Annotated in this window: 42 protein-coding genes and 1 pseudogene (1 of these 43 only partly in view); 26 read left to right on the forward strand and 17 right to left on the reverse strand. The window is 54.1% G+C overall.

The window, feature by feature from the left end; translation table 11 throughout:
* Both DC28_RS10465 and DC28_RS10470 read left to right on the forward strand, forming a co-directional pair.
* Positions 1 to 35, forward strand: partial view of a tetratricopeptide repeat protein gene (locus DC28_RS10465; RefSeq protein WP_037548170.1) — the end only. The gene continues 1,348 nt to the left of window position 1, outside the view; 35 of the gene's 1,383 nt are visible here — the last part of the coding sequence; its start codon lies beyond the left edge, outside the window; it ends in the stop codon at positions 33 to 35.
* Positions 36 to 45: 10 nt separating this feature from the next.
* Positions 46 to 1,200 (forward strand): threonine aldolase family protein, encoded by a 1,155-nt coding sequence (locus tag DC28_RS10470; RefSeq protein ID WP_052078762.1) that lies wholly within the window; start codon positions 46 to 48, stop codon positions 1,198 to 1,200.
* 54 nt (positions 1,201 to 1,254) lie between these two features.
* Here DC28_RS10470 and DC28_RS10475 read toward each other — a convergent pair whose 3' ends face one another.
* Genes DC28_RS10475 through DC28_RS10485 form a run of 3 tightly spaced genes read right to left on the reverse strand, consistent with a single transcriptional unit; the run spans position 1,255 to position 2,766 of the window.
* Entirely contained in the window at positions 1,255 to 1,596 is a 342-nt protein-coding gene (locus DC28_RS10475; protein ID WP_037548172.1) for a ferredoxin-thioredoxin reductase catalytic domain-containing protein, read from the reverse strand.
* A 17-nt stretch (positions 1,597 to 1,613) separates the two neighbouring features.
* The gene (locus DC28_RS10480) at positions 1,614 to 1,931 is read right to left on the reverse strand and encodes a glutaredoxin family protein (RefSeq protein ID WP_037548173.1); all 318 of its coding nucleotides are present in this window, start codon (positions 1,929 to 1,931) and stop codon (positions 1,614 to 1,616) included.
* On the reverse strand, positions 1,915 to 2,766 hold the full coding sequence (locus DC28_RS10485; protein WP_193382280.1) for a hypothetical protein: 852 nt from the start codon (positions 2,764 to 2,766) through the stop codon (positions 1,915 to 1,917). The genes DC28_RS10480 and DC28_RS10485 overlap by 17 nt, the downstream gene beginning before the upstream one ends.
* Before the next feature lie 116 nt (positions 2,767 to 2,882).
* Here DC28_RS10485 and DC28_RS10490 point away from each other — a divergent pair, with 116 nt between their 5' ends.
* The 3 genes from DC28_RS10490 to fbaA all read left to right on the forward strand — a co-directional run bounded on the left by DC28_RS10490 (position 2,883) and on the right by fbaA (position 5,164).
* Positions 2,883 to 3,083 carry a hypothetical protein gene (locus tag DC28_RS10490; RefSeq protein WP_156104657.1) on the forward strand — a complete coding sequence of 67 codons (201 nt, stop codon included), beginning with the start codon at positions 2,883 to 2,885 and terminating at the stop codon, positions 3,081 to 3,083.
* Positions 3,076 to 3,909 carry an SDR family NAD(P)-dependent oxidoreductase gene (locus DC28_RS10495; protein ID WP_037548176.1) on the forward strand — a complete coding sequence of 278 codons (834 nt, stop codon included), beginning with the start codon at positions 3,076 to 3,078 and terminating at the stop codon, positions 3,907 to 3,909. Before DC28_RS10490 ends, DC28_RS10495 begins: the two co-directional genes overlap by 8 nt.
* A 190-nt stretch (positions 3,910 to 4,099) precedes the next feature.
* Complete coding sequence (gene fbaA, locus DC28_RS10500; RefSeq protein WP_408020234.1) at positions 4,100 to 5,164, forward strand: class II fructose-bisphosphate aldolase; 1,065 nt, start codon at positions 4,100 to 4,102, stop codon at positions 5,162 to 5,164.
* Between the two features lie 233 nt (positions 5,165 to 5,397).
* Here fbaA and DC28_RS10505 read toward each other — a convergent pair whose 3' ends face one another.
* The gene (locus DC28_RS10505) at positions 5,398 to 8,583 is read right to left on the reverse strand and encodes a chemotaxis protein CheB (RefSeq protein WP_162180224.1); all 3,186 of its coding nucleotides are present in this window, start codon (positions 8,581 to 8,583) and stop codon (positions 5,398 to 5,400) included.
* Between the two features lie 323 nt (positions 8,584 to 8,906).
* Here DC28_RS10505 and DC28_RS10510 point away from each other — a divergent pair, with 323 nt between their 5' ends.
* Entirely contained in the window at positions 8,907 to 10,280 is a 1,374-nt protein-coding gene (locus DC28_RS10510; protein ID WP_037548184.1) for a hypothetical protein, read from the forward strand.
* The gene (locus DC28_RS10515) at positions 10,277 to 11,128 is read left to right on the forward strand and encodes a hypothetical protein (protein ID WP_037548186.1); all 852 of its coding nucleotides are present in this window, start codon (positions 10,277 to 10,279) and stop codon (positions 11,126 to 11,128) included. Before DC28_RS10510 ends, DC28_RS10515 begins: the two co-directional genes overlap by 4 nt.
* Before the next feature lie 101 nt (positions 11,129 to 11,229).
* On the opposite strand, the gene DC28_RS15665 is transcribed toward DC28_RS10515, so the two are convergent.
* Positions 11,230 to 12,195, reverse strand: a complete 966-nt coding sequence (locus DC28_RS15665; RefSeq protein ID WP_052078763.1) for a helix-turn-helix domain-containing protein — start codon at positions 12,193 to 12,195, stop codon at positions 11,230 to 11,232.
* 141 nt (positions 12,196 to 12,336) lie between these two features.
* Between DC28_RS15665 and DC28_RS10525 the strand changes: the two genes are divergently transcribed.
* Positions 12,337 to 13,788, forward strand: coding sequence for a DUF6938 domain-containing protein (locus DC28_RS10525; protein ID WP_037548188.1), 1,452 nt, complete (start codon positions 12,337 to 12,339; stop codon positions 13,786 to 13,788).
* A 94-nt stretch (positions 13,789 to 13,882) separates the two neighbouring features.
* Here DC28_RS10525 and DC28_RS10530 read toward each other — a convergent pair whose 3' ends face one another.
* Entirely contained in the window at positions 13,883 to 14,266 is a 384-nt protein-coding gene (locus tag DC28_RS10530) for a response regulator (RefSeq protein WP_037548190.1), read from the reverse strand.
* A 47-nt stretch (positions 14,267 to 14,313) separates the two neighbouring features.
* Here DC28_RS10530 and DC28_RS10535 point away from each other — a divergent pair, with 47 nt between their 5' ends.
* Positions 14,314 to 15,057: a tRNA 2-thiocytidine biosynthesis TtcA family protein gene (locus DC28_RS10535; RefSeq protein WP_037548460.1), complete on the forward strand. Its 744-nt coding sequence runs from the start codon at positions 14,314 to 14,316 to the stop codon at positions 15,055 to 15,057.
* A 51-nt stretch (positions 15,058 to 15,108) separates the two neighbouring features.
* On the opposite strand, the gene DC28_RS10540 is transcribed toward DC28_RS10535, so the two are convergent.
* The 3 genes from DC28_RS10540 to DC28_RS10555 all read right to left on the reverse strand — a co-directional run bounded on the left by DC28_RS10540 (position 15,109) and on the right by DC28_RS10555 (position 17,894).
* A complete protein-coding gene (locus DC28_RS10540; RefSeq protein WP_052078764.1) occupies positions 15,109 to 15,591 on the reverse strand; it encodes an Hsp20/alpha crystallin family protein in 483 nt (160 codons plus the stop codon).
* A gap of 329 nt (positions 15,592 to 15,920) precedes the next feature.
* Positions 15,921 to 16,814, reverse strand: a complete 894-nt coding sequence (locus tag DC28_RS15675; protein ID WP_052078766.1) for a sensor histidine kinase — start codon at positions 16,812 to 16,814, stop codon at positions 15,921 to 15,923.
* A 162-nt stretch (positions 16,815 to 16,976) separates the two neighbouring features.
* A complete protein-coding gene (locus DC28_RS10555; protein WP_037548198.1) occupies positions 16,977 to 17,894 on the reverse strand; it encodes an Hsp33 family molecular chaperone HslO in 918 nt (305 codons plus the stop codon).
* A gap of 57 nt (positions 17,895 to 17,951) precedes the next feature.
* Here DC28_RS10555 and DC28_RS10560 point away from each other — a divergent pair, with 57 nt between their 5' ends.
* The 4 genes from DC28_RS10560 to DC28_RS10575 all read left to right on the forward strand — a co-directional run bounded on the left by DC28_RS10560 (position 17,952) and on the right by DC28_RS10575 (position 20,102).
* Complete coding sequence (locus DC28_RS10560; protein ID WP_037548201.1) at positions 17,952 to 18,722, forward strand: HAD-IIA family hydrolase; 771 nt, start codon at positions 17,952 to 17,954, stop codon at positions 18,720 to 18,722.
* Positions 18,723 to 18,725: 3 nt separating this feature from the next.
* Positions 18,726 to 19,199 carry a DUF2141 domain-containing protein gene (locus DC28_RS10565; RefSeq protein ID WP_081942133.1) on the forward strand — a complete coding sequence of 158 codons (474 nt, stop codon included), beginning with the start codon at positions 18,726 to 18,728 and terminating at the stop codon, positions 19,197 to 19,199.
* A gap of 104 nt (positions 19,200 to 19,303) precedes the next feature.
* The gene (locus DC28_RS10570) at positions 19,304 to 19,873 is read left to right on the forward strand and encodes a DUF2975 domain-containing protein (protein ID WP_037548207.1); all 570 of its coding nucleotides are present in this window, start codon (positions 19,304 to 19,306) and stop codon (positions 19,871 to 19,873) included.
* A gap of 10 nt (positions 19,874 to 19,883) precedes the next feature.
* Positions 19,884 to 20,102: a helix-turn-helix domain-containing protein gene (locus tag DC28_RS10575; RefSeq protein WP_037548210.1), complete on the forward strand. Its 219-nt coding sequence runs from the start codon at positions 19,884 to 19,886 to the stop codon at positions 20,100 to 20,102.
* Between the two features lie 133 nt (positions 20,103 to 20,235).
* Here DC28_RS10575 and DC28_RS10580 read toward each other — a convergent pair whose 3' ends face one another.
* Positions 20,236 to 21,855 (reverse strand): methyl-accepting chemotaxis protein, encoded by a 1,620-nt coding sequence (locus DC28_RS10580; protein ID WP_037548213.1) that lies wholly within the window; start codon positions 21,853 to 21,855, stop codon positions 20,236 to 20,238.
* A 139-nt stretch (positions 21,856 to 21,994) separates the two neighbouring features.
* Here DC28_RS10580 and DC28_RS10585 point away from each other — a divergent pair, with 139 nt between their 5' ends.
* Positions 21,995 to 23,644 carry an alpha-amylase family glycosyl hydrolase gene (locus DC28_RS10585; RefSeq protein ID WP_052078767.1) on the forward strand — a complete coding sequence of 550 codons (1,650 nt, stop codon included), beginning with the start codon at positions 21,995 to 21,997 and terminating at the stop codon, positions 23,642 to 23,644.
* 152 nt (positions 23,645 to 23,796) lie between these two features.
* On the opposite strand, the gene DC28_RS10590 is transcribed toward DC28_RS10585, so the two are convergent.
* Genes DC28_RS10590 through DC28_RS10600 form a run of 3 tightly spaced genes read right to left on the reverse strand, consistent with a single transcriptional unit; the run spans position 23,797 to position 26,082 of the window.
* On the reverse strand, positions 23,797 to 24,873 hold the full coding sequence (locus tag DC28_RS10590; protein ID WP_037548216.1) for a phosphotransferase: 1,077 nt from the start codon (positions 24,871 to 24,873) through the stop codon (positions 23,797 to 23,799).
* Positions 24,874 to 24,883: 10 nt separating this feature from the next.
* Positions 24,884 to 25,366 (reverse strand): S-ribosylhomocysteine lyase, encoded by a 483-nt coding sequence (locus DC28_RS10595; protein ID WP_037548218.1) that lies wholly within the window; start codon positions 25,364 to 25,366, stop codon positions 24,884 to 24,886.
* On the reverse strand, positions 25,363 to 26,082 hold the full coding sequence (locus tag DC28_RS10600; protein WP_037548220.1) for a 5'-methylthioadenosine/adenosylhomocysteine nucleosidase: 720 nt from the start codon (positions 26,080 to 26,082) through the stop codon (positions 25,363 to 25,365). Before DC28_RS10600 ends, DC28_RS10595 begins: the two co-directional genes overlap by 4 nt.
* Before the next feature lie 343 nt (positions 26,083 to 26,425).
* On the opposite strand from DC28_RS10600, the gene DC28_RS10605 reads away from it, so the two are divergent.
* The 5 genes from DC28_RS10605 (at position 26,426) to DC28_RS10625 (ending at position 35,305) form a co-directional block, all read left to right on the forward strand.
* A complete protein-coding gene (locus DC28_RS10605) occupies positions 26,426 to 28,765 on the forward strand; it encodes a heavy metal translocating P-type ATPase (RefSeq protein WP_037548223.1) in 2,340 nt (779 codons plus the stop codon).
* A gap of 256 nt (positions 28,766 to 29,021) precedes the next feature.
* Positions 29,022 to 30,008 (forward strand): phosphatase PAP2 family protein, encoded by a 987-nt coding sequence (locus DC28_RS10610; RefSeq protein WP_037548225.1) that lies wholly within the window; start codon positions 29,022 to 29,024, stop codon positions 30,006 to 30,008.
* 3 nt (positions 30,009 to 30,011) lie between these two features.
* Positions 30,012 to 31,571, forward strand: a complete 1,560-nt coding sequence (locus DC28_RS10615; protein ID WP_037548228.1) for an alpha/beta hydrolase — start codon at positions 30,012 to 30,014, stop codon at positions 31,569 to 31,571.
* 217 nt (positions 31,572 to 31,788) lie between these two features.
* Complete coding sequence (locus DC28_RS10620) at positions 31,789 to 33,390, forward strand: peptide chain release factor 3 (RefSeq protein WP_037548231.1); 1,602 nt, start codon at positions 31,789 to 31,791, stop codon at positions 33,388 to 33,390.
* A 1-nt stretch (position 33,391) separates the two neighbouring features.
* Positions 33,392 to 35,305: a RecQ family ATP-dependent DNA helicase gene (locus DC28_RS10625; RefSeq protein ID WP_052078768.1), complete on the forward strand. Its 1,914-nt coding sequence runs from the start codon at positions 33,392 to 33,394 to the stop codon at positions 35,303 to 35,305.
* 61 nt (positions 35,306 to 35,366) lie between these two features.
* Here DC28_RS10625 and DC28_RS10630 read toward each other — a convergent pair whose 3' ends face one another.
* The 3 genes and pseudogenes from DC28_RS10630 to DC28_RS16935 all read right to left on the reverse strand — a co-directional run.
* Complete coding sequence (locus DC28_RS10630; RefSeq protein WP_037548234.1) at positions 35,367 to 35,711, reverse strand: hypothetical protein; 345 nt, start codon at positions 35,709 to 35,711, stop codon at positions 35,367 to 35,369.
* A gap of 284 nt (positions 35,712 to 35,995) precedes the next feature.
* Positions 35,996 to 37,501, reverse strand: coding sequence for a bifunctional metallophosphatase/5'-nucleotidase (locus DC28_RS10635; RefSeq protein ID WP_037548473.1), 1,506 nt, complete (start codon positions 37,499 to 37,501; stop codon positions 35,996 to 35,998).
* Between the two features lie 240 nt (positions 37,502 to 37,741).
* Positions 37,742 to 37,993 (reverse strand): annotated as a pseudogene (locus tag DC28_RS16935) (integrase core domain-containing protein); the annotation flags it as partial.
* Between the two features lie 382 nt (positions 37,994 to 38,375).
* Here DC28_RS16935 and DC28_RS16940 point away from each other — a divergent pair.
* The 4 genes from DC28_RS16940 to DC28_RS10650 all read left to right on the forward strand — a co-directional run bounded on the left by DC28_RS16940 (position 38,376) and on the right by DC28_RS10650 (position 43,636).
* The gene (locus DC28_RS16940; RefSeq protein WP_408020235.1) at positions 38,376 to 38,498 is read left to right on the forward strand and encodes an LDCC motif putative metal-binding protein; all 123 of its coding nucleotides are present in this window, start codon (positions 38,376 to 38,378) and stop codon (positions 38,496 to 38,498) included.
* A 25-nt stretch (positions 38,499 to 38,523) separates the two neighbouring features.
* Complete coding sequence (gene lgt, locus DC28_RS10640; protein ID WP_037548238.1) at positions 38,524 to 39,360, forward strand: prolipoprotein diacylglyceryl transferase; 837 nt, start codon at positions 38,524 to 38,526, stop codon at positions 39,358 to 39,360.
* 82 nt (positions 39,361 to 39,442) lie between these two features.
* Positions 39,443 to 41,035, forward strand: coding sequence for an apolipoprotein N-acyltransferase (gene lnt / locus DC28_RS10645; RefSeq protein WP_162180225.1), 1,593 nt, complete (start codon positions 39,443 to 39,445; stop codon positions 41,033 to 41,035).
* A gap of 249 nt (positions 41,036 to 41,284) precedes the next feature.
* Positions 41,285 to 43,636 (forward strand): efflux RND transporter permease subunit, encoded by a 2,352-nt coding sequence (locus DC28_RS10650; RefSeq protein ID WP_037548246.1) that lies wholly within the window; start codon positions 41,285 to 41,287, stop codon positions 43,634 to 43,636.
* Here DC28_RS10650 and mrdA read toward each other — a convergent pair.
* Positions 43,569 to 45,503 (reverse strand): penicillin-binding protein 2, encoded by a 1,935-nt coding sequence (mrdA, locus tag DC28_RS10655; RefSeq protein WP_081942137.1) that lies wholly within the window; start codon positions 45,501 to 45,503, stop codon positions 43,569 to 43,571. The genes DC28_RS10650 and mrdA overlap by 68 nt on opposite strands.
* A 185-nt stretch (positions 45,504 to 45,688) precedes the next feature.
* Here mrdA and DC28_RS16640 point away from each other — a divergent pair, with 185 nt between their 5' ends.
* The 3 genes from DC28_RS16640 (at position 45,689) to DC28_RS10665 (ending at position 48,428) form a co-directional block, all read left to right on the forward strand.
* Positions 45,689 to 46,438, forward strand: a complete 750-nt coding sequence (locus DC28_RS16640; protein WP_202962971.1) for a heavy metal translocating P-type ATPase — start codon at positions 45,689 to 45,691, stop codon at positions 46,436 to 46,438.
* 3 nt (positions 46,439 to 46,441) lie between these two features.
* Entirely contained in the window at positions 46,442 to 48,163 is a 1,722-nt protein-coding gene (locus tag DC28_RS10660) for a copper-translocating P-type ATPase (RefSeq protein ID WP_280938014.1), read from the forward strand.
* Positions 48,164 to 48,239: 76 nt separating this feature from the next.
* On the forward strand, positions 48,240 to 48,428 hold the full coding sequence (locus DC28_RS10665; RefSeq protein ID WP_037548250.1) for a YHS domain-containing protein: 189 nt from the start codon (positions 48,240 to 48,242) through the stop codon (positions 48,426 to 48,428).
* The last annotated feature ends 165 nt before the right edge of the window (positions 48,429 to 48,593 follow it).

A 48,593-nucleotide genomic window follows, 5' to 3' on the forward strand; every position in this document is an offset into this window, starting at 1 on the left:
TTCATAGCCTGCTGACCCAAGAACTAGGAATGTGAGGACCCTTCCATGACACAACTATTTGCCAGTGACAACTCCGCCCCGGCACACCCGGCCCTGCTTTCAGCCCTGGCCGCCATGCCCCAGGACCATGCCTACTCCTACGGCGCAGATTCCCATACCCACGGGGCCTCTGGCCTGTTCGCCGAGATATTCGGCGTTTCTCCCGGGGATGTTCAGATCCTCTACACTGCCAACGGAACCGGCGCCAATGTTATCGGATTATCCAGCTTTCTGGCTCCCTGGGAGGGGGTGATCGCCACCCATGAAAGCCATATCACCGAGGATGAATGCGGGGCCCTGGAGGGCCTGCGGGGGATCAAGATCTACCACCGGGAGGGTGGGGATGGCAAACTTACCCCCGAGGATTGCCGCGTCTTCCGGGCTTATCAGGCCAACATCCACCGGAACCGCCCAGGAGCGGTGTCCATTACCCAATCCACCGAGCTCGGGACAGTTTATAGCCCCGGGGAAATCCGGGCGATAGGCGAGGCCGCCCGGGAGCAGGAAATGATCCTCCATGTTGACGGCGCCAGGCTGGCAAATGCGGTGGCCTATCAGCTCCGATGTGAGCGGCCGGGCCTAGAGCCCGGGCAGGACGGCTTTTTAGCTCGGGGCCGGGAGATACTCCGGCAGATGACCGTGGATGCCGGGGTGTCGGTGGTCAGTCTCGGTCTGAGTAAGAACGGCGGCATGATCGGGGAGGTCCTTGTGGTCTTCAGCAGGAATCTGCCGGAGCGGTATGCCTCCCGGGTAACCCGGACCAAGGGGGGTGGGGAGCTGATGCGCAGTCAAAAGCAGGCCATGCAGCTCATCAGCAAAACCCGATACATTGCCTGTCAGGCTGAGACCTTGTTCCGGGACGGCTTGTGGTTGGAGAATGCCTGGCGGGCTAATCAAGCGGCTCGTCGTTTAGGCCAGGGGATTGAGGAGCTGAGCCGAAGCTATCCGCAGTGGGGCGGCGGGGTCGAGTATCCGGTTCAGGCGAACGGGGTTTGGGCCGTTCTGCCCGAGGCGTGGATAGAACCATTGCGTAGGGACTTCGGATTTTATGTTTGGGACGAGCAGCGCCGGGTGGTGCGGCTGATGTGTAGCTGGGATACCGAATCGGGGCTGATCGATGCATTTCTTTCAGCCCTGGGCGAACGGGCAGCCCGGGGATAACGGGGCTGCCGGCCGGGGCTGCCTGGTTGGGTACCGGTCTGTGGGGATCAGTCCCTAATCCCAGAGTTCATCCGGGCGGCGTTCGGGGATGGCCTCTGTTTTTTTGCCGGTAGCGGCGAATTCCAGGCTTAGGAAGAGGCCGCAGTAGCAGTGGCCGTATTCCGCCTGGTCGGCCAGGTTGTAGCTGCAGGGGCAGGTAATGTCTCGGTCATGCTGCCGGTCACCATCTCCGTCCCTGCAGGGGCAGAGGAAAAAACCGTATCGGTTGTAGTTGGTCTGCAGCCCCTCTTCGATCTTTCGTCGGAATTCCTCGTCCGGATTGGGAACCCAGCCTTGTTTTGCACTTACCCGTTCAACAAAGGTGCGGATCTGTGAAAGGCTCTTTTGTTTCGGCATTCGAATCCCCCCTATTCCTAGGCTTCACCGTCTTCCGAGAGAAATTCCTTCCATTTTTCCTCCACAAAGCCTGAGATGTGAACTGAATCGTTCTTCACCAGGAGGGGGAAAACCGGAATGCTCCCGAATTGGGCCTTCAGCTCGGCTTTCATGGCGCGTTTTTCGTTGATGTCGATTTGATCCATGAAGATGTACTCGTACTGATAGCCCTGGTCCTTGAGAAAGTTCATGGCCCGTTCGCAGAAGGCGCAGGTGGAGAGGGCGTAGACCCGTAAGTTCCCGGCGTTTTTTGGACCGGGTACGGTGCTGTAGTCGGCTTTATCGATGTACCGCATCTGGTTCCTCCTCGTAGGGCTGACCGTGTTGTTCCTGGTAGTCTGAGTAGCTGGCCAGCTGCTCTTCCAATTCCTCCAGGCGGGTGCGGAGACTCGCCAGAGTTTTTTCTATTCGGCGTTTTTCCTGTTCCAATTTCTTGACCGGGTCTACTTGTTTTTCAGGCTCCCGGGTTTTCAGGGCTTGTTTTACCTGATCGGGGGTTTGCCCGGCTTGAAATGCCTCGATGGCGTCTATTCTGGCCTGGGTGTTTCTGATGCCCGCCAGGGTTTTCATATTGTCGTACCCCAGATCCGGGGGAAGGTCCATGGCCTTCATCTTCATAAGGGTGGCAGCGGTTTGTTTGGGCATCCGGAGTACCCGTTCGATGAAGTCCTCAAATCGGGCGTTGTGTTTACGGCAGAGCTTTTCCGCCTCCATGAGGGCATGGCCGAAATCCTTCATGAGTTCACCGTTGATGCGTACAAACTGATCCCGGATCCGCTGGGCAAGCTCCAGGAGTTCCGGGGTTTGGCTGACGGTATTGGCGTATATGCCAACCTCCTCAGCCTTGGATAGGAGCTCATGAAAGATGCTGCGGAATTCCACGGTATGGGCGCGGTTGGATACCGGTGTTGGGCTGCGGGTAAAATGTACGTGGTGGGCGAACTCATGGACGGCGGTGTACATGAGGCTGTTATCGTCTTCAAAGTTTTTGTTATGGATGATGATTTCCCGGCTTTCCGGATGGTACAAGCCGTTTACCTTTTTGCTGGTTTTTCCAGAGAAAATCACTGAGAACTCCTCCACGTCTTGGTCGAGCTGGAGCAGTTTTTCTTTTACCTGATCTTGATTCATGCCTCCATGATACTGATTTCTGCCCGGGATGTACAAGGAACTTTAGTAATCCTTCCCGGGGATTCCCCGAGGATTATGGTGGCCGAGGCGTGAACCTTGGTATACACTGGAAATGTATGATGGAGTATAACGAATATTACCTATTGCCCCGGGAGGATAGATGGCTGCTGAAGACCCCCGGGGTGATCAAGCCGTTAAAGACGTTTCAGGATCTATCCGCTGCCCGGGAGTTTGCCCGTCGCCTTGAGCAGAATCAGGAGGCCCGGGTACGGGTACAGCTTCAGACGGGTGAATGGAAGGGGTTAGCGCATGTCTAAATGGGCTCTTGTGACCGGTGCTTCCAGCGGGCTGGGTGTAGAGTTCGCCCGCCAGTTGGCGTGTAGGGGCTATAATTTGGTATTGGCTGCCAGGAGGGAGGAGACCCTCACCCAGGTAGCCAACGAGTTATTGGCAGACCCGGGAAATCCCGGGAATCTGGAAATCAGGGTGTTTCCCGTGGACCTACAGGATGCATCGGGGGTACATCGATTGTACGAGTTCTGTAAGGCCAAGGGGATCGCTATCTCAGTTCTGGTCAACAATGCCGGGTTCGGTGATCACGGGTACTTCCAGTCCGGGGATGAGAAAAAGTTTTCTGATATGATCGACCTGAATTGCCGGAGCCTCACTTCCCTGATCCATGTCTTCCTGCCGGATTTAATCGAACAGGGTAAGGCCACCGGAGACGGCGCTCCCGGCATTTCCCGGATACTCAATGTCGCCAGTGTGGCGGCCTTTCAGCCCGGACCCTTTATGGCGGTGTATTATGCTACCAAAGCCTTTGTTCTTTCCTTGACCGAGGCTCTGTGGAAGGAGTTCCGTATTGCAGGATTTCCTGTTACCGCCACAGCCCTCTGTCCCGGTCCGGTGAAGACCGGATTCCAGCAGACGGCGGGACTTCGCGAGGGCAGCTTCGCCAACAATGCCCGAATTCCCGGCCCCCGGGAGGTGGCAGCCTTCGGTCTCAAAAAGACCTTTAAGGGGCGGCGGGTTGCAACCCACGGACTGATGTTCAAAATAAGCCGGGGGCTTCTTAGAATCCTTCCCCAGCGTGCTGTTCTCTCCACCGTAGCCCGACTGCAGGCGGCCCGGCTGAATTCCTGAGGGTCCTGAATTCTCTTCTCCCACTCTGTTCCCCCCTCCCCCCCTACCGGAACTTAGGACTTGTATGTCTCCGGGGGGTCCCAGGGCCTAAAAGCTAAGGTCTTTCCTCAGGATTGACAAAGCCATGCCTGTGGATACAATACCATGATAACGAATCCCCCATTTTTTGAAGGAGAATTACATGTCTAAAATGAAGTTAGAGCCCGGAGTAATCACGGGAAAAAAGCTTCAGGAAGTATTTGCTTACTGTAAAGAAACCAAATGTGCCCTGCCTGCGGTAAATGTCGTAGGATCAAATTCCATCGCAGCGGCCCTTCAGGCTGCCCGGGAGGCCAATGCTCCCGTCATTATCCAGTTTTCCAACGGCGGTGCCCAGTTTAACGCCGGTAAGAAGGCCCCCAACGGTAACCTTGAAGCCTGCATCGCCGGCGCAGTAGCCGGTGCGTACAGCATCCGCCGTCTGGCAAAACTCTACGGTGTACCGGTGATTCTTCACACCGACCATGCTGCAAAAAAACTGCTCCCCTGGATTGACGGACTGCTTTCTGAGAATGAAGAGTACTACAAGCAGTTCGGAGAGCCCCTGTTCTCCAGCCACATGCTCGACCTTTCAGAGGAACCCATTGAGGAAAACCTGGAAATTTCTAAGAAGTTCCTGGAGCGGATGAATAAGATTGATATGACCCTGGAAATTGAGCTGGGGGTTACCGGCGGTGAAGAAGACGGTGTGGATAACTCCGATGTTGATTCCAGCCGGCTCTATACCCAGCCTGAAGAGGTTCTCCAGGCCTATGATGCCCTGAAGCCTGTAGGAAAGTTCACTGTCGCTGCAGCCTTCGGAAATACCCACGGCGTTTACAAGCCTGGAAACGTGAAGCTGCGCCCCGAAATCCTTAAAAACAGCCAGGATTTCATCCAGAAAGAGCGTGGTACCGATGAGAAGCCGGTTGACTTTGTGTTCCACGGCGGTTCCGGTTCAAGCCGCGAGGAAATCCGTGAAGCGGTTGGTTACGGAGCTGTGAAGTTTAATATTGATACCGACACTCAGTGGGCCTTCACCAAGCCCATCAAGGACTACATGGACAAGAACGATGCCTATCTGCACAGTCAGATCGGTAACCCCGACGGGGATGACAAGCCGAATAAGAAGTACATCGACCCCCGGGCCTGGTTGCACGAAGGTGAGAAAGGTATGACTGCTCGACTGGTAGCAGCCTTTGAAGACCTGAATGCCAAGGACCAGTTCGAATTCTAAGAACTGGGTAGGTAGTCTATGAGCCCTGGGTTGTTCCTTCGAAGGACCCGGGGCTTTTTTTATTGAGCAACCCCTTCGGTGGTGCGCAAAAGGCTGTAAGATCGCCCATGGGCCACACTACCCTTGGGGCCTGGTCGCCGGTAACACCGCTATAATCGGTGTCTGTTACAACCCGTCGCGCACTACGCAAGAAATTCTACCCTGACCCTGTAGTGTGGGCGACCAGCCGGGGGCTACTCCTCAGAGTTCAGGGGAAAGGATAGCTCAAAGCGGGTGCCGTGGTTCCCGGTGAACCGGTAGCTGCCCGCAAGCTGGCGGGTTAGGCTGGTTACCAGGCGCATCCCCATGCCCTGGCGTCTGCCCTGGACGACCTCCTCGGGTATACCGACTCCGGTGTCGGAGTATTCCACCTGGCAGGATGCGTCTTCCTGGCGAATGGATAGGGATATGTCCTTGGGGCCCGAGTGATCCTCAGGGAAGGCGTATTTTAGGCTGTTGGTCATGATCTCGTTGAGGATGAGGGCCAGGGGGATCATGGCGTCAATGGGCAGTCTGAGGTCTTGAATATTCCGTTTGAGTTGCAGTTCCTTATTTTTTAAGGGGTAGGAAAACAGGATGTTCTCCATGAGGGCCTCTAGGTATCCCCTGAGCTGGATTCCCCCAAGATCGTCATTCTGGTAGAGCTCACGGTGGATGAGGGCCATACTGGTTATCCTGTCCTTGGTATCCGAGAGGAACTGTTGAATCTGCCGGTCCTCAACATCCATGAGCTGGAGTTCTAGGAGGGAGCTGATCATCTGGAAGTTATTTTTAACCCGGTGATGGATTTCCCGGAGGAGAATCTCCCGTTCCTTAATCGCCCGGGCGAGTTCAATTTCCGTCCGCTTACGGCGATCCACATTGATGACCACACCGATTACCCGGAGGGGTTTCCCCGCGGAACTCCGGGATACCACCTGGCCCTTGTCCCAGAACCAGATATACGAGCCGTCTTTACAGCGAATCCGGTATTCCACCTCGTATAGGCCGGTTTTTCCTTCCAGGTGGTTCCGCATGGCTTCCATGGTCCGGTCGTAATCCTCGGGATGTACCAGTTCCAGGAAGGAGTCTAATGTCCGGGGAAATGTCTCCGGGTTGTACCCCAGCATGGATACCTTGTTGTCGGCGAAGTTGACCTGGCTGCTGGGAATATCCCAGTCCCACCAAGCGAGGTCGCCGCCCCAGAGCGCCAGCTCAAGGCGCTCCCGGCTTGCTCCGAGTTCCTGCTCCCGTTCTTCCAGGCGGGTATTGCTCAGGCGCAGCTCGGTATAGGCTACCTGAAGTTCCTCATTGGAGGATTGGAGTTCTTCGTTGCTGGTTTCTAATTCCTCGTTGGAGCTTTGAAGTTCCTCGTTGGTTGATTGCAGCTCCTCGTTCAGGGACTGGAGTTCTTCATTGCTGGTTTCGAGTTCCTCGATGTAGTTTTGCAGGTCTTCCCGGGCGCTGTCGAGTTCTAATTGCAGGGCTGCTACCTGGGTATTGTCCTGAATTGTCCCATCCCCTGGGGTGTCCGAGGGCCGGGCATCAGAATCACCCCCAAGATCGAGAAGATCCAGGATTTCAAAGATGATGATGTACAAATCCTGATGAATGCTGGAGTAGAGCAGGGGTGCGACGGTGATACGCAACCGGGAGGTGTGGGGGAGGTCCTGGAAGGTCCTGAAGGCTGAGCGCCGGGGTTTGCGCTCCTCCACGGCGTGGCCGAGGAGATTGCGGACCTCGAGGTTGAGGGCGGGATGGACGAGATTGGTGATGTTGCCATCCAGTAACCCCGGCCGGAGTCCCAGGAAGGGGCTGGTATCGCCCTGGAGTTCCAGAACCTGGCCTTGGTTATTGATGACAGCGTAGGGATGTTCAAACCCGGTGAAGAGGGTTTCTTTTACCATGTCGCTGATGCTCTGCTTCGGACCCTTGGGACGCGAGGGTTCGTAGCCCGTCTTTCGACGGTAGCTGGGGTGGGGTGCCGGGACGAGTTTTTCCCCGGTGCGCCGGGAGAATATCCGGTGCCGGGGGTGGACGGGGTTGAATAGATCGGTGAAGGGGCCGATGGTTTCGGATTTACCGAGAAACAGCAGTCCCGGGTTGTTCAGGGCGTAGTGGAATACCGGCAGGACATGGTGCTGCAGCTCCGAGGTGAAATAAATAAGCAGATTGCGGCAGCTAATGAGATCCAGCCGGAGGAAGGGCGGATTTTCCGTAAGGTCGTGCCGGGAGAACAGGACCAGTTGGCGGATGTTCTTGTTGATGGTGTAGCCCTGGCCGTCCTGGGTGAAGTAGGTGTCAAGGAGATCCTGGGGGACCTCGATGAGGGCTTCGGGGGAGTAATGGCCCTTCCGGGCGCTGTCGATAGCCTTGGTGTCCAGGTCGGTGGCGAAAATTTGGATGGAGGGGGGCGAATCCATGGCTGATGCGAGGTCTTTGGCAATGATTGCCAGGGTGTAGGCTTCCTCGCCGGTGGAACAGCCGGGAACCCAGACACGCAGGGTGCTTCCCTTGGGCTTCTGCTCCATGAGTTTGCGAAGCTCATCCTTCAGGGTTAGGAACGCCTCCGCATCCCGGAAAAAGTGGGTAACCCCGATAAGCAGGGTCTGAAAAAGGATGTCCAGCTCTCCGGGGTTGGTATCGATAAACTCAAGATACTGGGTAAGGGTCGGGAGTTTGAGGGTGGTGAGACGTTTGTGGATGCGTCGAAGGATGGTGGTTTGCTTATAATCCTGGAAATGTACACCCCGGTGGGTCCCCAGGATTTCCAGGAGGGTTTGCAGGTCTTCTTTTTTAGTACCCAGTGCCTCCCGGGTGACCTCCTGGGGGTCATCCAAATAGATCAGCAGTTCGGGTAAAATTCTATCCGGGGGGAGCACGGCATCCACCAGGCCCACCGAAAGGGCAGCCTGGGGCATCCCGTCGTACTTGGCTGTTATCGGATCCTGGATAATAACAAGTCCGCCTTCCCGTTTAATATCCTGGCATCCCTTTGATCCGTCCCGTCCGGTTCCCGAGAGGACTATTCCTGCAGCATATTCCTGGCAGTCTGCTGCCAGGGAATGGAAGAGGATATCTACACTGGGTTTCGGGCCGGTCTGAGATATGGGTTTCTGAAGGTGAATGACTCCGGCTTTTACGAGTATATTTGTGTCCGGGGGGGTAATGTACACCACATCGGCCCGAAGGGTTTCGCCGTGTTTGGCTTCCTGGACTGTCAGAGGACAGACCCGGGCAAGAAGTTCGGTGAGCATGCTCTTGTGGGTGGGGCTGAGGTGCTGGGCAACAATAAAACTGGCATTGGTTGGTTTCCGGGGTAGAGCGCCCAGGAGTTCCTGTAGGGCCTCCAAACCCCCGGCGGATGATCCTATGCCTACCGTGAACCTGGGTGTACTCATAGCCTTATTGTAGGTCATGGGGTTGGTGGTGGCAAACCCTATTTTCCGGGTATACTTAGGGGTATCGGTGACGGGTAGCTCCCCGTTTTCCAAAATTGCGAAACAATTTTGGAAAACGGGGCGGCGGGCAAGTCCGCCAGCTGTCCTGGGTTGCTTCCCAACTACGGACAACTGGCGGGTATCCACAATGTCTCGGTCAAGCCTGGGGCTTGCCCAGGCCGCTGCGGATACCTGCCAGCCCCGGTATCTGGCGTACCGTACAGCCTTGTGCACACAACCTAGGGCAAGGAAGATCATGGTGGTATAGAGGGAGGAGACAGGGGATGAATGATCTTCAGTACCGTTTAGATAATTCCGCAAAAATCTGGCCGGCTCTTCTCTCGCCGCGATACACCACCTGGTTCCGCTTATTTGCTGTTTTTACCGAGCCGGTACTGTATGAGGCAGCCAGAGGTGCGGTTTCTAAGGCCTTTAATGATCATCCCTACCTTGCTGTGAGGCTGAAACCCGGATTGTTCTGGTACCATCTGGCGCCCCTTAAGCATCCCGTGGATCTGCAACCCGACAATAGTCCACCCTGCATGACCTATGAGGGATCCAGGAAAACCGGTCCCCTGGTTCGGGTGTATGCCTACCGGAAAACCCTGGCTGTCGAAGCCAGCCACATGGTAACCGACGGTACCGGTCTAAAGGTGTTCTTCACCACCCTCCTGGCCGAGTACACCCGGCTCCGCCGGGAACTCCTCGCGGCCGGACCGGAGGTCCGGGAATCCCTTGTGCAACACTGCACCAAGCCCCTGCCCATTCCCGATCCGACCCATCACCGTCCAGAAACCTGGGAAGACAGCTATGTGACCCACGGTATTGTGGATCCCCCGGGCGCCCGGCACCGGTCCATGCCGAAACCCGATGTCCCAAGCAAGGCCCTGCATTTTCCCCTGGCTCTGCTTCCCCGGGGCCAGTATCGGATATCACTAATCCGGTACAGCGCCGCGGCAATCCGGGGCCGGGCAAAACAGTACGGCATCAGCGTAGGCGAATACCTTGAATCCCTGGTTATGCTAGGCTTCCAGCGGGCAGCCCGGGAAGCGGAGCAGTGGCCGGGGATGCTGCCCGGGAGGAGCCGCCTCTCCAGGCCGATTCGGTTTCTGATTCCCGTGGATTTACGGAGGCTCTATAATTCCCGGACCATGCGGAACTTTTTCATCGGACTGCCTGTGGAGATTGACCCCAGGCTCGGGGATTTTACCCTGGAAGAGATCATCCGCCGGGTGCACCATGCCCAACGGGCGGAGCTGGATGCCAAGTACCTGCGTAAGCAACTCGCCCGGAACGCCCGGAGTCAGCAATCCCTGATGCTGCGACTGGTGCCCCTCTGGCTCAAGGATATTGTGCTCCGAATGGTATACCGAAGCATCGGTGATGTTCGGTACACCGGAAGCTTCAGTAATCTTGGCCGGGTTAGTGAAACCGTACCCGGTCTGGCCTGGGTGGGATTCGTGCCGCCCCCCAGTCCGGTGAATCCTATTAATGTGACGGCTATTACCTACGGGGATGAGCTCTGTCTGGGGTTTGGGAAGATGACCCGGGTGGGCAGGATTGAGCATCAGGTAGTCCGGGCCTTTGCCGAGCAGGGGCTGAGGGGCCGTCTGATGACGAATTTTGAGGGATCGACCCTCTGGGGAGGTTTACAATGAACGCCGGACCGGAACACGACCGAGATAGCCATCACACAAGAAGCGAGGGTGATTATTCTGAATCCCTCCAAAGGACGAAGGAGCAAGAAAGACCCCTCGGCATCCGAGGATGCGGCAACTGCGGTATTCAGATTTTACAGCCCGGAGAATTCTGCCCCCTATGCGGCGGGCCGTTGGAGGACACGTCAGAGGATGTGAACGCTCCCCTTCAGTCTCCCCGGGAACCCCTCAGGGAAGACCGGGTTTTTCCCAATCCCTCGGGCCAGCAGGATTTTTCCCTGGGACGGAGTCTGGTCTCCCGTATCCCCTACGCCCTGGTGGTTTGGGGAATCTTGCTCATCCCTGCCCTGGTGGTGCTGATCATCGACGGACAGATGACCGGGATGTGGTCCTGGTCCCGGTACGTCCATTTGTCCCTGGGGTTCTTAGCCCTGGGGGTGGGAGGCTCAATCTTGGCAGGTTCCAGGGCTTGGGTTCATATTGTAGTCTGGTATGCCGCGTGTACCGGGTTTGTCCTGCTTTTAGACGGCTTAACACCCCTTCACGGATGGGCCCGGGGGATTGCCGTGCCGGTAATCTCCATGGCGTTTGCCGGTATCGGCCTACTATCCATCCTGGTACGGGCCCTCCATCCCGGGGGGCTTGGGGTACTCAGCGGGTTATCCGTCATCCTTAGTCTGTTTTGCATCGGGGTTGAGCTCCAGCTCTATCTCTACTTTCAGCTCGCCGCCGCCCTGGTCTGGTCTCCCATCGTTGCTGCGGTGCTGCTCCCCCTGGGGCTGATCCTGGGGATAATCCGACGGTTGATGCATAATAGTTCCCGGGTACAGCGGTTCTTCCACTGGTGACGGGCTCTTCTCGGGGCTGCCCTTCTCTAGGAGCGGATTTGGGGTGATGGTACTGCTGGAATCTCCCTAACCCCGGGGTGCTCCTCCGGATCCTGGCCCCTCTAGGCAGTCAGATGATTTGCCAGCTCGACGGTATGCTGGGAATCCCGGGCCAGGCCATCGGCTCCCAGGGTCTTCCAGAGGTCGGGATCCAGGGCAAAGGCCCGACCGCCCAGGATAATCCGGGGACAATCGTCTCCCCGGAGGTGGGAGCGGAGAAAACCGATAATATTGGCTGTGCTGTCGATATGGTGGGGCATGGTAACACTTATTCCCAGCACATGGGGGTTGTAGGAATGGATTGCCTTCAGGGTTTCCTGGGAGGGCAGGTAGGTTCCCAGGAAAAATGTATCCCAGCCGTCCATGTACAAGAAGTCAGAGGCCATTTGCAATCCGATATCGTGGAGTTCTCCGCTGGCCGCCATGGCAAGGAAGCGCCGGTTTTTTTTAGGGGCCTGATTAACCCTGGTCCGCAGGTTGGCCATAATATTCCGGATCGTCTGACTCGCCAGATGTTCGGTATACACATCCACCTGGCCCTGTTCCCAGAGATCTCCGATCCTATGCAGTACCGGTTCCAGGATATGGCGGTAGGTTAATTCGATGGTCTGTCTATCCTGGGCGAATTGCAGGACCCCGTCGGCCCCCTCCTGGGGTTGCCCGTGGATAATGGAACTCAGGAGCAGCTCCGAGAGTCGTTGGGAGTGCAGTTCCTCCGATTCCTTTAGGGGCCTATCAGGTTCCCGGCTCAACCGGGCGCTATCGTCCCTACCGCCCGGATAGATCCGGGGGATGGTCTCGGTGGCGGGGTACGGGGGCGTGGGGTTCATGTTCCTGCCCAGGAGATAGTCCAGGCTCACAGAAAAATAGTCGGCGATTTTTACCAGCATCTCGCTGTCGGGAAATCTGGCGCCCTGTTCGTAGTTGGCCACTGTGGTTTGCCCGATCCCGAGAACATCTCCCAGTTCGCGTTGGGTGAGACCCTTCTTCTTCCGTAGATTACGCAGATTTTCTGAAAATATAGTCATCGGTTACTGTTCCCTATTCCTCAGGGACAAAATAACACATAATGTTGTTATAGTATAGCAGCACATCACCCTTCATCACAAAGTGAGTTGTATGTTGCGGTTTTACCGGTCATATTCTATAGTGACCACAGGAGTTGCTCAATGCAGGTGTTTGGAAATAAGCTCTCACAACGTGCTGTGCGTAGTGCCCGACGGAAGGCAGCCCGGATGGCAAGGCGGTACGGCTACACTTCCGACGACCGTGTAAACATCATGGAGGGGCAGCCCAAGGCCCAGCCTCCCCTCTTGGGAATTCATCCTCTTGTTCCTGCGCCGGGGGTTACCGAACCCCTGAAAATCGACAAGGGGATTGTCCTGGGAACCATCCGCATGGGATTCGGCCATTACCGTATGGCCCTGGCCCTGGCCTCTGCAGCCCACTCCCGGGGCCTGATACCCTATTGGCTTGACTTTTTGTCCTTTCCTGAGAGCCCGGTTTCAAAGATCATCGACTATCTGGACGGTCTCTACCGCTTCGGATCGAGATTGAGCCAGCGCTGGCCGCTTTTTAATAACCTGGTTTGGGAGCGTCTGACCTCGGAATTCGGCCGACCCATAACGGGCACCGCCCGGTATCTGGCCCTGGCTGAGATTCTGGCCCAGGTACCCAAGGGACTGTCCCCTGATACTCCCTACGTGGCAACCCATCCCTGGACAGCCCAGGCTGCAGTCGCTGCCGGACTCACCAATGTCGTGAATATTGTCCCTGACAACATGCCCCTGGCCTTCCATCTGGCTGAGGGAGCAGTACACACCGTTCAAACCGCCTCAGGCTTCTTGGGGTACAGGACCCTCCGAGAGATGGGCATTACCAGGAATGAGGTGATGAAACCTATGTCCCAAGGAAATATCGTGTACACCGGCCACTACGTAGACCACGAGCTGGTGGCAAACCTAGAAGGAGATTGCGCACGCCGTCTTGACCGTATCCATTCCGGGGCACCCCGGCGGGTTCTCATGACCATAGGCGGGGCCGGAGCACAACTGTCCAAGTTTACCGCCATCATACGCCATCTGCGTAGACGCATCCTGGACCGGAGCGTAACGGTGCTGGTAAATCTGGGGGACCACTACAGTCGATGGGCGGAGCTTAAACAAAATCTCACCCGGATGCGGCTTCCCTTTCAACTCTGGGATGATGATTGGGCGGGGTTCCAGGACTTCGTCGCCCGGCTTCAGAGCGAGACCCTCGGGGGCATTTTTGTAATTTTGCACCGGGATACCTTTCCGGCGGTGTATTCCACCAATCTTTTAATGCGGGAAAGCGATGTACTAATTACAAAACCATCGGAGCTGTCCTTCTACCCGGTTCCGAAGCTCTTTATTCAGCGGGTAGGCAAGCATGAGGCCATGGGCGCTATTCATAGCTCGGAGATCGGTGACGGATCCCTGGAGACCAGCAGGATGCCTCATGTGCTACAAATTCTCGATGTGCTGCTTGACGATACGGATCTACTATCCCTCTACATCGACCGTCTTTTGGGGAATAAAAAAGCGGGAGTGTACGACGGCGCTTACCGCGCTATTGATCTGGTTCTATCCCGGCGGCAGTGAGGCGGTTCCGACTCCGCCCATGACAGGAGGTCCTGCCAAGGACGCCGTGTCCCGGGTAGGCCGGATAATCAATTCTGAGGGGATTTTAAAGGGATTAGGAAGCTGGAGACCCCAGGTAGCGCTGTAACGCATCCTGCACGGCTTGGATCTGGACGGGTTTTATGAGCACCTCGTTCATCCCTGCTTCCAGACAGAGGCTGCGGTCTTCCTCGGAGGAGTGGGCCGTTAAGGCCAGGATGGGGGTGGTGACCCCCTGGGCGCGAAGCTCCCGTGCGGCTTCAAGTCCGTCTTTCTCAGGCATACTCAGATCCATGAGGATGATCCCTACCTCTTCGCCCCGGCGCTCATATACCCGGATGGCCTCCTCCCCGGTCTGAGCCTCCAGGGCTGAAAACCCGGCGCGTTCAACTATCTTTACTAAGAACATTCTGTTAATTGCTTCATCCTCGGCGATGAGGACCAACTGAGGTGTTTTCATTCTACAAGTGTAATCATTTTCCCTGGTATGTGCTATTGTCCACGGATATGTCAGATCTACTCGCAACAATTCAGAAACGGATGGCCCGGTCGGTTAAGGAGTATGACATGATTCATCCGGGCGATCGGGTTCTATTGGCGGTATCCGGGGGTAAGGACTCCATGACCATGGCTCGGGTCTTCCCACTGCTTCGAAGGGGACTCGGTATAGATTTTGAGTTCGCGGCCCTCCATGTGCGGTCGGACTTCGCCCAGTCGGTGGATCTTTCGGCCATGAAGGGGTTCCTGGATGACTGGGGGGTGCCCTGGGAGATCATTGAGGTGGGGGTACAGAAGCGGTTAAAACCCGGTCAGAAGATGAACTGCTACTGGTGTTCCACCCAGCGCCGGACTGAACTGCTCAAGTATGCTAGAGCGAAGGGGTACAACAAGATAGCCTTGGGTCACCACATGGACGACATACTAGAGACCTTTCTCATGAACATGATGCTCAAAGGTGAGCTCTCTACCATGATGCCGGTGTTACCCTACGAGCAGTATCCCCAAACCGTCATCCGGCCCATGAGTCTGCTCTCCGAAGAGGAGATAATTGCCTTCGCAGACTGGTCGGGAATCCGGAAATACGCCTGCACCTGCGGGTACGATACCCAGAGCCGTCGCAGGGATGTACGCCGGGTACTGGATACCATGGAGGAGGAATTCGGCAGGGATGTAAAGCGGAAAATGTTCCAGGCCATGGGAAACCCGGTTCTATCCTACCTGCCGGTTCCACAAAAAAATCCCGCCGGTTAGGGCGGGATCGGGCAGCTCCTGAAGGCCGAAGGGGCTTTGATGAACCCCAGGCTATTCTGCGGAGATGGAAATCTTCTTCGGTAGAGCCTTTTCCTGTTTGGGCAGCTCCAGGATCAGTAAGCCATGGGCGAACCGTGCCTGAACCTTGGCCTGATCAACATCCTTGGGAAGCACGAAGCTCCGGTTTATTTCGGCGCGGTTCCGCTCCCGCAAGAGGTAGCGCTCCGCCGGCTTAGTCTGCTCTTGCTGTTCGGTTTCTCCGGCATTGGAATCACCAGAACCCTTGGAAGACTGACTCAGATGCAACACCCCGTCCTCCAGGGTTATATCGATGTCCTCCTGGGTCAGACCGGGCAGCTCCGCCTCGAGGATGTACCCCGCTTCGTTCTCCCGAATGTCCACCGAGGGATGCCGGGTCGTCAGGGAACCCACGCGCCCGAAGCTGTGGCTGTTATCGAACATGCTATCCAGAATGCGGTCCATTTCGTTGAAGATGGATGCCGGCTTGCGGTTGGTAATGACAATATTTCTCATGGTTGTCCTCCTAAAAAATCTTGTGCCCATAGTATTGCAAACGCCGTGCCAACTTTGCTTTCATTTTTATTATGGTGATTCGAATGCGTTACGCCTCAGGGGCTTTTCTTTCTAACCCTTAATAATGTAAGGAAATAGCGGTTCCTGTCCGGGGGTATTTCGTCGGTTCGGATCCGGGGTTTTCCGGTACCGGGTCGTGGGCAAATCTCCACCACACCCGTCCGGGGTGGGGTTTTTCGCCGCCTTGGACCAGGGGAGGGTATGGGAATGGGTCAAAACGGCCCACTCTGCCGGGGTGCTGTCGAATTATGGGTCCTTTCCGGGCTAGGTTATTCCAGATCCCCATAATCTTCGTCCGGGGTGGCACAGGGAAAGTCTATTCGGAAGGTGGTGCCTGATTCCGGAGAGGAGCTGCAGTCGATGGTTCCCCGGAGTTCCCGGGTGACCAGGCGGTGGACGATGTTCATGCCCAGTCCGCATGCTCCGTCCTTACCTCGGGAGGTGAAGAAGGGGCGGTAGAGGTGTTTCAGCTGTACCGGATGGATCCCCTGACCGTCGTCCCGGTAGGTTAGGACGACCCGGTGCGGGGCCGGGGGTTCTTCCCCATGATCCGGGGAGGTCTGGCCGGAGCTGGGGCCGGAGCTGGAGCTTGAGTTGGAGCCGGAGGAGCCGCTGCTTGGTCCTGTGAGGACGGCGTCTACCAGCACCCTGCCGGTGCGGCCCGGGGGGTAGGCGTGTTTCACGCTGTTGGACAGCAGATTGTACAGAATTTCCTGGACAATTCCCGGGCGGGTGAGGCAGGTAAGATCCTCGGGGATGGTGTTTTCCAGCACCACCCCCTTCCGGGAGAATTCGTCAGCCAGGGATTGGAAGGCGGTGTCCAGGGCACCCCGGAGGGAGACGGGCATTTTGGGGCTATTCAGGTGCTCACTCGTTATACTCCGGAAGGTCTGAATGGTTTCCACCGCCCTTTCGAGGTTTTGTCCTATGGTTTTAGCGGTTTCCAGGGTGGTTTTGAGGTAGTCCTCCAGTTGGTGTTTTCCCAGGGTTCCCGAGGCCAGGGCCTGTTGGAGCTGCTTTGTTTCATCCTCAATGAAGCTTAAAGCGGTAATCCCGATGCCGATGGGGGTATTAACCTCATGACTCAGGGATCCTGTTAGGCTGTTAAGGTAGGCGATGCGGGCGTGAAGCAGATCATCCGGCGGACGGGAGGAGGTATCCATACAGGAAGTATACCATCCATGTCCCGGGAATGCAGTGAGGATTTTGTAGTGCGCAAAAGGTTGTAACTTTTCACCCTTGCAACACCATCCCTGGGTAGGTTCCCGGGCTGTGCCGCTATATCTGGCGTAGTTTACAACCTTCTGCGCACTACGTGGGGAATTTTAGATGCCCTGTACCTCGACTTTGCTGAGCTGGTAATTTGATCCGCAGAAATGGCAGTTTAATTCCAGGGGGAAGGGGCCGTTTTGACGCAGATCCTCCTTATCTTCCTTGGGCAGGTTTCTCAGGTGTCCCACGAACCGGTCCTTGCTGCAGTGGCATTGGAAATCCACACTTCGGGGATCCAGGTGCTGAATACCGAAATCCTGAAACCAGAAATCCACATACTCCATGGCACCCTGGCCGTGGGCGATTTCCGAACCCAGGGATGGAAGCAGCATCATCTGACTTTCGATGCGCCGTACCACATCCTCATCAGCTCCCGGCATGGTTTGGAGGAGAAGTCCACCGGCACCGATGACCTTCCCTTGGTCGTCGAACCGGATACTCAAATGAAATCCCGAGGGGGTCTGCTCACTGACGGTGAAGTACTGAGCCAGGTCCTGGGCAATATTCCCGTGTTCCAGTTCTATGGTGCTGGTGAAGGGCTGTTTTCCCCCCTCAAGTATCCGGGTAACCGCCAGTGTCCCGGCTCCGAAGAATTCTGAGTAGTCGTTGCTCTCCACCGGCCGGGTAACAGGAATGGATTCGTTTTTCAGGTACCCCCGGACCTCTCCGAAGGCGTTGGCCTCCACCACCAGACCCTGAACCGGGCCGTCGCAGTCTATCCGCAGACTGATGGTATCCTGGCCCTTGTGCTGGCTGGTAACTAGGAGGGCCCCCATGTATGCGTGCCCGAGGATCAGGGTTTCCAGGATGCCGAGGTTATGGTTCGCCCGCATCTGGCGGATGAGCAGGGTTGCATCCACCGCGGCGCCCCGGACGGTATTATTTCCCAGAAGGAACCGGTGCATCCGTGAAGCGCTGTAGGCGCGGATGTGGTCTTCTGTGCTGAGGTCTTCTATTGGTTTTTTAATCATGCCTAGGAGTTTGCCCGGTGGCCAGGGCTTTGTCAATTCTGGTACACTGGGGGTACTATGGCAAAGAGTATAATTTCCGATATGGACGGGGTGATTTACCGGGGGGGTACCCTCATTGACGGTGCGAATGAGTTCGTCCAGCGTTTATTAACCAGCGGTATTCCCTTTTTGTTTCTGACCAATCTCAGCGAACAAACCCCCCTGGACTTGGTTCGAAAACTGGAGCGCCGGGGCATCCACGGCCTGGAGGAACACCATTTTATTACTGCAGGCATGGCCACCGCTATGTTCCTCAAGCAGCAGCGCCCGGGAGCCACCGTCTTTGCCATCGGGGGGGGCGGGCTTATGAACGAGCTGTACAACGCGGGATTTTCTATTTCCGAGCATAACCCCGAGTACGTGGTGGTGGGAAAGACAGAGTCCTTCAATTTCGAACAAATGAAGAAGGCCGTGCAGTTCATCTCCCGGGGCGCCAAGTTCATCGGCACCAACCCGGATGTTATTGATCCTACCGATGACGGCATTGAGCCTGCCTGCGGGGCCCTGTTGGCCGGCATTGAATCCGCCACGGGCCGCCGGCCCTACATTGTCGGTAAACCGAACTCCCTGATGATGACCCTGGCTACCAAAAAACTCGGGGTTCATCCCGATGATACGGTCATGATCGGTGACCGCATGGATACGGATATTGTCGGCGGTATGGAGGCGGGTATGCGTACCTGTCTGGTTCTCAGCGGGGTTACCCGGCGGGAAGATATTTCGGCCTATCCCTACCGCCCGGATTACATTATGGACTCCGTGGCGGATATCGACCCCCTGGAGCTTTGAACAATGGGACGCCCGAGGGTTTTGGTTATGGTGATTCTCATGTCCCTGGCAAGTTTGGGGGCGTGGGGGCAGACCGTTGCCGGGGAGGTTGTCCTAGTGGTGGAGGTGGATCCCCGGGTGCTGCAAGGCGGCCCGGTGCTCTTGAATCTGGCCCTCCAGGACCGCAGAGAATTTGATGATGCCCGGATTACACCCCGCTACAGTAGATCCGTTGAAATCACCCCGGAATCCCTGGGAGAGGCACCCCTGGAGCTGGTGTTTACCGGTGTTGAAGCCGGGGAGTTTGTGGTCAGCGGGTATATAGATACCAACCGGGACGGCAGGTTAACCATGGGGCTGTTCGGACCCACCGAGCCCTGGGGTATGGCAGGGTTACGCCGGCCGCTGTTGGCTCGGCCCCGGTTCGACTCATTGAAACTCTCACTGCCGCGGGATGTTTCCTCGGATAACAATAAAATTTTACTAAAAATCAAGTAAAATTTATTGCAAAACAATAAATACAATGATACTGTTCTCCTCAGGGGGCTGCTGCGGGCCGATGGACTGCAGAGGCTCCTGACAATTTACTGAGGAGGATGAACATGAAAGAAATGAAAAACAGCTCCCTGCTGACATGGCTGAACGGCGCCCTGGGGGTAATGGTGTGGGTATTGGTCTTCGGCCTGGTCGTGCTCAGCGTCATGCTGGTATTGGGACTGCTGGGTGTCGGTGCCGGAACAGCCCACATGGAATGGTCCGCCATGGGTCTTCGTCTTGAGGTGCCAGGGGCGGAGTTCGACGGTCTGTTTTTTACGGTGTCTTCGGGAATGGGCATCGGGATGGCGGTATTCGGATTGTTGATCCTACTTCGGTGCCGGAGTATTATCCGGAGGGTCATCCAAGGAACCCCCTTTCACCCGGACCAGGGCAGGGATATGCGCTGGATCGCTTGGCTGATTCTGGCATCCGAGGCCTTCCAAACAGCAGCCCAGGTTTTTGTGGCCTCCCGGATCGGATCGGTGCTGCAGGCGGCAGCCGGCCCAGCCATAACAGCGGATGCAACGGTGAGTCTGCGTCCCGAGGTTATCTTTCTGGGGCTGATAATACTGGTTCTTGCCCAGATCTTTTCCTACGGTTCCGCCATGGAAGAAGAACAGCGCTACACGGTGTAGAGGGGGCGGCATGATCGAGATGCGACTTGACGTCATGATGGCTGAGCGCAGGGTCAAACTGATTGACCTTGCCCAGCAGATTGGGCTGACCAATGCGAACCTGTCGATACTGAAAACCGGGAAGGCCCGGGCCATCCGGCTTGAGACCCTGGATGCCCTCTGTAAGGCTCTGGACTGCCAGCCCGGGGATCTGCTCCGGTACGTGGAGGATGCCGGGGAAGATGAGTAGTCGGGGTCAGATCCGATATAATCGGTACCATCTGACCGGGGCCCTGATGTGACGCACCCTTCCGGGCTGGGGTTACTTGGCTTAAAATGCGGCTGTTCGTGCTAACAAGCAGATGCACCCATCCGGGCTGGGGTTACTCCCGGATTTCCTGGAGGATGCGCTCCATGGTCCGGCGGTTTTGCTGACCGATTTCTTCCACGGTGGAGGCTTGGTTGAATACCCCGCCGGTGTGCTCCTCAATTTGTTGAAAGTGGGTTTTTACGGCACCAACATGATCGGCCATGGCGGCAAAGCCGGCCCGGTTCTGCCCCAAGGCTTCCTCCATAGTCTCCAGGGCGCTGGTTACCTGGGATGAGAGGGCCTGGAGGGTGTCAACCTGCTCGGTGATGCCCTGGGAGAAGGTGTTGGTTTCCCGGGCGTCGTTGAGGACTTGTTCGAAGGCGGTTTTTACCCCGCTAATGTTCTGGATGATCTGATCAAAGAGGGTTTTGAGAACGGCGGCTGCTTCACCTGTTTCTTGGATTTGCAGGGAGGTTTCTTTGAGATTCTCCCGGATACGGCCGGAGTTCTGATTCGTTTCACCGGCCAGGGTGCGTATTTCCGACGCAACCACGGCAAAGCCTCTGCCGGAATCTCCGGCGTGGGCGGCCTCAATGGCAGCGTTCATGGCTAGGAGGTTGGTTCGTTCGGCTATGTCCTCGATCACCTGGATTACCTGGAGCATCTGGGCGCTTCCCTGGGATATCCGGGTAAAACGGTTCATGGTGGTATCCAGCTGGTGCTGGCCCTCCTGGGCGCTGGTGATCAGCTGGGATAAGATGGTGTTCTGCTGTTCAGCGGCCTTCTGGACCTGGGTGATTCGGGCGGAGATCTCCTGAACACCCCGGGAGACCTGGGTTATTCCCGAATTCTGGGATGCTATTTCCTGCTTCATCTGAGATTCTGCCTGGACGAGGTGGTTCTCCGTTTCACCCAGTTGAAGCGAGACGGCCCCCAAAGAGGAGACCTGGGAGTTCATTTCTTCCAGGGATTGGTTGAATCCGTCTACAGTTTGAAGGGTGCGGTGGGCGGATTCGAGCAGCCGATCACCGATGTCTGCGCCGTCCCCGATGTCCTTTAATATTTGGTTCAGTTTATCATTCTTTTTTGCGGTTTCCTGCTGGTTATGTTCCAGCTCATCAATGCTGGTGTGCTGGGTTTTAAAGAGCTGGTAGGCGAAGTATCCGGTTAGACCCATAAGGAGGGCGATGACCCCGGCATCGAAGAGCAGCTGGCTCCTGATTTGGGGTTGATCCTGGAAGAGGGGGGCATACCGGACTAGGGCCACGGTCATGACCATGGTGATGGAGTAGATGACCGTCGCCCAAATCTGCCATGTTGCGAAGGCAAGCATGGGAACGGTGAGGAAGGTCGAGAGGAGGTACATCCCCAGGGAGTAGATACTCTTGGGGTTTCCATCGAAGGGTCGTAGGAAATACAGGGTTGTTGCGGCGGCTATGAAAATCACCATAACTACAATACTGGCAACCCGGAAGCTGCCCCGGAGAATTTGTAGATTCACCACCACCAATAACAGGGTTACCCCGAATTCCCCCAGGGCGACGCCGATCTCGCCTTCGATGGCTCTAAGCAGCCCCAGAAGCAGAAAGCCCACGGCTAGGATGATATTGATCCAGAAGAGGCTCTGGGCCTTCCGTTGGATGAGGGTTGTTTCGCCGTTGTATTTGGCGGCGAGGGTGCTTTGGATAGACATACCAAAAGTTTAGGATAAATTTCCCCCGGATACAAAGCCGGAATAGAAAAAATGATTTACCCCTGGGGCGGGAAGAAGAATCTTGCGGATTCTCCGAGCCAGCTGGTATAGTGGAGGAACAACTTACATGGGGGTATGTATGAAACGTTCTTTTGTATTGGTGTTCCTGCTGCTTTTGGGAGCGACCCTGGGGCTGAGTGCCCAGGTCACCCCGGAGGACAGCATGTACTTTTTAATGACCGACCGGTTTTTGGATGGCGACTCGTCCAATAACTACACGGTGCGGCCCAGGGATCTGACGGCGTATCACGGGGGTGATTTTGCCGGAATAATCCAGAAATTGGATTACATAAAAACCTTGGGGTTCTCGGCTATCTGGATTAGTCCCGTGGTGGATAACCAGAGCGGCGGATACCATGGCTACTGGGCTGTGGATTTCTACGGGGTGGAGGAGCACTTCGGGGATATGGAGATCCTCAAGCGGCTGGTGGATGAGGCCCATAAGCGGGATATCAAGGTGATTATCGATCTGGTGGTGAACCATACCGGGGTTATGCATCCCTGGCTTCCTGATCCTGAGTATGCTGATTGGTTCCATGAGCGCCGGACTATTCAAAACTACGAGGATCAGTTCGAGGCGGAGAATTATTGGTTATCCAGTCTGCCGGACCTTGCCCAGGAACATCCTGAAACGCGGCAGTACCTCATCGATATGGCTATTTGGTGGATCGATCAGCTGGGCCATGACGGATACCGCTTGGATACCGTCCGACATGTTCCCCACGATTTCTGGACAGATTTCGCCCGGGCCATAGACCAGCGGTATCCGGATTTCTACCTCATGGGTGAGGTATTCCACGGTGATTTTACCAAGGTAGGCAGTTACCAACAGGCGGGACTGGACGGACTGGTGGACTTCCCCATCTACTTCAGCATCCGGGATTTTCTCCGGGAGGGGAAGAGCGGAACCCAGTTTGCATCCCGGATTAACCAGGCCCGGAGCTACCAGGACCGGGATCAGATGGCCACCTTCATCGATAATCACGATGTCCAGCGCTATATCAATCAGGTCCGGGAGCGGGTGGATGAAAAGCTCAGCCAGGGTTTGCTGTTCATGTTTACCTACACGGGAATTCCCCTGCTTTATTACGGTACCGAAGAGCCCATAGACGGGGGATCCGAGCATTCCGGACGCCGGGACTTTAATTGGGAGGCGGAGCTGCGCTTCGGCGGCCTCATTTCCACCTTCAACACCCTGCGCAGGGAGAATCCCGCCCTTACCTCCGGGGATTTCCGTATTCTTTACAGCGATGAGCATACCCTGGCCTTTACCCGGAGCACCGATGATCAGGCCTTTGTGACGGTGTTGTACAACGGCGAGGAACCGGTGAAACGTTCTATTCCCCTGCCCGAGGATTTTTCCGGGTACAAGAGCGGGGTTCAGCTGCTGGGACCTGAGTGGTTGGGCGATTCCGGGGGCAGCGACCGGCCCGGCCGGCAGCGGGAGGCCCGGGATCGGGAGGTTGTTGCAATAGCCCGTCAGGAATCGGTGGAGGTGGCCGATGAATATTCCGCCCGGGGTGCCAAGAATACCCGGGAATTGGAAGAGGCCGGCCGGGTGTTCCGGGTTTCGGGTGATACTCTGACGGTCGAACTCGAGCCGTATACCGGTTCGCTCATTAAGATGTCCCAGGAGCCGGCTCCGGCAGGTAAGGGACTGCTGATTACCGTACTAAGCGTGGTCGCCGCTGCGGTGGCTGGTCTGCTGATCGGATTATTGGCAAAGTAGGTGCGCAGGCCGTAACCTCCGGCTCCATGGGGGCCACCCCTGGGGGTGAACTGGAGAGGGACGCCATACCCAGGCTGGGTTACCGGTGATTACCCACTGCGGATAATAACACATTAATAACGGGCCTTTCGTGGATGCGCGCGGGAGGCCCGTCATATGTGCCGGGCCTGTTCACGGAGATCCTCCAGCTCGGTTATCCAGAACGAGCGGGTTCCCCAGGCAGGATGGTTTTCCTGAAATCCCCGGTCCCGACGCTGCCTGCTCTGCCATGCCAGGTAGTAGATCATCCGCATGAACCGCAGGGGTTCGATGAGGGACAGCTGGGATTCTGCCAAGGGATTCCAGGACCGGTAGCCTTCCAGGAGCAGTTCCATCTCGTAGCGGCTGTCTTCCAAGCGGCCGGGAAGCAGCATCCAGAGGTCCTGGACGGCGGGCCCCGTCATCATATCGTCAAAGTCCATGAGCAGAAGGCCTTGGGGACCCCGGTCCAGGATATTTCCCCGGTGGCAGTCGCCATGGATCCGGATGAGGGGGATGGACTGAAAGAGCGGCTCGATATCCCGGCAGACCCTCCGGGCGAGGCCCAGAAAATCCAGGGATAGTTCGGGATGAATGACCTGTTCGGATTCCAACTCATCCAGGAACAACCGGGTGGAAGAGCCGGGGGTACAGGTGAGACGGTACTCGGCCTTCCGGATTCCCGAAGCCCGGTGCAGCCGGCCCACGAGGCTGCCTATCCTGATCCAGTCTTCTTCCCTGTCGGTGTCAAAACTGCGGCCGCTGCGTTTGGGAAAGAGGGAGAAGAATATCTCCAGCTCTTGGTCCTGGGGTGAAGGTTCGGCGGGATGGTCCAGGGATAGTACAGCCAGATAGTCTTCGGGATCGGGGGGCCGGTCGGAGTGCAACCCATCGGAGGGGGGCCGGTCCCGGGCGGATTCGGAGTCGGGCAGATGGGTGAGGGGTTGTTCCAGGGGCAGAGGCGGCACTACGGGCAGGTCTAGGGAGGCGCAGTCCAGGGTGAACTGGACCTCTTCCTCCAGGGCCTGCTCGGTCCACCTGCCGGGGCGGTAAAACTTGACCATGAGCTCCTGACCTTGGTCGGTGCGGAGCCCATAGACCCGGTTTATATAGCTGGGGTACCCGGTGACAGTACCGTCCAGGTTTAGTTCGTAGGCCTGTTCGACGGCAGCTATGACCATGGGAGGGGTGAGCCGGGAAAAATCAGACACCTGGCGGACCCTAGTCCTGGGGATAGGCGAGGTTTTCGGGTTTCGGATCCCGGAGCACCTCTTGGATGAATTTCTTTGATTCCCATTTTGCCATGGGTAGATCGTGGCTCAGGTAATTACCGCAGTCCCGGGCGGCGGCTCCCGGAACATCCTCGTTAAAATCACCCATAAATTCGAACATTTCCCGCACCAGCGGCAGGATATCCCGGCTGGTCAGGTTTCCCTTAATGAGGAGGTAATTGCCTGTACGGCAGCCCATGGGCCCGAAGTAGATGACCTGGTTCGACCAATCGGGATGGTTGCGCAGAAAGGTGGCGCCCAGGTGCTCGATGGTATGCAGGGCCGGAACGTCCACCACTGGTTCTCGGTTGGGTTCCTTCATGCGTATATCAAAGGTGGTGACGTGCTGGTCGCCCAGGGTGTCGATACGGGACACAAAAACACCCCGCTGAAGGGTGTGGTGGTTTATTTCGAAACTGGGAATCTTATTCATGATGGTTCTCCTTCTAATGTGATGGTATGACTAATTTCAATGAGGTCGCAGACCGCCGTTGCAGAATTCCGGGCTGCAAGATGGAGGTTTTCCTCGAAATCTCCCGTACTTGCTTCATCCGCCCGGTCGGAAACCGCCCGGATGATCAGGTAGGGGATACCCAGCTGGTGGCACGTTTGGGCAATGGCCGCACCTTCCATTTCTATGGCCCGGACATCGGGAAACCGCTTCAGCACCCCGGTCAGACTCTCGGGATTCGCCATGAATACATCCCCGCTGGCGACCAAGCCGGTAATGCCCCGGAAGCTGGTTGTATGCTCCAGCAATGCTTGGGCGGCGGCCAGAAGCCCCGCATCCGGGGTAAAGCGGTCGGGCAGCCCAGGAATCTGGCCGGGTTGGTATCCGAAGGCGGTAACATCTACATCGTGGTGAATCACCTCCCGGGAAATTATCAGATCCCCGATGGCGAGGTCCGGGCCGATGCCCCCCGCTGCCCCGGTGTTCACCAAGAAGGCCGGGTTGAACAATTCAATCATCAGGGTTGCTCCGATGGCTGCGTTCACCTTGCCGATACCGCATTGTAGAATGACGACCCGGTGGTCGCGAAGCAAACCGGTGTGGAAGGTAAACTGCTCCCGGGTAATGGTCCGGGGTTCCCGAAGTTCTCCCAAGAGCAGGGAGATTTCTTCTTCCATGGCTCCGATTATTCCTATCATGTAGCCTCCTGGGGTATCGTCCAAGTCCCCAACGTCAATGTACCTACGATTCGGGCGAATCTCCAGCCGGAGAGTAATCCGCCTGATCGGCCATTTCTTCCCGTGACGGCCATTTCTCCTGTAGCACGCGCTTCTTCCCGTGACAGTTGCTCGGAACCAGGATAGCGAAAAAGACCGGTTCTTACCAGCCGGGGGCCGGAATCAGCGAGGTACGAGCCGATCCCAGCGGACCCCTGGGTAATGGCTCGGAGCGGCTTCCACCCTTGACAAAACCCGGGCCAGGAATTAATATATGAACAAATGAGCATATATAGATGAAGAGTACAGATACCAAGGAGCGGTTATGGAGACCATTAAAAAATACCGAATAGAAGGAATTGACTGCGCCAATTGCGCAGCGGATATAGAACGCGCCCTGCAACGTCATCCCGGCCTGGAGCAGGCTCGGATAAACCTGGCAACCCAAACCCTGGGGATTAACCCGGGCTATCTGGACACGGCCCGGTCCGTCATTGCATCCATGGAACCCCAAGTGCGGGTATCCGATCGTCGGGAACCATCCCGTTCCCCGGCGGAGCTGGGGAAAACCGCCGGAATGTCCGAAGGGACCGCCAATCCCTCCCGGGGGGGAGAGCAGGTGAGAAATGCGGGTACTTCTGAGGGGGCCGGCGGCCCCTCTTCGGCCGCGGGACGCGGCCTCCTGGGCGTAGTCTCCGGGCTTCGTACCAGCCTGAGCAGGTTTTTTGAAGACCGGGAGCTTCTCCGGCTTGCCGCGGGCGGACTGTTTTTCCTCGGGGGAATCATTCTCGGATCTGTTACCTCCGGTGCGGTGTCCATGGCGCTCCGGGGATCATTGTTGGGACTTTTCGGTCTCCAAGCCGGGCCGGGGCTTGGGTGGCTCCAGGGATTTACGGGTATACAGGCATTATTTACCACAGCCTTCATTATTACCGGTTGGCCGGTGGTGTGGTCAGCTCTGAGGAATCTGGTACGGGGTGCGGTATTCGATGAAACCCTGCTCATGACCATTGCGACCCTGGGAGCGGCGGCGATAGGCGAGCTGGCGGAGAGCGCCGGGGTCATGATTTTTTACGGCGTGGGGGAATGGTTACAGGACCGGGCAGTCAATAGAAGCAGGCAGTCCATCAGCGCCCTGGTGGATTTGCGTCCCGACACCCTTCGTCTGGTGGTACCCGGGGGTGAAACCCGGACTATTCCCGCATCCGAGGCTGAACCCGACCAGGTAATCGAGCATTGGCCGGGGGAGCGGATCGGGGTGGACGGGATTCTTGAGAGTGCCCAGGGAAGTTTCGATACCAGCGCCTTGACCGGGGAGTCAGTTCCCAGGACCATCCGCCGGGGCGAAGAGGTGGCGGCGGGATTCCTGGTGACCGACAGTCCGGTGCGCCTCCGGGTAACCCGGCGGGTCGAGGATTCGGCGGTAAGCAGGATTCTGAATCTGGTTGAGGATGCCACTGATAAAAAGGCAAAGACCGAGCGGTTTATTGCCCGGTTCGCCAGGATCTACACCCCCCTGGTGGTAGCCGCAGCCCTGGGAGTGGCCCTGGTGCCGCCGTTAGCATTCGGCGGTGATCTGAATCAGTGGGTGTACCGGGCTCTGACCATCCTGGTTATTTCCTGTCCCTGCGCCCTGGTCATCTCCATCCCCCTGGGGTACTTCGCCGGCTTGGGAGCCGCCAGCAGGCGGGGTGTCCTGGTCAAGGGTGCGGAGTACCTGGATCGGTTAGCCAGTCTCTCCGGCCTCGCCTTCGATAAGACCGGAACCCTGACCAAGGGGGTCTTCGAGGTTCGTCGGGTGAGGGTATCTGAGGGGTTTTCTGAGGACGGGGTGATTCGAATGGCTGCCGAAGCCGAGGCTATGAGCTCCCATCCCATCGCCCGGGCCATCCTATCCTATGCCGAAGGGGGGGGGATCAGCCCCGGATCCCGGGAAGAACAGGAACGAACCGAGCATCGAGGCATGGGAATCACCCTAAAAGAACAAGACCGCAGCATTGCCGTGGGGAATGGGCGGCTCATGGAAGATCTCGGTATCCAGGTGCCCCAAGATGGCCTCGGGGGAACGGTGGTATATGTTGCCCTGGACGGACGGTATGCCGGGGTCTTGGAGATTGATGATGAGGTTAAGCCCGGAACCTGGGATCATATTCAGGATCTGAAACGGGCCGGGGTTTCTCGGATGACCATGGTGACAGGGGACCGGGAAGAGCCTGCGGTTCGGATGGCCAGGGATCTGGGGATTACCGGGGTACGGCACTCACTGCTTCCGGAAGATAAGGTTTCGGTGCTTGAAGGCTTCATGCAGGAGGACCGGGGTACCTCGGGATTCATTGGAGACGGCATAAACGATGCGCCGGTACTCGCCCGGGCCGATGTGGGGATTGCCATGGGCGGATTGGGCAGCGACGCCGCTATTGAGGCGGCGGATGTGGTGCTCATGTCCGATTCCCTGGGCGCATTGGGCGACGGAATCCGGATCGGCCGGCAAACCCGTCGGATTATTTTGCAAAACATCATCTTTGCCCTGGGGTTTAAGGCGATCATCATGATCTTCGGTATTCTGGGCGAAGCAACAATGTGGCAGGCGGTTATCGCCGATGTGGGGGTTGCCTTGGTGGCGGTGCTGAACAGCATCAGAATCCTTCCGGGAACCCGTTCCTGATTATTTCCAGGCAAAAGGCTCCGGTGCTTCGGTGCAGGGGGGGAGATACTATATCCTGTTTGGATCGGGCCCGAAGCCCCTGGGCTTTTGAACGGTGGCCTCCACTTGGGTGAAGCCCCGGCTTTCCCCCGGCTATCTCCTGGATATTCCGACCTCCATGAATTCGAAAGCCCCGGTTGGCCCCGGGGAGAAAAGCTGCTTGCGCCTCACCCTGGACTTGCTATACTGAAGGAGTAGGCAAGACGAGGAGGCCGCTATGGACGCAATCCTGAATTGGGGAATGGAACTTATTCAATCCTTCCAGAGGCTGAGTAGTCCGCTGCTCGACGGTGTTTTTACCGTCATTACCGTTCTGGGGAACGAGGAATTTTATCTGTTACTAGCGCCCCTGCTGTTCTGGTGTTATGACCGGCGACGGGGCATCCGTTTAACCATGGTTCTGTTGGGATCGAATTTCGCGAACCAGGGGCTGAAGGAGTTTTTCGCCCTGCCCCGGCCCTTCGAGGTTAATCCCCAGGTGGAGATCGGCCATGCTACGGGGTACTCTCTGCCCAGCGGCCATGCCCAGGGCAGTCTCACGTTTTGGGGTGTATTGGCGCCTTGGATCCGCCGGGGTTGGCCCCTGGCCCTGGTAGTAAGCGGACTGATCGGCATTTCCCGGGTGTACCTGGGGGTGCACTATCCCTCTGATGTGCTCGTCGGCTGGGCCGTGGCGGCGGTAATTCTGGGTGTGTACTACGCCTGGGGTGATACAGTGGAGGTGTGGATTCTCGAGCTGTCATGGATGGCTCAGCTGGCTTTGGCCGGGGCGGTGAGCGCCATTATGGTCTTGGTGAACCCCGCAGATACCGCTACGCCGGGAGTCTTGTTGGGGGCGAGTATCGGTCTTATTCTTCCATGGGGTGATTTCGATGCCTCCGGGAAGCTTGGGACAAAGCTTCTCCGGTACCTTTTGGGTATTGCCGGGGCCGGTGTTTTTTACGTGGGACTGAGCCTGGTATTTCCCGGAAAGGATGAGGCCGGGTACCATGTACTGCGGTTCCTCCGGTACGGCCTGGTCGGGATTTGGATTACCCTGGGAGCTCCCTGGGTGTTCCGGCGGCTGGGGCTCGCCCAGGGCAGCGCAGACAGCCCGGAGAACCCGGAAAGTGGAGATAGCCCGGAAAGTGCAGACAGCCCGGAAACCGGGACCCAGACTGCCCAAGGACAGGGTGATACGGCCCGCCAGGAAGACGGGGAATAGGCGGTGAGACTGCTTGAGGTTCTGGTTTTTCTTGGTGCGGCGGGGTACAGCCTCGGTCTGGGGCTTCGGTACCGGGAGGTACGAAGGGCTCGGCGGGGCGAGCTGGCGGGATGGATTATTCCGCCGGGGGTACTTCTCGGGCTTGGATTGACACATCTGCTGCTGGAGGGGCTCAGGTGGCCCCTCATTCCCATGTATACAGCCGGCATACTGCTCACGGTTACCGGAATTCTCATCCTTATATTCGGGCTGTTAAAGCGGCTTCTTCCCCAGCTCCTCATCCGGAGCTTCGGCTGGACATCCCTGGGGCTGGCTCTGATAGGTCTGGTATTGGGGGTGGTGGTTCCGGTGGAACGTATGCCCGAACCTACGGGGCCTCATGAGGTTGGGACCCTGGTCTTCGAGGTGACCGATAGCAACCGCCGTGAGCCCTACGGTTCCGCGCCCCAGGGATTGCGGCGGATCCGGGTGCAGGCCTGGTATCCCGCCGCAGGGGTATCGGGGTATCCCCGGGCGGCCTGGCTGGAAGATGGACCAGTGGTGGCTCCGGCGGTTTCCCGGTCCATGGAATTCCCGGAATTCTTACTCGGCTACGCTGCCCTGGCCCGGAGTAACGCCTTTTGGAATGCTCCGGTCCTGGAATCCCCGGAGGATGGGGCGTCTGGCTTGCCCCTGGTTATTATCAGCCACGGCTGGACGGGGTTTAAGAATCTCCACGGGGATATTGCCGAAGATATAGCGTCCAGGGGCGGGGTGGTTATGGCCCTGGATCATAGCTTCGCTTCAGCGGGGACGGTCTTTGATGACGGCCAGCGGGTTCTACTGGATCCTGAGATTCTTCCCGAACGCGGAGAACCGGATTTCATTCCCGCAGCCCGGCGGTTAATCTATACCTTCTCTGAGGATATCCGGCTGCTCCTGGATGTCTTGGTTGCCGAAACGGGGGGCGGAGACCGGCCGTCCCCGGGGGTAGTTCGGGTATCCGACGGGAGCCTGCCTGTGCCGCCGCCTCCCCGTCAGAACCGGGGTGAACCAGCCCCGGGGGAGATTCCGGTACAGGTTTTCGACGAGCTGCTGGAGGCCCTGGATCTATCCCGGGTGGGATTGATCGGGCATTCTACCGGGGCGGGGGCGGTGGTTCAGACCGCCTTGGAGGACAGTAGATTCCGGGGGATTGTCGGCCTTGATCCCTGGGTAGAACCCCTGGATGCTGATTTCCTCCGTCAAGGACTCTCTGTACCAGCACTGATCTTTCGGAGCCAGAGCTGGCAGGGGCATCCCAACGACGCGCATCTGGAGGTTCTCGCCAGTCACGCCCAGAGTCCCCTGGGGCTGTTTCAGATCCGGGGATCAACCCACAACGATTTTACCATGGCCTATATGTTCGGGCCCGTCGGCCGGATGCTCGGGATGCTGGGGCCTGTGGGTGCAACGACCATGCAGTCGGTGCTCAGGGAATCGGTAAGCGGATTTTTTGACGCCCTGTGCCGGGGTGAAGACCGGGGGGTACAGCTTTTCCAGGCAGCCGCTGGTTTTCCCATGGTGGAGGCCGCCGGATTTTAGGCCTTCCCCTTTGCCGGTGTCCTCTGCCTGTTACCGATGCCGATTGCCCGAGGCGCGGTGGTTTCTGCCTGTTCCCCGATCTCCGGAGCGCTCTGGGCCGTGGGCCGAACTCCCGGGCCGTGGGCCGAACCCCGGGGCTGTACCTGAGGGGGCCGGGTGTCCTGGAAGAGACCTGCCCCTGGCGGCGGGCGTTAAAATCATTTAGAATAGCCGGCCTATGACATTACAGGAAGAAATTGATAAGCGGCGTACCTTCGCCATAATTAGCCACCCCGATGCAGGAAAGACCACCCTGACCGAGAAGCTGCTGCTCTACGGAGGCAGCATCAGGGAGGCGGGGGCGGTTAAGTCCAATAAAATCGACCGCAGCGCCACATCGGATTTCATGGAGATTGAACGCCAGCGCGGGATTTCCGTGGCCACCTCGGTAATGAGTTTTGAGTACGGCGGTAAAATCATCAACATTCTGGATACACCCGGGCACAAGGATTTCGCCGAGGATACCTACCGGACCTTAACGGCGGTGGACAGCGTCATTCTGGTGGTGGATTCGGTAAAGGGTGTGGAAGAGCAGACCGAACGGCTCATGGAGGTCTGCCGTATGCGGGACACCCCGGTGATCGTCTTCGTGAACAAGCTGGACCGGGAGGGGCGGCTGCCCTTGGATCTCATGGATGAGCTGGAGGAAAAGCTGAACATCCGAGTGCGTCCTCTAACCTGGCCGGTGAACCGGGGCGACCGGTTCAAGGGGGTGTTCAACCTGGTGGAGCAGAACCTGTACCTCTTCCGGCCGGGCAAGTCCACGGTTGAGGAGGAGCGGGTGCTCATCCAGGGGCTGGACGACCCGACCCTGGAGGCCCAGGTGGGGTCCGAGGATGCCCAGGTGCTTCGGGAGGATGTTGAACTGGTGGAGGGTGCCTACGGGGATTTTGATCACCAGGCGTACCTGGAGGGCCGGGTTGCCCCGGTGTTTTTCGGTTCAGCCCTGAATAATTTCGGGGTGCGGGAGCTTCTGGAAACCTTCCTTTCTATTTCGCCCCTGCCCCAGGGCAGGGAAACGGATCAGCGGCGGGTTGAGGCTGAAGAATCGGATTTCAGCGGCTTTGTATTCAAGATTCACGCCAACCTGGATCCCCGGCATCGGGACCGGATTGCCTTTCTCCGGGTGTGCAGCGGGGTGTTTGAGCGGAATACCTTTGTCCGTCATGTCCGCCTGGGGAAGAATCTTCGGTTCTCCAATCCCTACAGCTTTATGGCCAGCCGGAAGAATGTGGTGGACCAGGCCTTTCCCGGGGATGTGGTGGGCTTGTATGATCGGGGTGATTTGAAGATCGGTGATACCTTAACGGCGGGCGAACAGTTCATGTACCAGGGAATACCAAGCTTCAGTCCCGAGGTCTTCCGGGAGCTCACGAATCTAGATCCCATGAAGAGCAAGCAGCTGGAGAAGGGAATCCGCCAGCTGACCGAAGAGGGACTTGCGCAGCTCTTCATCCAGGACCAGGGCCGGCGCAAGATTGTGGGTACCGTAGGAAGCCTGCAGTTCGATGTCATTCAATACCGGTTGCTCAATGAGTACGGAGCAAGCTGTCGCTTCGATCCCCTGAACTTTGCCAGGGCATGCTGGATTACCAGCGAAGATCCCGGGGCCCTGAGGGCGTTTATGGAATTTCGGGGCAGTCAAATCGCCCTGGACAGGGATGAAAATCCCGTATATTTCGCCGAAAGCGAATGGCAGCTGAACTATCTGCGCAGCGACAACCCGAAGATCGAGTTCCATCTGACCAGCGAGTTCAAGCTGCGCCGCCAGGAGGCCTAACATGCCCGGGGATCCCCGCCAGATCCTGAGTCACACCTTCGGCTACACCGAATTCCGTCCCTTTCAGGAGCAGATCATCCAGCGGGTGTTAACCGGCCGGGATTGTCTGGCGGTGCTTCCCACCGGGGGCGGTAAATCCCTCTGCTACCAGATTCCCGCCCTCTGTCTGCCCGGATTGACCCTGGTGGTTAGTCCGCTGATAGCCCTGATGGCCGATCAGATTTCTGCCCTCACTGAGGCCGGGGTGCCTGCCGCGACCCTGAACAGCAGTCTGGACGGCCGGGAATACGCCCGCACCCTGGATACCATAACCTCCGGCCATCTGAAACTTCTCTACGCCGCCCCGGAAACCATCGCAGGTCCCCGGTTCCGGGAGCTTCTTGCAACCCAGAACCTCAGTCTGCTGGCTGTGGACGAGGCCCACTGCATCTCCCAGTGGGGCCATGACTTCCGCCCGGAGTACCGCAGCATCGGACTGCTTCGCCAGCGGTACCCCGGGGTGCCGTGTCTGGCTCTTACCGCTACCGCCACCGAGGAGGTGAAAAACGACATTGCCGTTAGTCTATCCCTGGATACATCCCAGGGGGGGCTGGTAAGCGCCAGTTTCAACCGGGCGAATATCGATCTGGCGGTGCTGCCTAAGAAGGGCGGCCGCCGCCAGGTGGTGGAACTGGCGAAGCGCTTTTCCGGCCAGTCGGGAATAATCTACTGCATGAGCCGGAAGGGCAGCGAGGGTATCGCCCGGGCTCTGACCGATCAGGGCATTGCCGCCCGGGCCTACCATGCCGGCCTGGGGGATGCCCAGCGGGGGGAAAATCAGGAATGGTTTATCAGGAGCGAGGGAGCTGTGATGGCTGCCACCCTGGCCTTCGGCATGGGAATCAATAAGCCCGATGTGCGGTATGTAATTCACGCCGATCTGCCCAAGAGTCTGGAGTCCTACTATCAGGAGGTCGGCAGGGCGGGCCGGGACGGTCTTCCGGCCCAGGGGATCCTCCTGTACTCCTACGCCGACGTGCACAAGATGCGGGTTATTCTGGGCAATTCCGAGGATGGTGCCTCGGGTGATGCCATATCCCAGCTGCGCAAGGTGGTGGATTGGGCCGAGTCCCATGAATGCCGGCGGGTTTCCCTGCTCCGCCATTTTGGGGAGGATTTCCATGCCCGGGACTGCCAGGGCTGCGATCGCTGCCGGGGGGATGATAATCAACACGATTTGACCCTGGAGGCCCAGAAGCTGCTTTCCTGCGCGTTCCGCACCGGGGAGCGTTTCGGGGGCGGGATACTCGCCGATGTATTGGTGGGATCGGGAAACCAGGCTGTGCTCAGCCGGGGATTCGACCGGATCAGTACCTACGGAATCGGGCAGGAGCATCCCCGGGACTGGTGGATCGCCCTGGGCCGGACCCTGGAACAACGGGGCCTGTTCCGGCGCCGGGACGACTTCGGGGGATACTCCCTTACCCAGGAGGCCTGGGACTTCTTCAAGACCAAGGATCCGTTCCTTGCCCAGGTCCAAGGCCAGGAGAACCCGAGTCTCGCTGACGGCTACCGTCCCGGGGTCGATGACGCCCCCGGAAGGGCCGGGGATTCAGCCCACCGGAAAAGCACTGAGGCAGGAAGCCGGACCGGCGGTTACCGGGGTCTTACCAGCACCCTTGATCAGGCGGTGGCCCAGGGCGAATTGAGTAAGACCCTGGTCGAAGCTCTCCGGTCCCTCCGAAGGGACCTGGCCTCCCAGCGGAATGTCCCCCCCTACGTCATCTTCTCGGATAAAACCCTGGCAGATCTGGCCAGCCGCCGTCCCGGCACCCTTGATCAGCTGAGTGGAATCTACGGATTGGGGGATGTGAAGATTCAGCGCTACGGCGTGGATATTCTTTCTGCCCTGGGAACGGCGACAGAGCCGGAATGAGTGCCAGGAATTCCCGGGGAGAGCAGAATGTGGTGCTTCGCGCACCAGCGTCCCGATGAGCTCACCGGATGGTAAAAACCGCTGAATCCTCGGTAAGTCCGTTGCTTCCCCAGATAGTCACCAGGTACTCCTGTCCGTCCCCAGGGGATCTGGTCCAGCGGTAGGTGTCTTGGGAAATTTCACCCACAGAGCCTGCTTCAAGGCTGAAGATGGGGCTTTCCCGATGGGGTTTGTCCTCGTAAAAATCCAGGAGAGAGAGCTCAAGGGTGGCTCCCGGACTAACGGTTTGGTCCGGAATATCGAAGTCGGGGGTTCCATAGAATAACAGACAGGTGGGCAGGAGCAGGAAGGATAGGATCAGGGGTTCTGAAAGCAGCCGCCCTGGAGAAACGCGGATTGGTTTCATAACGGGCCTCCTCCCCCAAGTATACCACCGAATGGTTAGGGCACCCAGGCAGAGCGGTTTATATGATCGTAACCAGCACCGGATAAGCGGCGTGCGCTGAGCCCCGGCCCCAGGGGTAGGTCGCCGGCATGGATTGTTACACCCCGTTGCTCACCTACAAACCAAACCAGAACAAAATTAAAGCCCGGGAGCCGGAAAACCGGCCGTCCGGGCTCATATTCCCCGGTCCCTGAGGGGCCGGATGACCGGTTATTCAGGGCCGAAGAATGGGTAAAGGGGTCGTGTTACCGGGATCCCGTCTTCATGCGCCCGTCCACCTGGGGAGCAACGCTGCCGGTTTTTTGGATGTATTCAATGAGTATTTCATCCAGGCCGTCAAAGTTTCCCACCACCGGGGCTTGGGTGAACATGGTGTATTCATCTCCCCCTGCCGCCATAAAATCATTGGTGGCTAAGACGTAGGTTTCTTCAGGATCCAGGGGCTGACCGTCCAGGGTAACGGAGATCAATCGGTTTCCCGGTTGGGCGGTACCGTCGAATACTACCTCTATACCCGCGACATGGGGAAATGCGCCCTTTGTTTCGGGGTAGCTGTCGATGCCATGTTCCAGGGCTGCAAGGATGTCGGCTCCGGCAATTTCCTTAGTAATGATGTAGTTGCCGAAGGGTAGGACGGTTATTACATCCCCCACGGTAATCTGTCCCTGGGGGATGCTTGCCCGGATTCCCCCTCCGTTGGTAATAACGATATCAGCTCCGGTGGCATCCAGGACCGCATCGGTAATGAGGTTTCCGAGGTTGGTTTCTCCGGCCCTGACGTCCCCGCGTTCCCCGTTGAGGGTTACCCGGGTGGATCCGATTACCTCGCTGGTCATGGCCTCAATGGATTCTTTCACCTCGGAGATTATGGCGGTAACCGCCGGGTCGGGGGTTATTCCCTCGGCTTCCTCCTTAGTAATGATGGAGGCGGTTAGATTGGTGGTGCTGCCCTGTACCCGGAGGGTAACCTTTCCGAGATTTTTATCGTATTCTCCGGCTTGGACGATGAGGGTCTCGCCCTCCCAGAGGCCTTCTTCGAGGGTTGTGTGGCTGTGGCCGTCGATGAGCAGATCGATGCCGGGAACCTCTTTCGCAAGCCGGGTACTGGTGTGGAATGAATCAGGATCAACTCCCAGATGCACGATGCCGATGACCACATCTGCCTGTTCCCGAAGCTGGGGTACGAGTTCCTTGGCTGCATCGACGGGATCAAGGAAGTCCAGGCCCCGAACGTTGTCGGGATGGGTTTTGTAGGTGGTTTCCGGGGTTGCAATCCCAAAAACGGCAATACGCAGATCCGCAACATCGAAGAATGTATAGGGTGTCAGGATGGGGGCGCCGTTTTTTAGAACGTTTGCCGCCAGGATTGGGTAATCGGTTTCCTCGTCAAGCTCCAATAGCCGTGCCTGGCCGTAATTAAAGTCGTGGTTACCCGGCGCCATAGCATCCACGCCGATGCCGTTCATAATCCGGGCAATGCTTTCGCCTTGAACCAGGGTGGCAATGGTCTGGCCGTGAAAGGTATCTCCGGCGTCAAAAACCAGGACGTTTTCATTGTTGCTGCGCTCCGCCTTAATGAAGGCTGAAAGCTTCGCGAGTCCCATACCATCGTAGGGGCCTTCCTCTACCCGGGAATGGGTATCGTTGAAATGGAAAATGGTGATCTCCGCGGCTTGTCCAACGATGGGCATAGCCAGGAACAATACCAGCGCAGCAAGTACGCCGGCTCTCATGAGATAGTTACGTTTCATAATGATTCTCCCTTGGCGGAACTGGTTAGCGGTCCGCCTTCTTCGTGTAGTGTGTACCCTAGTATGATACAAATCGATGGTGATTTGGGATAAAACCCATGAATTTTTTAAGCAAATTAAGATAAACCCAAACGGCAAATAGTTTTCAGTTTGATTTAAAGGTGAACCCCCTTCAAGAACCTGCTTTTTGTGCAGGTCTCGGAAATGATTCATACTTTTAATCCGGATCTGATAATCCAAACTCTTATGAAACCTTTTGGTGTTATAGAACCGACAGTACCGGTTCAGCCCGAATTTGAGATCCGCCATGGTCTCATAGCTTTTAATGTAGATATCTTCGTATTTTAGGGACCTCAAGAACCGTTCGACATAAATGTTGTCCAATGTACGGTCTTTGCCATTCATGTTGATCTGGATATTGTGCTCTCCAGAAATGGCGAACGCCCAGATGGAGAAAGAAATCCTTAAAAAAAGCCGCCGTGTACTTTGCAAAAGAGTCGCTGCCAGGTACGCGTTTATAAAGGAGCAGCGATGGGATTTACCTGCCGATCTACCAGTAAATGTGTTGGAGGTCTCCCGAAGCGGATTTTATAGCTGGTTGACTCGAAAGCCGTCAAAACAGGCCAGTGAGGATCGGCATTCGTAGCCGTTGATTCGCGAAGCCTACGAGAATGGGTGAAGAACCAGCCCCACAAAGTGTTCTAACCTTTAAAATTCAAAGGATCAGTAGCATATCAAAGTTTATTAGGGTAGATTCTCAAACCCTACTTGTATAATACCCCCCGTGGGTATATATTGCATATACCCACGGGGGGTATAAATTCAAATTAACTAGGAGTATAACACTATGGCTAATCCAATCAAACCAGTCTTGATGTACATAAAAAAAAGAATTAACCGATCCTTAGAAAACATGGCCAAAGAAAACAAACGGCAATTCGGTAATGGGCGATTAGATTGCTGTGATCTCCAAAAAAAATCTGAGAAACAGTTGTAACCGTAAATACCAGTAAGGATCATTCATGTCGCCAAGAATAATACATATCGGGCCCGTAAGCATCCCACTCCTCGGACTTTTTATCATCATAGGAATTCTGACCAGTATAGGTCTCCTCTCCTATGACGCGGACAAGAAAAAACTAGACAAAGATTTGATATATGATAGCATCACAAAAATATTGATTTTTGGGATCATTGGTGCACGAGTTTATTACATTTTAATCTTCAATTTAAAACCATATATCGAAAACCCCCTGAGTATATTTTTTGTATGGCAGGGGGGATTATCAATCCAGGGAGGCATTCTCGGGGGCATCATAGGGGGTGTAATCACATTTAGAAAAGACGCTATCGGCTTCTGGAAAATGGCGGATTTTCTCGCCCCAGGAGTAATTCTCGCCCAAGCAGTGGCACGAATCGGCTGTGACGTTTTTGGCAATCCTATTGAAAGTCCACTTCCATGGGGAGTCGTTGTCGATGGTATCCATGTTCATCCTGTACAAATGTATGAGTCACTACTCAATTACCTTTTATTCTTCATACTTTGGATTAGCAGAGAAAGAATACGGTTTCAAGGTCAACTTTTCCTTTCATACACCATCGGTTTCTCATTAAACCGATTCATTGTAGAGTTCTTCAGAACGAACCCAATGATACTTCCACCCCTCACAGTTGCGCATATAACAAGCATAGGATTTATTATTCTTGCAGGCATTATTTGGATGGTATTGGGGAACCAGGAAAAATTCCAAATACAACACACCAAAGTAAATCGAATTAACACCATAATCCCTCTGCTCACAACCATCATATCAATTGCCGTTTCAACCTTTATTTACTATAGGATTTACTGGTCATAATCTTATGAGACTCGCGCAAATCAAGCCCCATGAACACGAGATACCTGGTCAAATTAAGTCCCGGTATATTTCTCAGCTTCTCATGGCTCTGAGTTCAGCAATCATAGTCCCTTTATCACAAGCGAATGAGATTTGGTGGTATGGTAACCCGGCTTTAGGCTTGATTGCATATGTCCCCCTTTACATCGCCACTATTTCATCCAAATCATTGAGAGAATCGGCGGGATTGGGAGCCTTGTTTGGGGCCGTATCAACGATACTATCCTACTTCTGGCTTGCTAACTTTGGAGAATTCAGCCTTTGGACTATTGGTGGGGTAACTGTAGTGTACACTACCTATAATGGGGTGCTTAATACAGTCTTAGGGCTCGTTCTGAAAACCTTCCTAAAACAGAGACCACTGATTTTCGGGATATTCTGGACTGGGTACGAATTAGTAAAAAGTATTGGGTTTTTAGGGTTTCCCTGGGGCCTTGCAGCATATCCATTTTCTGATTTTTTACCCCTAGTACAAATTGCAGACATCACCGGTGTGTACGGTATAAGTTTTATTGTTCTGTATCTAAATGCTTTCATTGCTGAGGTGTTGATGCTCTGCTTCAGAAATCGGGTTCATCCTACTCCGATAACTTACAAGATTCTGGTTTTACATTTGGTATTTATTACTGGACTGCTTACAATATATATTATCTACGGGTACAACAGACTCGCATATAATGCAGAGATTACAAACGAGCTTGATGTCCTAATGGTACAGCAAAACAGTGATGCTTGGGTTGCGGATAACCAAAACGAAACCCTTTCACTTCTCCAGAGATTAACCCAGGAGAATACTGCCCAAAACAACCCGGATCTTGTTGTATGGAGTGAATCCTCATTACGTAATCCATATCAGGATACATGGGTGACATACTATGATACGAATCCGACAGGGTATCCGTTTAATAGCTTCCTATCCGACATAGACGTGCCCCTTCTCACCGGAGCACCTTATACAAAAAATAATAAATCTTATAATTCAACAATTCTCTTTGACCGAAAAGGTAACCCCGTAGATCATTACAGTAAACAGCAGCTAGTCCCGTTTGCAGAGAGAGTTCCTTTCTGGAACCTGCAAATTGTCAGAGATTTTTATAAGGATGTACTCGGGTTGGTTGCTATTTGGTCCCCGGGGGACAGGCAGACAGTATTCCAGGTAGAAGGTAAAAACGGACCAGTTCGATTCGCAACACCAATCTGCTTTGAAGACTCATTTTCAGGAATAACGCAGATTTTTTCAAAGCAGAATGTCGATCTTTTTATTAACCTAACCAATGATGCATGGTCAAAAACAAATTCAGCCCAGTTGCAACATTTCATTTCCTCCAAGTTTCGCACAATTGAGACACGAACCACCATGATCCGCTCAACGAACGCTGGTGTAACTGGTGTTATTGATCCCTGGGGAAAAACCCTAGTAACATTGCCGATGTTTACCGCCCAGGCATTACGAACAACGGTTCCAATCTATAACTGGAGGAACAGTCCAACAATATATACCCAAATAGGAAACAGTTTTGGGTGGCTACTTGTAGGAATTGCCCTCATTCTATTAGCATTCAGTCTATTACCACAACATCTTTGTCGAGGGTTTTACAAACGGATCACTGACAGACACAATATGGCCACTCCATGAAAAAGGCCTCTACAGACCCATGCGGTAATAAGTGATTTAATAAACTGGACAGCCTCACACCCTGCACCGTTAGTCTGAACATTGATTACGATAACTCCTACATCGAAGGGTAGAGATAGTAGGTTCGCTTCTATTGCCACCTGGAAATGGTAATCTAAATTACCCTGGCTCTGTCTATGAAGGAAAACCTTGCATACCCTACAGGGGTATAGTATGCTTAATATGGAACGGAAAATATAGGAGGGATCCATGGAAACTATCAGTCAGAAATACACCTATTTCCTTGAAAGACACAAACGAATTCTTCTACTCGCTATTGCCATTATTACAGTGGTATTTGCAGCCTTTGCCCTCACTACTACTATTGATATGGGAATGTATAATCTGCTACCCGAAAGAGATCCGATAGTGCAGAGTTTCAAGGAAACATCTCGGAATTTTGGAGGTTTCGACAGCCTAATTATTACAGTGTCTGGCGGCAGTAACACAATCCAGCAACATTCTGCTGAAAAAATCGCAGAGATGCTCGGGAACCTGCCAAGCATGATCAGAGCTGTTGATTACCGTTTGCCCGTTGAATTTTTTACCAAGCGAGGCTTGTTGTATCTTGAAGAAAAAGATCTCGACACGTTTATTAACGCAGCTACCCAGACTCTTTCCTCTGAATCTGAACAGACAGTACTATCCTTTCTCGCTCAATTAAACACAGGAAACCTGATGCAAATGAAGCTCTCGTCAATCTCGGACAACCCTCTTGTATTTCAAAACGGATATTACTATACACCGGATAGTTCAACACTTTTAATCATTGCCCGGCCAACAAACCCTAATCATGATATGGTCTTTTTCAAGAACCTTATTCAACAGGTAAACAAAGATCTTCAACCTATCCAAACACAGTTTCCGGACCTAACAATAACCGTTAGCGGAATGCCGAAGATGATGGAGGAACAGCAAAGCTATCTCAATGACCGTATTCTATTGGTTACTATTCTCGCTTTGATAGGAATCATCCTTCTTTTTACCTTCATGTTTCACAGACTCTCTTCAGCCTTATTGGCAGCCATTCCCGTAATAATCGCCATTATATGGACAATCGGAATAAACGAGATTGTTATAGGACAATTAAACCTTGTTACAAGCATCTTTTCAGCAATACTTCTTGGTTTGGGAATTGATTTTTCTATTCACTTCATATCTCATTTTTTTCTACTCATTGACAAGGGCTATAGCAAAAGTCAAGCAGTTACCCGAGTAATAGAGAAGGTAGGTAGAGGTCTGACATCAGGGGCACTAACAACCACTATAGCCTTTTTCCTTCTTATGTCTTCGGACTTCAAGGGCTTATCCGAACTAGGTTTCATTGCTGGTATAGGAATAATGATAAGTTTTTTACTTACGATGGTTCTGCTTCCCATTTTTCTTTTGCAACTTAATGCTGTAAAGAAATCCTCTAACAATGGGGGGGTAGAGTTCTCAAGCCACGCGAGTACGGTACTGCTCAAAATGAAGATACCCATTTTATTGGGCTTTATAGCTATCCTAATTCTACCATTTTTCATAGATTTCGAACTGCAGTTTAATTACAACGCATTCTCATTGCTCCCGGCCATTCCTTCTGTTGAACGCCAGGAAAAACTGATAGCAGATACAGGGATGTCATTTGATTTTAGTATTGTAGCTGCAGAGTCAATATCTGAGGCCCGAAAACAATATGAAGCCTTATCAGACCTATCAATTGCATCCTATATCGATTCACCTACGGCTTACATACCCACTCTCCAGACTGAAAAAATCAAGAAAATTAAGGATCTTTTGATTGTGGTGGAGTCTAAGCTGGACAATCTCACCCTTGAACAGTTTTCTAACGACCAGCAATCACAGATTTTAGACTACTACCAATATTTAAAACAGACCGTTGATAATGGGCCCATCGGTTTTGAAGATCTACCAGCAGTAATTCAAGACAAATACCAGGGTTCCGATGGAAGCATTGCGACATTCGTATATGGCAATCTAAATATGTGGGAAAAGGAACAGATGGAGGTTGTAATACAAGGACTAAAAAGCATAACAAATAATACCTCGGGCACTCCATTTATGTGGTATACAATCGTGGATTATATTCGAGAGGATCTCATCTCAAGCTCACTGCTGGTTCTTATTGCCATGATAGTCATTGTATCTATAGATTTTAAAAGGCCCTCACGCATTGCACTTGTGCTCATTCCTGTCGTAACTGGGTTTGGTTTACTTCTTGGATTTATATCCTTGATGGGGATCAAGTTTAATGCGGCAAACATAGCCGCTTTTCCCATTATACTAGGGATAGCAATTGACGATGGGATTCACATGATCCGTAGCTTTATAGAGGAGAAAAGCACATCCATTACCCCGATGCTACAAAAATCCGGAAAGGCTGTGTTGACTACATCCCTTACAACCATGATCGGATTCGGTAGTTTGTATTTTGTAGGGGACCCGTTAGTATCTGGTTTAGGGGTTCTCCTATTCTTTGGTTCTTTATTCAGCCTTATTGCAAGTCTGACCCTGCTTCCAATAATGACCCATCTTCTGAGAAACCAGGTGTTAAAAGCATAGCGCTGTTTACTGGTAGGTACCAAAGCGGCTGCAGATCAATCACTGACTCTTCATAGTTTTGTCCGGTTGCAATACCATGCCATATGATATTCGCCGCTTTCGGTGCCCACCACTCCCATGGATTACTAGCATCAATCCAAACTACTACAACATATTGTTGTTCACCGGGCTGTGGATCCGTAGGACCGAAGGAAATAAACCAGGAATGTTTCCTATCCTCATCACCTGTTTCGCCTGTTCCTGTTTTTCCCGCAACCTGTAGAGCATCGGTGGTTATAACTGATGTTGGTGTTCCATCAGTAATGGCATACCTCAAACCTTGGCGCAACTGAGAAAATACCAGGGGGTCAATATCCAGTGTTCGAACCACTTCGGGAGTGATTTCCTTTTCAATGCGGTTTGATACGGCGTTCCGGACTTCTTTGACCACATGCGGTTTATAGATAATTCCATTATTTACAATGGCTGAGGTTAAGATTGCCATTTGGAGTGGAGTTGTTGCCAGATAGCCTTGTCCGATGGATAAATTCACCGTATCGCCTATTGTCCAGCCTTCAGAGTAGAGAGATTGCTTCCATCCTGGATCAGGTACCAGCCCGGTGATCTCTCCGGGTAGATCAATACCGGTTCGTGAGCCTAACCCGAATAGCCTTGAATATTTAGTAATCTGTTCATGCCCAAGATAGTCTTTGCCAAGTAGATAGAAATAAGTGTTGCATGATTCAGCCAGGGCCTTTAGCCAATCCACCCGTCCATGCCCATCAGGGACATGGTCTCGGAACATCTGGTTTCCAACGATGATATAGCCGGGATCCTCAATCTCTTGGAATGGATCAAATACCTTTTCCTCCAACATTGCAGCACTCAGGACTACCTTGAAGGTTGAGGCGGGACCAACAGCAGACTGAATAGCCCGGTTAAGTAGTGGGGCATCAGCACCATTAAAAATACCCGTTTCATCCTGTGGGGTTAATATTGTGGAAAAAATGTTTGGATTAAAATCCGGGTAGCTTGCCATCCCCAGAATTTCTCCATTTGAGGGATCCATTACCACAATAGCACCATTTCTCCTGCCTAATGCGGCTTCAATCAATTTTTGAATGGTCATATCAATGGTCAAGACAATTGCATTCCCATTGATAGGTTTTTTAATTACATCTCGTGAGCTAACTGGTCGACCCAATGCATCAACAGTCACCTTGCTCATCCCCGAGGAACCACGCAAATCCATGTCATATTCATTCTCTATGCCAGACTTACCAATAACCGATTCAGAAGAATAACCCTGGTTATAAAGTAACTGAAGCTCCCTATCATCGATCTTTCCAGTATAACCAAGTACATGCGCAAGACTCGCCCCCTGAGGATACGAGCGAACAGAATTCTCGATCCATTCAACTCCTGGAAATGCTTCGATTCGTTCGGCGATCTGGGTTACCATAGATAAATCAATATCTGTCCGAAGGTTGATCAGATTAAGGCCTGCTTTTTTTCCGGAGGCTATTCTGTCGGATAATTCCTGTACATCTGATCCTAATATTTCCGCCAGCTCATCAAGAAAAAGGGATGAATCTCTGGGGTTATTCAATAACCTCAATCTGATTGTGTAACCGGGAATATTGGTTGCTAGCCGAATCTTTCTATCCCTATCCCATATTTCTCCCCTCAGACCCTCAATTATCGAAGTCCTCTGAGTTATCCGTTTAGCCTGTTCGGAGTAGAGGAAAGCGTCGACAACCTGAAGAGACAATAATTTTATAATATATATAAATATGACTATCCCCATTATTGCCGATAGGATGGTATAGCGCCTACCAATATTAAGTTGGATCGTTTTCTTTGAGGTCTCACTTTTTCTTAATACCATAGGGAGGTATGGTACATGAAACAATGAGAATAATCTATGCACATGAGCCAATTGGAAAAATCATTTGCAAGAGTCTTCCTTGGAATCATAATTGAAAGAATGCTTATAAGCCCTTGTATACCCTTGGGGGGTATGGTATATTTAAATCAGTTATTATAGATAAATACCTATTCCAGGAGGAACATATGACAACGATGCAAAGAGAAGTAAGCTTCCCTATCAGGGGAATGACCTGTGCAAGCTGCGCATCCCATGTAGAGTCTTCATTAGCTTCAATCAAGGAAATTCAATCAGTGCGGGTGAATCTTGCAACCGAGCAAGCGACCGTTAGAACGGAAAAACCGTATCTTCCAGCAGCAGATCTGCTTGAAGCGGTGGAAAGTTCAGGTTATGAAATACCTCTGGTTACAACAAGTTTGCATGTTACGGGTATGACTTGTGCAAGCTGTGCTTCATCAATTGAGGCTGCATTGGCTCGGATGGATAATGTCGTCTCAGCAAGAGTGAATCTGAGTACAGAAACAGCTACCATATCTCACTTCGCTTTAAGCGTCTCCGAAAGAGATATCATCTCTATGATCCAGTCTGTCGGATACGACGCTATACCGATGGAGGATGTCAAGCAGATAAATCAGGAGGAGTTGGAACAACAAAAGATGCAAAATGCTCGCAATAAAATGATTGGAGCCTGGGCTTTTACTGTTCCAATAATTCTCTGGATGTTCCTCGAAATGTTTTTTGGTATCACTTGGCCATCTGAAGCAGTTTTTAACTTTGGAATGATTGCCTTAGCCATACCAGTGTTGTTCTGGGTTGGTCGTAAAACCTTTGTAAGCGCATGGAAAGCAACCACCCACGGTCATGCAAATATGGATACCCTCATAGCAATTGGAACCGGCGTATCACTGTTAACCGGTCCTCTATCATTTATTTAGCCAATAGCAAATTACGCAGGTGTAGCAGCTATGATCATGGCCTTCCACCTGACCGGCCGGTATGTAGAGGAATCAGCAAAGGGCAGGTCGTCACAGGCCATCAGAAAACTACTTGAACTTGGAGCCAAAACAGCACGAGTTATCCGAGACAACAAAGAGGTAGAAATCCCCATTGACCAGGTAGAGATTGGCGACATCATGGTAATCCGATCCGGGGAAAAGGTTCCTACCGACGGTATCATACTATCAGGCCAGAGTGCTCTTGACGAGTCAATGGCCACCGGCGAATCCATGCCAGTTAACAAAGAGGAAGGTGATGAGGTAATTGGTGCCACCATAAACCAGGATGGCCTTCTTAAGGTTAAGGCTAGCAAGGTTGGAAAAGACACCTTCTTGTCGCAAGTAATCAAAATGGTGGAGCAAGCTCAAGGAACAAAGGTACCCATTCAAGAATTTGCTGACCGGGTTACTGGTATATTTGTTCCGATCGTAATCGGTATTGCCGCCCTCACTGTTTTAGCATGGGTAGTGTTTCCATCACTCATGCAACCTCTCATTGAAGCAGGTACATTTTTACCCTGGGTAAACCCAAACCTTGGTAGCTTGACCCTAGCAATAATCTCAATGGTTGCAGTACTAGTAATTGCCTGCCCCTGTGCTCTTGGATTAGCTACCCCCACCGCCCTGATGGTTGGAAGCGGAAAAGGTGCTGAGAATGGAATTCTCATTCGAAGCGGCGAATCCATTCAATCGTTAAAAGAGGTAAAAGTTGTAGCCTTTGATAAAACCGGAACCCTCACCAAAGGCAAACCCGAGGTTACCGATGTTATAAGTATCCTAGGGAATTCAGATATAGACATCCTTCGGCTTGCAGCAGCGGTGGAATATGCAAGCGAACATCCTTTAGCAAAGGCGGTGGTGAACCATGCCAGAGATAGGGGTATTGAGAAATTACCAGAGGTTACCGACTTTCTCACTATCCGCGGAAAGGGTGTCCAGGGGAATATTGATAATCAGCAGGTCCTTATCGGTACCAAACGCCTGATGGTTGAAGAGGGTGTAAATGTACAGGATATAGAATCCCAAATAAGCAGGCTTGAGAGCGAAGCTAAAACCACCATGATAGTGGCATCTGACTCAAAGGTAATTGGCGCCATTGCCATGGCGGACACTCTGAAAGAGGAATCCATCGAAGCCATTACTGCTCTGCATAACCAAGGCATTAAAACTGCGATGATTACTGGCGATAATCGGCGTACCGCTGAGGCAATCGCAAAGCAGGTTGGTATTGATCATATACTTGCCGAGGTATTGCCAGACGGTAAGGTTGATGCAGTAAAGCTACTCCAGGACCAGTTTTCAGTTGTTGCTTTTGTAGGAGATGGAATCAACGATGCTCCAGCCCTAACCCAGGCAAATATCGGAATTGCTATAGGAACAGGGACAGACATTGCAATCGAAGCAAGTGATGTTACCCTGGTAAGCGGGAAGTTAGGAGGAGTTGTTTCTGCAATCATCCTCAGCACCGAAACCTTTAAAAAGATCAAACAAAATCTTTTCTGGGCATTTTTCTACAACATCGTGATGGTTCCCTTGGCAATCATTGGGTGGATGCACCCAGTACTTGCAGAAATTGCTATGGCTGTTTCCTCCATCAGCGTTGTGAGCAATGCTAATAGGCTAAAAAACATTTCATTAAGTCCAAAAAAGAAAGGAGGGAAATAAATATTAACATTTCAGGATGTGCTGAGTAAGCACTCAAATAATAACTTCACAGAACATCATTTGTTAGGAGTATAAAATGGCATTAGATCCAATATGTAATATGGAATTTGAGGAAGAGAAGGCAGTAGCCACCGCTGTATATGAGGGCAAGAATTATTACTTTTGTTCTGAGGCATGTAAAAATGAATTCCTTCGGACCCCCTGGAAATATGAGTCAAAGGCTTCTTCAAAGGCGGAGGAATCCGGGCATTCGTGTTGCAGTTGATTTACTTGGTAGATAGGTCACAGCATCGACTAGCAGGCTCCATTAATTGATGAGCCTGCTTCTTTACAAACTGGAGAGGAATTCATGAAACACAATACTATTGTGATTGTTGGCGGTAGTGTACAATTCTTTCTGTAAAAGTGCTCTCTGTAAGGGGGCTTGAAA

The organism is Spirochaeta lutea (assembly GCF_000758165.1).
Classification (GTDB): Bacteria; Spirochaetota; Spirochaetia; order DSM-27196; family Salinispiraceae; genus Spirochaeta_D; species Spirochaeta_D lutea.

Excerpts from the sequence above, each read along its gene's own strand:
- DC28_RS10580 (WP_037548213.1), bottom strand. The coding sequence starts at position 21,855 with ATGTCTATCCAAAGCACCCTCGCCGCCAAATACAACGGCGAAACAACC.
- DC28_RS10555 (WP_037548198.1), bottom strand. The coding sequence starts at position 17,894 with ATGATTAAAAAACCAATAGAAGACCTCAGCACAGAAGACCACATCCGC.
- DC28_RS16940 (WP_408020235.1), top strand. The coding sequence starts at position 38,376 with ATGTACATAAAAAAAAGAATTAACCGATCCTTAGAAAACATGGCCAAA.
- DC28_RS10635 (WP_037548473.1), bottom strand. The coding sequence starts at position 37,501 with ATGAAACGTAACTATCTCATGAGAGCCGGCGTACTTGCTGCGCTGGTA.
- DC28_RS10610 (WP_037548225.1), top strand. The coding sequence starts at position 29,022 with ATGGACGCAATCCTGAATTGGGGAATGGAACTTATTCAATCCTTCCAG.
- DC28_RS10595 (WP_037548218.1), bottom strand. The coding sequence starts at position 25,366 with ATGAATAAGATTCCCAGTTTCGAAATAAACCACCACACCCTTCAGCGG.
- DC28_RS10585 (WP_052078767.1), top strand. The coding sequence starts at position 21,995 with ATGAAACGTTCTTTTGTATTGGTGTTCCTGCTGCTTTTGGGAGCGACC.
- DC28_RS10525 (WP_037548188.1), top strand. The coding sequence starts at position 12,337 with ATGCAGGTGTTTGGAAATAAGCTCTCACAACGTGCTGTGCGTAGTGCC.
- DC28_RS10485 (WP_193382280.1), bottom strand. The coding sequence starts at position 2,766 with ATGAATCAAGATCAGGTAAAAGAAAAACTGCTCCAGCTCGACCAAGAC.
- DC28_RS10475 (WP_037548172.1), bottom strand. The coding sequence starts at position 1,596 with ATGCCGAAACAAAAGAGCCTTTCACAGATCCGCACCTTTGTTGAACGG.
- DC28_RS10510 (WP_037548184.1), top strand. The coding sequence starts at position 8,907 with ATGAATGATCTTCAGTACCGTTTAGATAATTCCGCAAAAATCTGGCCG.
- DC28_RS10575 (WP_037548210.1), top strand. The coding sequence starts at position 19,884 with ATGATCGAGATGCGACTTGACGTCATGATGGCTGAGCGCAGGGTCAAA.
- DC28_RS10480 (WP_037548173.1), bottom strand. The coding sequence starts at position 1,931 with ATGCGGTACATCGATAAAGCCGACTACAGCACCGTACCCGGTCCAAAA.
- DC28_RS10540 (WP_052078764.1), bottom strand. The coding sequence starts at position 15,591 with ATGAGAAATATTGTCATTACCAACCGCAAGCCGGCATCCATCTTCAAC.
- DC28_RS15665 (WP_052078763.1), bottom strand. The coding sequence starts at position 12,195 with ATGACTATATTTTCAGAAAATCTGCGTAATCTACGGAAGAAGAAGGGT.
- DC28_RS10570 (WP_037548207.1), top strand. The coding sequence starts at position 19,304 with ATGAAAGAAATGAAAAACAGCTCCCTGCTGACATGGCTGAACGGCGCC.
- DC28_RS10515 (WP_037548186.1), top strand. The coding sequence starts at position 10,277 with ATGAACGCCGGACCGGAACACGACCGAGATAGCCATCACACAAGAAGC.
- DC28_RS10620 (WP_037548231.1), top strand. The coding sequence starts at position 31,789 with ATGACATTACAGGAAGAAATTGATAAGCGGCGTACCTTCGCCATAATT.
- fbaA (WP_408020234.1), top strand. The coding sequence starts at position 4,100 with ATGAAGTTAGAGCCCGGAGTAATCACGGGAAAAAAGCTTCAGGAAGTA.
- DC28_RS10470 (WP_052078762.1), top strand. The coding sequence starts at position 46 with ATGACACAACTATTTGCCAGTGACAACTCCGCCCCGGCACACCCGGCC.
- DC28_RS10600 (WP_037548220.1), bottom strand. The coding sequence starts at position 26,082 with ATGATAGGAATAATCGGAGCCATGGAAGAAGAAATCTCCCTGCTCTTG.
- DC28_RS10630 (WP_037548234.1), bottom strand. The coding sequence starts at position 35,711 with ATGAAACCAATCCGCGTTTCTCCAGGGCGGCTGCTTTCAGAACCCCTG.
- DC28_RS16640 (WP_202962971.1), top strand. The coding sequence starts at position 45,689 with ATGACAACGATGCAAAGAGAAGTAAGCTTCCCTATCAGGGGAATGACC.
- DC28_RS10530 (WP_037548190.1), bottom strand. The coding sequence starts at position 14,266 with ATGAAAACACCTCAGTTGGTCCTCATCGCCGAGGATGAAGCAATTAAC.
- DC28_RS10490 (WP_156104657.1), top strand. The coding sequence starts at position 2,883 with ATGATGGAGTATAACGAATATTACCTATTGCCCCGGGAGGATAGATGG.
- DC28_RS15675 (WP_052078766.1), bottom strand. The coding sequence starts at position 16,814 with ATGGATACCTCCTCCCGTCCGCCGGATGATCTGCTTCACGCCCGCATC.
- DC28_RS10665 (WP_037548250.1), top strand. The coding sequence starts at position 48,240 with ATGGCATTAGATCCAATATGTAATATGGAATTTGAGGAAGAGAAGGCA.
- DC28_RS10495 (WP_037548176.1), top strand. The coding sequence starts at position 3,076 with ATGTCTAAATGGGCTCTTGTGACCGGTGCTTCCAGCGGGCTGGGTGTA.
- DC28_RS10535 (WP_037548460.1), top strand. The coding sequence starts at position 14,314 with ATGTCAGATCTACTCGCAACAATTCAGAAACGGATGGCCCGGTCGGTT.
- DC28_RS10565 (WP_081942133.1), top strand. The coding sequence starts at position 18,726 with ATGGGACGCCCGAGGGTTTTGGTTATGGTGATTCTCATGTCCCTGGCA.
- DC28_RS10605 (WP_037548223.1), top strand. The coding sequence starts at position 26,426 with ATGGAGACCATTAAAAAATACCGAATAGAAGGAATTGACTGCGCCAAT.
- DC28_RS10505 (WP_162180224.1), bottom strand. The coding sequence starts at position 8,583 with ATGAGTACACCCAGGTTCACGGTAGGCATAGGATCATCCGCCGGGGGT.
- DC28_RS10560 (WP_037548201.1), top strand. The coding sequence starts at position 17,952 with ATGGCAAAGAGTATAATTTCCGATATGGACGGGGTGATTTACCGGGGG.
- lgt (WP_037548238.1), top strand. The coding sequence starts at position 38,524 with ATGTCGCCAAGAATAATACATATCGGGCCCGTAAGCATCCCACTCCTC.
- lnt (WP_162180225.1), top strand. The coding sequence starts at position 39,443 with ATGGCTCTGAGTTCAGCAATCATAGTCCCTTTATCACAAGCGAATGAG.
- mrdA (WP_081942137.1), bottom strand. The coding sequence starts at position 45,503 with ATGGTATTAAGAAAAAGTGAGACCTCAAAGAAAACGATCCAACTTAAT.
- DC28_RS10625 (WP_052078768.1), top strand. The coding sequence starts at position 33,392 with ATGCCCGGGGATCCCCGCCAGATCCTGAGTCACACCTTCGGCTACACC.
- DC28_RS10650 (WP_037548246.1), top strand. The coding sequence starts at position 41,285 with ATGGAAACTATCAGTCAGAAATACACCTATTTCCTTGAAAGACACAAA.